Raw genomic sequence first — 57,671 nt, 5'->3', positions numbered from 1 at the left:
CGTCTAGCTGAAAAGGCGAAACAGAAACAATAAATCGTTTTTTTGAGTTTTTACGGTGAATTTAGTTGTGCAGGTTTTCGAATCTTCATAAATGAATGAAATTCAAAAAAGACATCGACTCATAAAACAAGTACAATAAAGGGCGCCTAAAGGCGCCTTTTTTATGCGTAGTATGGAGAAAGATATGGCGATTATTAGTTGCCCGCAGTGTGCAAAATCAATATCTGACAAACATAAGCAATGCCCGCATTGTGAATGCCAAGTCACCGATCTAAGCAATGAGCAATTGCAGCAAATGCAAAAAGAAACGCGCATTCGTAGACAACAAAAGTTTATGAATCAGTCTTTCCTCGCACTGATTTTATTTTTAGGGGGCTTTTTCTGTTATTACTTTATGCACCCCGAAGCAAAGTCTCTTGAGTGGTATGCCTATACATCGGCAATGGCAGTAGGTTTTGTGTGGTATCTTGTAAGCCGCATCTATTTAGTTGTTTTAAAAAAGAAAAAGTAACATGAATATTGATCACATCGTTAAAAATATCACCCCAGAAGTATTTGAACGTCTTCAGTATGGTGCCTCTACGGGTAAGTGGCCAGACGGCACTCCTTTGACTGAGGAGCAAAAACAACAAACCGTTCAACTCGTGATGCTTTATCAGGCTAAAGTTTCGCAAAGCAATGAGCAGTTTACCATTGGCGCAAATGGTGAAATGGTGCAAAAGAGCAAAGCTCAATTGCAAAAAGAATTCGCATCAGAAAATGAAATAGCTAGGTTTAGTGAAAATGATCTTTAAACACCTGTTTACTCCAAAATGGAAGCACCCTAAAAACCAAGTCCGTTTAGCTGCGGTTGAACGTCTTGATACAGAGCGTGACCTTAGCATCTTAAATAGCATTGCCCTTGAAGACAGCTCAGCTGAAATCCGCAAAAAAGCATTAAACAAAGTGAACGATATCGTTTTATGGTGGCAAGCATACAAGCAAGACCAAGCACTGAAAGACCTTGCTGAGCAGCATATCAATCAAGCGGTTTTAAATACCGACAGCCAACTAGATGCAAATATCAAAAATGAGTTTATTGAGCGTTACGCACCTGTCAAAACTCTTGAGAAACTCGCCTTTGCAGAAAAAGAACTTCAAGTTCGTGTTAAGTTATTAAAGCGTTTAGCAAACCCAAGCTTAATTGATAAAGCTTTTAAAGAAGGCCGTGAAGAGCTGCAATTGCAACTTGTTGAGCTTGTGATTAATCATCAACTTGCTAAATCACTATTAAAGCATGCAAAAGGTGAGGCGCATACCCAACTGGCGACTCATCTTGACAATGAACGCTTAGCGATAGAAATGCCTGCCAAAGTAGAAGCTGATACACGTGTGGTATTAGCAAAGCTTAATGCGCTTCGTGATAAAAATGACTTTCAGTTAGTGTCGATGCAACATGCTGAGTTATTACAGCAGTGGCAAGCTATCGAACTAAAATGGCTGAGCGATGAGCAAGTAAGCACGCTTGATAAAAAATATTCAGCGATTACGCAAAAGCTTGAATCGCATATTGCAGTTTTAAGTAAAGAGCATGAAGCAGCGCAGCAAGCGTTAGCTGAGCAACAACGTCAGGTATTAGCACTTGCAAGCCTTGAAGCAATTGGCGAAGAAATTGAAAATGCATTGCAATTAGGCTTAGAAACACCAGAGCAAATTCAACAAGATTGGCTAGAGGCAAAAGTTGTAGAGGCAAAAGATGCCTTAGCAGAGGCGAACTTATCTGAAAGTAAACATGTTAGTGATGTAAAACAGCATTTAGCAACTTTATTTAAGCAAGTTGAACAGTTACCGCAACTAGTTAGCGCGATTGCTGAGTTTAAAGAGGCATTTGAACAATTAAATATCGTTGCGACAACTGAAGATGAAAGCGAGTTTGACGGGTTAAAGCAGCAGTTTGAGCAACAGCAAAAACTAGCACGTAAAAAGCTGGCAAGTATTCCTAGTCGTTTACAAGGTCGCTTTAAAGCCAATTTAGCTGAAGTAGTAAACAGCTGGCAGCAAGCGATGGCACCGCTGACGAATAAGTTTGAGAAAAATCAACAAACAGCTAAGCGTAAAGCTCGTGATGTAAAACGCTTAATTGAGCAAGGTCGCTTTAATGTTGCCTTTGGTGTGTTTAAAGGTTTTGAAGAGCTATACGCAACACTTACAGACTATTACAAACAGCCATTAAATAGCCTTAAAGCTGATTTAGAAGCCCAACTAGCAGAAGCAAAAGATTGGCAAAAATACGCATCGGCACCAAAGCGTGATGCGCTACTCGTTGAAGTAAATGAACTTGTTGCAACCGAGTGTACTGACCCTAAACAACGTGCAGAGCATGTTAAACAGTTACGTCGTCGTTGGAATGAGTTAGGGCGTTTAGATACTGATGCAGAAAAGCAACAAGGCGAGTTATTCGATCAACAAATTGAATTACTGTTTGCGCCGTGTCGTGAGTATTTCGCAGAGCAAGAGCAACAACGTGAACAAGCTAAAGCACAGCGCGTTGAAATAATCTCGCAAATGCAGCAGTTAACAGAGCTTGATAGCTCTTCTAATGAGTTTGATTGGAAGCAGTTTGAAAGCAAGTTCAACCGTACCGCGAAAGCGTGGCGCTCTGCAGGTAACGTCGATCCTAAAACATACCGTGAACTACAAGCGCAATTCAAAGCTGCACAATCACAAGTACAAGGTCAACTTGCTGCATTTCATAAAGCAAATGCTGAACAAAAAGCAGCACTTGTTGAGCAAGCAACACAGTTATCACAAAGTGATGATTTAGCTGCTGCGTGCCAAGATCTAAAAGCGCTTCAACAAACTTGGCAGACTATTGGCTTTGCAGGAATGAAAGCTGAAAACACCTTATGGCAGCAATTCAGACGAGTTAATGACGAGACTTTTGCTAAGCGCAGTGCCGAGTTTGAACAGCAAAAGCAAGTACAGCAACAAAATGACGAAGTTGCCGCACAGCAGTTAAGTGAGCTTGAGTCTGCACTTGAGACCGTGATGCATCTTGCACAGCTTAAAGATTTAACAGTGAAGCTAGCAGAGCTTGAATACTCAAAAGCGTTATCGGCACGCGTGACTCAGTTAGAGGCAGCGATTAGTGCAAAATCAGCGCTAATTAGTAAGCAAGCAGAGCAGTCTAAATTAACGGCTTTATTTGCTGCTCTTGAAAGCAACAGCGAACTGCCTTCGCAGTTTCAAGCTTCATTAACAACTAAGCTAAACGCTGCGCAGCTGTTAACCCGTATCGAAATTCTGGCAGGCGTAGAATCGGCTGATAGTCAGTTACGTATGACAGAGCAAGTTGCGATGTTAGATGATAAACACCGTGGCGAACAAGCAGATGTTTATTACTACTTAAAGCAATTACTTGCAGTCAGTGAGGGTTCAGTTTCAGCTGACACACTAGCAAGGCTTAAAGCAATATTTGCAATTTAACGAATAAAACCGCTTTTTAAAGCGGTTTTTTTCCGTGTGTTTTTGAGGAAAACAATGAGAATTTTATTACTACTTACCTGTTTATTTTTAGGGGCATGTAAAACGACAGATCAAGGGATGTCTGTTTACTCGTTTAGCAATTCTGAAATTGAAGCAGCCCTTGCTAATCAATTACCAAAACTAAGTGAACAGATTAAGCTGATGGGCTTACCAGTTGATTTTGCGGTAAACGACCTGAGTGTCAATGTTGGCCCAGATAAACGTGATGTGGTGGTTTTAGGGGCCGATTCTAGTGCCGTCATCAAAGCGTTTGCGCTTAAGTATCCAGTACGCTTAAAGCTACAAATCGAAGGTAGCCCATTTTATGACAGCGAGAAAAAAGCGGTCTTTTTACGTAATGTAAAACTGGTTGATACAACAATCGACACCGCGGGTTTCAAGGGCAGCTTAAACTTATTAGATGATCAGGCAATGCAAGTGATTAACGGCTTTTTAGCGGTTAACCCTGTCTATAAGTTAAATATGAACGACCCTAAAGTTGCACTATTGAGCAAATTACCATTAGATATGAAAGTATCTCAGGGCGAAATTATCTTAGTGCCTACACTGTAAACCCATACGATATATTAAAGCGGCTTCTAGTCGCTTTTTTTATGATTGCTTGTTAAGCATGTTCAACCTTGTCATAATTGCTCGTGATATTTCGCGAATTGAGTGATTACTATGATCAAGGAATTTTTAAACGACCCCACGTTATTGCTAAACGCCGTTGGCGAGGGAATTTATGGCTTCGATTTATCGGGTAATGCGGTTTTTGTAAACCCTGCCGCTGAGCGCATGACAGGCTGGAAAGCAGACGAACTCCTTGGTAAAAAAATACATCAATATCATCACCATACTCGTAAAGATGGCTCGCCATATCCCGCAGATGAATGCCAAATATATTGCACCATGTTCGATGGCAAACACCGTCATGTAAACGATGAGGTATTCTGGCGTAAAGATGGTAGTTATTTTGCTGTTGAATATACATCAACACCAGTGTACAAAAACGGTGCCCTGATTGGGGCAGTCGCGATTTTTCGCGATGTATCCAAACAACAGCAAACAGAAGTGGCGTTACGTGATGCCTTAGCACAAGTTCAGCACTTATCTGAGCAGCTACAAGCTGAAAATGCTTACCTTATTTCAGAGTTAAACGAAGATTGGCAAGACTCTGGCTTAGTTGGGCAAAGTCATTCATTTCAAAGTATGCTCGAGCAAATTACCTTGGTAAGCCAAACCAATAGTACGGTTTTGATTTTAGGTGAAAACGGCACGGGTAAAGAGCTGGTGGCACGAAACCTTCACCGCTTGAGCAATCGTGCTGAGCAACCTTTCATAAAAGTAAACTGCGCGGCGTTTTCCGCCAACTTAATTGAATCTGAGTTATTTGGTCATGAGAAAGGGGCGTTTACTGGCGCTAATGAACGCAGAAAAGGGCGTTTTGAACTGGCTGATAAAGGCACTTTATTTTTAGATGAAGTGGCAGAGCTGCCATTAGAGGCGCAAAGTAAATTACTGCGGGTACTACAAGAGCAAGAGTTTGAGCGCGTCGGGGGCAGTCAAACTTTAAAAGTCGATATCCGAGTGTTAGCTGCAACAAATCGTAACTTGTGGCAAATGGTTGAGCAGGGCAGCTTTCGAATGGACTTGTATTATCGCTTAAATGTGTTTCCTATTCGAGTGCCTGCGCTTCGTGAACGCAAGGAAGATATTCCACTCCTCGCAGCAAATATTATAACGCAGTTAAACAAGCGCTTAGGTAAACAGTTAAAAGGGCTAAGCAAAGCAACACTCACCAAACTGGCGAATTATGATTGGCCAGGCAATATTCGTGAGCTACAAAATATCCTTGAGCGTGAAGCTATTTTGTCTAAGCAAGCTGTATTACAGCTTTCAGCACCTTTGAGTAACGAGCAATCAAATGAGCAGGTGGTTTCTCTTGATGCTGTTCAAAAGCAGCATATTTGTGAGGTGCTAAAACGCTGTAACGGGCAAATATCAGGTGAAAATGGTGCTGCAACCTTGCTGGGACTTCCCGAAAGTACCCTTAGATCAAAAATGAAAAAGCTAGCGATAAAGCGTTAGTTCGTGATATATCGCGATCATTCGCGATATATCGTGCTTTTGAGCGTTCAAATATAAATTTAATCATTTAATATCAATAACTTATTTTTAATTTTTCTTGGCCTGATTGTTGCTCTGTCAGGTTATTACCGACACAAAAGTAAGTAGCAAAATGAAATTTGATATTAAAGAGCAAGACTTAATCATCAAGCCCTACAACCAAGAAGGGCCAATTTATATTCGTGAGCAAAAGGGGTATTTCCAACGTATCCGCCGTTACTTAGGCTGGGTGCTGATGCTGACGTTCATCGCCATTCCGTGGATCCCCTATGATGGCCGCCAAGCCGTATTACTCGATGTAGCCAGCCAAAAATTTACCCTGTTTGGTTTAACGCTGTTACCACAAGATTTTATGATCTTAGCTATGTTATTTATGACAGGGGCGTTTGCATTGTTTTTCGTCACTAATTGGTTAGGGCGTGTTTGGTGTGGTTACACTTGCCCTCAAACAATTTGGATGCTGATGTTTACTTGGGTCGAACACAAAGTTGAAGGTAACCGTAATCAGCGTATTAAACTTGATAAAGCTGAATGGTCAGTGAGTAAATGGCAAAAGAAAATTACTAAGCATGCAGCTTGGCTGGTGATCTCATTGATTACATCTATGTCATTTATGGCTTATTTCATCCCCGCTAAGTCTCTATACATGAGCTTATTTACCCTAGAAATGTCTGGTATCGTCAGCTTTTGGGTATTCTTGTTCGCGTTTTGTACCTATGGTAATGCGGGATTCTTACGTGAAAAAATGTGTACAGTGGCGTGCCCATATTCGCGTTTTCAATCAGTGATGTTTGATAAAGACACGTTAGTTGTTACCTATGATCAAGCGCGAGGGGAGTCTCGTGGTGCGCGTAAGCGTAAAGCCGACCCTAAAGAATTAGGCTTAGGTGACTGCGTAGACTGTAACCTATGTGTCGAAGTATGTCCGGCGGGTATCGATATTCGTAATGGCTTGCAGTATGAATGCATAAACTGTGGCTTATGTATCGATGCATGTGATAGCACTATGGAAAAGTTCAACTATCAAAAAGGACTGATCAAATACGCCTCAGAAAAACAAATGGAAGGCAAAACGACCAACCCATTTAGGTTAAAACTGCTTGGCTATGGTGGTTTAACGGCGCTGTTTGTCGTGGGCATGGTTGTGTGGATGGCAATGCGAACACCTATTGAGGCCTCTGTCATTCGTGACCGTAATGCCCTGTACCGCGTTAATTTTGAAGGTTTAGTAGAAAACCCATATACCTTATCAATTATCAACAAAACACAACATAGCTTGAGCTATTCAATCGGTATCACTGGTATTGCAGAAGCAAGTTTACAGGTGCCGGAAAAGATAACTGTTGAAGCAGGTCAGATGAAACGTGTGCCTGTCACTGTGGTTGCTGATGGCTACGAGTTAAAGTCAAAAGTAACGCCTATTAGTTTTCACATTCAAGCATTAGAAGATGCTGATATCGCAATAACTAAAGAAACTAAGTTTTACCGAGATTAACCTCAATCACGGCTATAGAAACGAAAATGGCTTGTTTTTAACAAGCCATTTCTGCAAATTCTAGCTGCTTTAGCACATAAGCTTTAGCGCTGTCTAAATCATCAAATAAACAGTCCATTATTTGAATTGGAGATTGTGCTTGTGCAATGATGCGTTTCATTTGATTAAGCACAATAGACGAGCTAAACATATAAGCGGTTGCTATACAGTTAGTGCCTTGCAGGGCACGGAATAATTGAGTAAAACCACGTTCTGCATCAGGGGTGGTAGCAAGTAAATGGGTAGAATGACTAATATACGCCCACGGCTTTCCAGCGAAAGCAGTAATATGCTTTTTTAAATTGATTGCAAAGTCATTGACTAAACGAGCGTTAATATTGCCAGAAAACTGCCCAATAACAATTGGACCTTCAGTAATAATCCTGACACTGCCATAGTGATTCTTAAATTCCAATTTGCTTCCTTTTGAACTTAAAAAGAGCGCGAATTTTATACAATTCTATGTATGTGTCTAGTTATTTAGTATACAAATTTAAAAAAACATAACTTTTTCATTAATTTTATTTTTATGTGAATCCTATCTAATTATTTTGCATTGGAGTGAATAAATAATCCACTCCCTTTTTAAAGTATAGCTAACTATTTGTTAACAATGTAATTTAGAGCACCGGTAATTGAGGCTACTTGTGCATCAATACAAATGTCATCATTTGCTTGTGGACTATCAGGGTAAACCTCTGTTGTTGTGACAAATTCTGCATCAGTTAAACCCATACATAAACCAAGCTTTTTCGCTTGGTAATTAATTACACCGAATTGGGTTTGTGGTACGCCAATCAATTGGTTATTCTCATCACTTGGTGCGATGTGGGTTACTTTTCCAACTGATTTTATAATCGCTGCCTGAAATGCATCATGCGGACGCTCACTATCAGCGACAAGATAAAAGCCATCTGGGATATTCCAGTTATCGTGGGTCGTTGCATCACGAGCAGCTAGAGCAGGGCGAAACTCACTATTATCAGTGTCTGTCGTTTCATGTAGGTCAATATGCACATAAGGTGAAATAGTGTTATCGGCTAAATATTGCATAATTGCTGCAGACTCTTCAGCGGGGCTACCTGCATAGAAAGAGCGATTTGGATCCGTGGCATTTGGATTCCAGCGGTTAATCGTTTCATATCCCCAAGGGCTGATACACGGAGCCACTAAAATATTAAAATCAGCAAAGTAGTCTTTGGCACTTCTCTTAGCAAACGCTAAAGCACCATGCACGCCACTTGTTTCATAACCATGAACACCACCGGTAACCAGCACAACAGGTTTATCAGCTTGCCATTGTTTGCTCTTTAAAATGTAAAGAGGGTATTTGTCGCTGTCGTAACTTAATGCGCCATATTGCTCAATATTGAAATCGCTTGTTAAAGAGTCTAGTTGCGATACAACATCATCTAAATAGCTACGCTTTACTGACTGTAATTCAAACCATGCTTTCTTATCTTCTTTGTTCCACGGCTTACCAGGGGTTCCTATAGGGTAACTCATAAAATACCTTGTTGTGACTTGCTGCAAAACGCCAAGCTTATCTAAGCTGTTAAGCTGCTGCAACTAGATAAGCTCAGTAGTAAAGTTACCTTGCTCGTATAGCTTTGCATGATGGTGCTTATGGGTCTCAAATAAGTAATTACGAAGTGCATCTTCACCCTGACACACTTTCACTATTTTTCCGGCAATTCCTTTGCTGGTCGTTCTTATTGGCTTTACGCTAAGAATAACCTGTTCTTCACTCGGTAAATTAAATGCCAACAGTATTTCTTTATTGAGAATAGGAGTTTGACGCTTTGGCTTGAGTAACACGCCTGTGCTTGATAAAGACAATATTTGAAATTGTTCGGTGTGTATTTCGAGATCAGGCGTACGCCAGCTGCGCTCAATGCCTTTGGTGTCTATTACTTCTGGTGCGCTAAGTACAGGGATCAGCTGACCATTCTCGTCCTTGGTAAATTCAAGCGGAAACCACAATTGATAAATCCCCACTTCAGCAAGCAGTGTCAGTTTGGCATTGGTAAGTAAGCCGTTTAATTTATCAGGCAAATTGAGCCTAACAGACATTTTTGTATCGGTTGGATCGCTATCAGTCCGTTCTGCCTCGAATAAACGGTTGAAAAAAGTGAGTTCTTGTTCGGATAAATGTGCCATATAAAGCTCCTTTTAAAGCACGCTTAGTTATATGTATCATAAATTGTTCAAATTATGCACGTATAAAGAGCATTAATTGTGCCAGCAGCTTTGTGATTTATTTTGCGACGTATTTCACTTACACTGATAAAAAAACTAACAAGGATTTTATTTTGTCGAGCCTGACTGGTGTAAATAAAAGTTTAGTGATATTTGCTGCTTTAGTCGTTGTTTTAGCTGGTATTAAAGCTGCAAGTGTGATTGTTATCCCATTTGTATTGGCAGCCTTTATTGCCATTATTTGTAATCCCTTAATTCGTTTCTTTGCCAAATACGGTATCCCTAAAGGCATTGCTGTTGTATTTGTGATGTTGATGATTGTCGGTGTAGGGATAAGCCTTGCCGGGTTGGTTGGGCAATCGATGACCGATTTCTCTGAAAAGCTGCCTGAGTACAAAGCACAACTAAAAGAAGAATTTGTCTGGGTGGTCAATGTTGCAGCGAGTTATAACATCCTGATTGATAAAGAGCAGATTATTTCTTTATTCGATCCGGGCAAAATGATTGATGTTGCAACCAACATGCTCACAGGCCTTGGTGGCGTGATGGCTAACTTGTTTTTGATCATCCTAACCGTGGTGTTCATGTTGTTTGAAGGACCTATGCTGAGTAAAAAAGTGCATTTAGCACTGGACGATCCTGAAATGAAAATGCAGCAGGTTGATCGCTTTTTAGATTCAATTAATTCTTATCTGGCTATTAAAACGCTGGTTAGCTTAGGCACAGGTATGCTTGCAGGCTTTATGCTGTGGGCACTTGATGTTGATTACTTTGTACTTTGGGGTGTAGTGGCGTTCATGCTTAATTACATTCCAAACATAGGCTCTATCATTGCTGCCGTGCCTCCTGTGTTACTTGCTTTGATAACTCAAGGCCCACTGGTTGCAGGGTTTATTGCTGGCGGATATTTGGTTATTAACACCGTCATGGGTAACATTGTTGAACCGCGCTTTATGGGTAAAGGGTTGGGTTTATCGACGCTGGTGGTGTTTTTATCGTTAATATTCTGGGGCTGGCTGATGGGGACCGTGGGCATGTTGTTGTCAGTCCCATTAACCATGATAGTTAAAATAGCCTTAGAGACTAGTCAAGAAGGGCGATGGTTAGCTACCTTGCTTGGCAATGGCGAAGAGCTAAAACTTGAAGAGTAATACCAATCCGCAATAATACTTAATCATTTTGAGGGATTAAACCTGTCGCTATCTGCGTTAAAAATTTCTGATTTAGAACAACTAAATAACGAAATTTTTGCCTTGCTATCAACGAGGTTTTCTTGCCTCAAAATAGACCACTTAATTAAGCGAATTGGTATAAAAAGGCGCTTAAGCGCCTTTTTGTCCATGAAAATCTGTGAGTTGCTATTACTTTAGAGGTCGCTGTAAAACCTGCACATGGTTTTTTAGGATCTCAATTTCACATTGCTTGTAGGCAATAGCGGCTTTCGTACTATTTGGCATTTTTTGTAGATAACGCCAACGACAGCTGTCTTCTAAATAACGCTCTTGGTTCTTGATGCTGCGATTAAAAATCGGTAGCAATTGGCTGTTACCGCTATCTTCTTTGATTTTCTCAAGATCCATAGTGAGCTTATTAATCCACATCTTTTGGTCACGCTGCAGATCGGCGATAACTTGATCAAGACATTGAATATAGCGTTTGGTGTCATCGGTATTGTTGCTAGCAAGCTCACACGTTTGCTCTGCTTGAGCATGCGATGCACTCGCAATTAAAGCTAGAAAGCTGCCCTTAACGAGTATTGATGTTTTATTTTTTATCATGGTAATTAAACTCTAATATAAACTCAGCACCGGCTAGTTTCTCTGCATCTTTAATGGTTAAGGTGCCATTATACGAGTTGACTAAATCCGACACGATAGCCATGCCGACACCGTGGCCACTTTCATAGGTATCGAGTCTGGTACCGCGAGTCAGTAATGATTCACGCTTGTGCTCAGGGACACCTGGGCCATCATCACTTATACTGAGGGTTAACTTTTTGTTCTGCTTAACCTTTATATCGACCTGTGAACGGCAAGCTTTACAGGCATTATCGATTAAATTACCAAGTAGTTCCATCAAATCTGTTTTATCACCCAAGAAATAGTCTTTTTCACTAACCTCTGATGTAAATATAATATCTTTGTCGCGATAAACCTTGCTCATCGCGCTTATAATTGAGTCAATAACAGGCTTGATATGAGTTTGTTTCTTCCATGTGTCAGACGCACCTGTTGCAGCGCGCTTTAACTGGTGTTCGATCATCACATTAATTCGGTCTAGCTGCTCTTGTGCATCCGCATCATTGGCTAAAGGGCTTGATTTAAGCACTGCCAAAGGCGTTTTTAATGCATGAGCAAGGTCGCTCAACGAAGCACGGTAACGCTCTTTTTGGCGTTGCTGCGATTCAAGCAATAAGTTTAAATCGGCTTTAATAGTTTGTAGTTCAACCGGGTAAAGACCTTTAATTTGTTGGTTATCACCCGACTCAATGGCTTTAATTTCTTTATCGAGTCGTTGCAGTGGTCTTGCACTCCAAACAAAACCAATCGCCATGAGTGCAGCAATGGACACTCCCATGACATACATCCAATTTACGAGTGTCTGCTTAAAGCCATCCATCAACCTCAGTAGGGCATCATTACGCTTTAATAGGATAAAACGTGCATGCTCAGATTGATCAATGTTTTCTAAAATAACGGTAAGGGTTAATTGCCAATATACGGTATTGTTGTATTCAACCCGACGAAAATCCGCAGAGCCAGCTGGGGCTTCAAAGTTATCAGGAATAAAGTTGATATTAGTAGCCGATTCAGAATACCAAACTGGTAAGTCACCGCGATAAACCATCGCGTAGGTATCTGAGTTTAATCGATTTAGCTCTGGCGTTAAGATGGTGCTTGGCATAACAATGCCACGTTCAGTGAAATCAACTTCAGAAATTAATGAATATAAGTGAGCTTCGAGGGTTTTTTCGGTCGCTTCGACCAAAGAGGCGTAGTAAGCCTTACCAATTGAGAAAAACAGAATTGGTAGGGCGACTAATAAAACAAAGACAAGGATAAATCCTTGCCTTACTTTAAGCGGTATTTGCGATGCTACCACTGACTTTTTAGCCTATAACCACGGCCGCGTAATGTTTCAACAGGGTTAAGGGTACCATCAGGGTCAAGCTTCTTACGTAAACGCAATACGAAAACTTCGATTACGTTTGAATCAAGGTCAAAGTCTTGGTCGTAAATGTGCTCAGTTAGTTCAGATTTAGAAATTACCTTTTGTGGATTAACCATTAGGTATTCTAAAACTTTGTATTCGTATGCCGTTAAGCTAAGTTCTTTATCGTTAACCCATACTTGCTGTGAGCGAGTATGAATTTTAATAGGGCCAGCTGTCATTTCTGGGTTTGCTTTACCGGCGCTACGGCGGATAAGCGCATTACAGCGGGCAATTAGCTCTTCAACGTGGAAAGGTTTAGTTAGGTAGTCATCTGCACCTGCATCTAAGCCTTCTACTTTATCTTGCCAACGGTCACGTGCCGTTAAAATCAAAATAGGAATGGTAATACCTTGTGCGCGTGCTTTGGTAATTAGTTCAATACCATCAACTTTAGGTAAGCCTAAATCGACTACCGCCATATCTAGCGGGTATTCGGTAATATGGAATAAACCAGCTTCACCATCGTGACAAAGGTCAACGCTGTAACGCTCTTTTTCTAGGGCATTACGAAGGTTATCTGCTAAGTGTAAATCATCTTCAATAACTAAAATTCGCATTCTTAATCCTTTTTCACTTCGCCAGTCTTTTTGTTCACATGGACATCAACCACGTGGCCGTTCGTTTTTAAAATTCTTACGGTAAATACTTTATCTTGCTCTGTGATTTTTAGGGTTCGGCCGTCTTCAGACTTTTTGGCGATCGTCACAGCCTGCTTTTTAGTCACCTCTTGGGCTTGTTTCTTATTGGCATCAGCATGAAAGCTTGATAATGCAAATAAAAGACTAAAACTGAAGGCTAATAATATGCGCATGACGGGGAACTCCTAAACCAGACCCATTTAGTTTAATTAACCAATTAACTAAAATTCAAGTAATTACGTTAAATTCTGTAATTCAATAGCCAAATCTTAGTTAATAAGCCGTGAACAAACACTGAATTATTGGTTCAGTTAAGTTCAGAGGTTAACCAAATACTTTCTTAAATGGTTTTACCACTGAGTTGTCGTAAACACCCGCCGCAATATACGGATCGTTTGCTGCCCATTCACGTGCTGCTTCTAATGACTCAAACTCAGCAACCACTAATGAACCAGTAAAACCAGCGTCAGCCGGATCTTCACTGTCAATGGCTGGCAATGGGCCTGCCGTAAATAAACGGTTTTGATCGTCTAATTCTTGAAGGCGTGCTAAGTGAGCAGGACGTGCAGATTTGCGAGCTTCTAAACTATTTTCAACATCAGTTGAATAAATCATATACAGCATGGTGTGTTCTCAATGTTATTTTTAAAAAATAGTAGCATATTCTTAGCAATAGACGAGAGATTATTCGCGTAATAATCTTTACACAAACCCATATAACTTTAACTTATAAAGCTTGAAATACGCGGTGTAACACTGGTAGAGTCGCTGGGTTGAGAAAATAATAATAAGGTTTTTAAATGAGCGAAAAACGCGAGCATTTTAGCTCCCGCCTCGGTTTTATTTTAGCGGCAGCCGGTTCTGCTGTAGGTATCGGAAACTTAGTAGGTTTTCCTGTTTCAGCCACAAAAAACGGCGGTGGTGCTTTCCTTTTAGTCTATGCATTGTTTGTCATTTTTATCTGTTTGCCAGTGATGATGGCTGAAATGGCCATGGGTCGTAAAGCGCAAAAAGATCCACTAGGTTCATACAAATTTTTAGCGGGTAATGATCCAAAATGGAACTTTGCTGGCTTTTTAGCTGTATTAACGCCATTTATGATTGCTGTTTTTTACATGGTGATCACGGTATGGATTTTCGGTTATTTATCGCAAACCGCTTTTGGTAATCTAGATGCCTTGGCGCAGCCGGATAATTTTGGCACCTTTATCAATAGCTACACCGTGTTTGGTTATATGGCCGTGGTTGCCATCATCGTTAACTTGATTTTAGTGGGCGGTGTTAAAGAAGGTATTGAAAAAGCGGCTAAGTTTATGATGCCAGCTTTATTTGTACTACTCACCGCGTTGGTTGTATACGTACTAACTCTTGATAACGCAATGGCCGGTGTTAAGTACTATGTTGTTCCTGACTTTTCAAAAATGGATGCCAGCGTATTAAATGGTGCATTAGCTCAAGCGTTTTTCTCGTTGTCACTGGGTATGGGTATCTTAATGACCTATGCATCGTATATTTCTAAGAAAGATGACATTGTTGGTAGTGCAAAAATGGTTGCAGTTACTGACTCGATGGTGGCATTTATTGCTGGTCTAATGGTGCTTCCAGCTATTTTCAGTTTTAACCCAGATACTGACCCTAGTAATTTATCAGATTCGTCAGTATCGATGATTTTTGTTTACCTACCAAAAATTTTATTAGCGTTACAAGCTGATATTGGCTACGTGGGTGCATCAATTGTTGCGTTTGTATTCTTCTTACTTGTCTTTTTTGCTGCAATTACGTCACTTGTATCAATTGTAGAGGTGCCAACAGCGACTTTAAGCGACCGCAAAGGTATTAGCCGTAAAAAAGCACTGGCTATCTTAACTTTATCTACAGGTGTTTTAACTGTGCTGTGTACAATGTCATTTGGTATGGTTGACTCGCTTACAAAGTTTGTTAGCTATGGCGGTGCAGATAAGAGCTTATTTGATATTGTTTATGATGTGTTTTACGACACAATTTTACCGCTTAACGGTTTAATGGTGTGTTTATTCGTTATGTATCGTTGGAAAAAAGCAAACTTGTCGGCAGAGCTAAGCCAAGGCTGTGAAGGCTATATTGGCAGCTTCACAGAGAAGTATGTGAACTTCTCGCTATCAACGTTTATCCCTGCCATTTTATTACTAATCTTTGTAAATACGGTGGCCACTAAGTTTTTTGCATTTAGTATTTTCGGATTTTAAAGACCAGTTCAATACTTAGCCGCGCACTTTGCGCGGCTTTTTTATGCCTATTAAATTAAAAGGCCCCCGCATCGAGCACATTACCCAAGCCAAGGGTAAACATCCAAAGTCCCCATAAGCTGTGTTCAATCACACACACGAAGGTTGAGCGGCTTTGCGCGTAAGTATAAGAAAACAGCAGCCCACCTAAAAATGCTAGAAGCACGGCCAATACATTCGCATAGACAATATGCGCCAACGCAAACACCGATGCGCTGACAATAATACGCACCGTTTTACTTGGCATAATGCGTTTGTAGCGATGGAAAAAATAGGTTCTAAAAATAAGCTCTTGCGGCATCACCGATAAAATAGGGTAGAGCAATAACAACATTAGCCAATCGTTAAATGAGTTTCGTGGCAGTGAAAACCAGTTTTCTTGATTCATGATGCCGTAAAACATTCCAGAGAATAGCGCCCCTAAAAAGAAGAAACTAAATAAGCGACGTTTTACCGCACTAAATTGCCCAAGGCTAGTTAAACGAAAGCGCTTAAAATGGGGATCAGATAAAAGCAACATGCCGCACACGGCCATTAAAATAATAAGGGCAGGAATAAGCCAGTTAGCGAGGTAGGCACGAAGAAAGAAGCCTAATAGCGGCAGAGAAACAAATATGAGGGTAAATTCAAGCCAGCGGTATTGGTTAGCGTTCAATGTCGTCTCAGCGTGTTTTTTGTTTACGCTAACAAGCTAAGACGACAGATTTATGACATTAAGATTGCTTTGGATCTTTCTCTTCGTCATCTTCAGGTAAGTATTTGAATAGGGTGATGATCGTTGCTAACACGCAAACAAAGGTAATGCCCATTAAGCCAAACACTTTAAAGTTAACCCAAAAATCGAGCGAAAAGTTATAGGCAATGTAGATATTCAGTGCCGAGATACCTGCAGTCACTGCAACCCAAAATAGGTTAAGCTTATTCCAAAGGGCTTCAGGTACGTTGATTTCTTGTTTACTCTCAGAGGCATTTTCTAAAATCGAGCTAAGTGCTTTTTTCACTAAGTTCTTGCCAAGTACATAGCGGCTTACTAACAAAGTAACACTGAAAATGGCATACACAATGGTGGCTTTCCATTTCACAAACTGCTCATCGTGGAACACTAAGGTGAGGGTACCTAACACCACTGCTATAGCAAAAAACACCCAGTGACGGGTTGGCACTTTACCATCTTTAAAATAACAGTAAGCAACTTGAATTAAGGTGGTTAGCATCAGCAAGGCTGTTGCCCAATAAATATCAACTAACTTGAAAACCGCAAAAAATAAAATCAGCGGGATGTATTCAATAATCGCATGCATAAATTTATAAATGCTCTAATTTAAAAAGATACTGGGTTGTATCAAGTTATCGTGCAAGATACAAGGTTGACTTAGCAGCCCTGAAAGCTTAGCCTCCCGAGCCAATCTGGCCTAAACCTGCGTTTAGGTTGTTTTACCTTATCTTTTTCCGCTTAACCTCAGATGATTAAGCGGCGTATTTTGGAGCACTTTTTATGAATAAAGCCGAGTTAGTATCGCAAATGGCTGCCCACAGTGAATTAACAAAAAAAGACACTCAAGCTGCCTTAACCAGCATGTTAAATTCTATCGAAAAGTCTCTTTCTGAGGGCGATCAAGTGCAAATTAATGGCTTTGGTACGTTTGCTCTGAGTTATTACCCAGCACGCAAAGGACGCAACCCACAAACCGGTGAAGAAATTGAAATTGAAGGCGCTAACAAGCCAGTTTTTAAACCTGCTAAAGCACTCAAAGAAGGTTTATAAGCAGGATTTGCAAAGCGGGTGTAGTATTTACAGAGCATAAATAGAACACCTGAAAATTTATTCAATATTTTCAATCTATTAAGTTTGGCATGTTGTATGCTGTTAATCATTTAGGTTTACCTAAATAAGGAGATAACATGTCAAATTTAAATAGCCAACTGAATGGTAAAAAGATTGCTATTCTTGCAACCAATGGTTTTGAGCAAAGCGAGCTATTGTCACCACGAAGCGCATTATTAGAAGCAGGTGCACTTGTCGAAGTTGTGTCACTTGATCGTGGCGATATCACCGCATGGGATGAAAACCAATGGGGTGAGCGAGTCAGTGTTGACCGTGTAGTCAGCGAAGCAGACTCTGCAGAGTATGACGCGTTACTGCTTCCTGGTGGCTTATTCAACCCAGATACGTTACGTCAAGATAGCGAAGCAAAAGCCTTTGTTGATGGTTTTTTCAGTGCCGGTAAAAACAAACCTATCGCCGCGATTTGCCACGGCCCATGGCTATTAGCCGAAATTAACAAACTAAGGGAGCGCAAAGTAACCTCATACCCAAGTATCAAAACGGATTTGATCAATGCAGGGGCTAATTGGGTTGATCAAGAGGTGTGTGTTGATAAGGGCATAGTTACAAGCCGAAGCCCAGCCGACTTAGAGGCCTTTAATCGAAAATTCATAGAAGAAATTAAAGAAGGCGAGCACCGCCATCATTAATCATAAATTGTTAAGTACAAAAAAGGGCCTTTATGGCCCTTTTTTAGTAATAAAAACAAACTTACTTTGTAGCTGCTTTCATACTAGCTACAAACTCTTTTAAACCAGTTAGCATTGCTGCTTGATCATCAAGGTTTGCCTCGATAATTTTAACAACCGCAGAGCCTGAAATCGCACCAGCGGCCCCTGACTCAAGTGCTGATTTAACATCTTCCGGTGTTGATACACCAAAGCCTAATAATGCCGGTGCAGCATGGTAATCTTTTAGTTTTTTAACTAATGAATCTGCTGGCATTTGTGCCTTGGTTTCTGTGCCTGTCACACCTGCGCGTGAAAGAAGGTATGTGTAACCGCGGCCATATGACGCACACTCTCGTAACGTGTCATCATCAGCATTCGGTGTAGCAATAAAAATTGGGTCAATACCATTTTTCATCGCTGTTTGGCGAAATAGCTTTGACTCATGTAGCGGCACGTCAGCCACTAAAATTGAATCGACACCGGCTTCTTTAGCATCTTGATAGAACTTCTCAATGCCACGTTTAAACACTAAGTTTGAATACAATAACAGGCCAATTGGAATATCGGCATTGTACTGGCGCACTTGTTTAATAATATCAAAGCAATCTTGGGTATTAATGTTTTCATCAAGAGCACGAATGTTGGCAGCTTGGATCACTGGGCCATCTGCAATCGGATCTGAAAATGGAATACCTAGCTCAAGGGCATCAGCGCCGCCATCAATTAAGCTTTTGATGATTTCTACGCTCAGTGCTTTATTAGGATCGCCAATCGTAACAAAGGGTACAAAAGCACCTTGGTTTGTTTCATTTAATGTGGCGAACAGTTGTCCGTAACGGTTAGTCTGGCTCATAGTGCGCCTCCTTCTGATAAAACACTGTGTACGTGAGCTAAATCTTTATCGCCTCGACCGCTTAGGTTAACCACTAAAATGGTGTCTTTGGTTTGTTGCTCGGCATATTTAAGGGCATATGCGAGAGCATGGCTTGATTCAAGCGCTGGAATAATCCCTTCGTTTTTAGCCAGTAGTTGGAATGCTTCAAGCGCTTCAGTATCGGTAATACCTACGTACTCTGCACGGCCAGTTTCATGTAAGTGCGCATGCTGTGGACCAACAGCTGGGTAATCAAGACCTGCTGATACAGAGTAAGACTCTTCAATTTGACCATCATCATCTTGCATAATATAGGTATAGGTACCGTGTAAAATGCCTTTTGTGCCTTTACATAAGGTTGCACCATGCTGGTGGGTATCTAAGCCTTTACCAGCAGGCTCTACACCAATTAATTTTACGCTTGGCTCATCAATAAAGTCTGTGAACATACCAATGGCGTTAGAGCCACCACCCACGCAAGCAAGCACAGCATCCGGTAAGCGGCCTTCAGCTTTCAGTACTTGTTGTTTTGCTTCTTCACCAATCATTTTTTGGAACTCTCGCACCATGGTTGGGAATGGGTGAGGGCCTGCTGCAGTGCCTAGTAGATAGTGAGCATCTTTGTAATTTGCTGACCAGTCACGCAGGGCTTCGTTTACGGCATCTTTTAAGGTGCCAGAGCCCGCTGTGACAGGAATAACCTCTGCGCCCATTAATTTCATACGAAATACATTTGGTTGTTGACGTTCAACGTCTTTTGCACCCATGTAAATACGGCACTTTAAGCCAAGTAAGGCACAGGCTAGGGCTGTTGCAACACCGTGTTGGCCGGCACCTGTTTCTGCAATCACTTCTTTTTTACCCATGCGTTTGGTAAGGAGTGCTTGACCAAGTACTTGATTGGTTTTGTGTGCACCGCCGTGCAGTAAATCTTCACGCTTTAAATACAGTTTTACCTTAGGGTTTTTAACTAAGTTACGTGTCAGTGTTAATGGCGTAGGGCGGCCTGCGTATTCATTTAATAGTTTTTCAAACTCAGCCTGAAAAGCTGGATCGTTTTGCGATTTATTAAACTCTGCTTCTAGTTGCTTGAGTGCTGGCACAAGCAGCTGTGGTACAAACATACCACCGAATTCACCGAAATAAGCTGGATTTTGCATTCTAACCTCAATAATTTCTGATATGCGAAAACGCATTTTGTAATTTTGTTTGGCACTTTTTACCCGCTGACGCTTCAACGCCAGAATTTAGGTCAAGACCATTAGCACCGCGATAAAGCGCTGCGTGAATATTTTCTGGGTTTAAACCCCCGGCTAACATAAACGGCACGGTTGCCGTCTCAAGCACAGACCAATCAAATGCTTCGCCTGTGCCGCCTTTTTGGCTTTTGCTGTAAGTGTCGTACAAATGGCGGTCAACCCCTTCAAGCGGTTTGGGTAATTCGCCTTTAACGGCTTGGGCTTTCCAAATTTCACAGCCAAGCGGTAATTGCTTTCTGAGACTTTGAATATACTCGCTATTCTCGTCACCATGTAATTGCACTGCAGCTAATTTTAAGCTTTGTGCATAATCGACCACTTGTTCTAGAGGTGCATTGACAAACACACCCACATACGCGAGCGGGGCACTTTGCGTAACTTGCTTGGCACAGTCGATATCGACATAACGCGGTGACTTAGGATAAAAAATTAAGCCACCATACACAGCACCACTGGCGTAGGCTGCTATCGCATCTTGTGAACGGGTTAAACCGCACACTTTGTTCTCACCTAAAATGACTTTACGGCATGCGGCTTCTAAGTCGCGCTCAGCCATTAATGAGCTGCCAATTAAAAAGCCATCGCACAATGGTGCAAGGCGTTTTACATCTTTATGGGTATAAATGCCTGACTCTGAAATTACCACTTTGTCATTTGGGATAAGCTGACGTAAACGCTCAGTTGTTGCAAGATCAGTACTTAAATCACGAAGGTCGCGGTTATTAATACCAATTAGGCTGGCATTAAGTGCAAGAGCACGGCTTACTTCTTGCTCATTACTGACTTCAGTGAGTACTGACATGTTTAAAGAGTCAGCCACCTTGTGAAGCGCTAAATATTGCTCGTCATCAAGGACAGAGAGCATTAATAAAATGGCATCACCACCAGATAAGCGTGCTAAATATACTTGGTACTCATCAATAAAGAAGTCTTTACAAATAAGCGGCTGTTCAACTTGGCTGCGCACATACTCAAGGTACTGATAGCTACCTTGGAAATATTTTTCATCCGTTAGTACGCTCATACAGGTTGCGTACTTTTTATAAACCGATGTAATTTCGTCTAAATTAAATGGTTCGCGAATAAGTCCTTTTGACGGTGAGGCCTTTTTACATTCTAAAATAAACTGTGTACCGGTTGCTGCTAATGCGCCTTCAAAGTCTCGCTTGGTTGGCACAACCTCGCTAATGAATGACTCAAGCGGGCGCTGTGCTTTTCTTTGTTCTAATTCAATACGTTTGTCGGCAACAATTTTGTCTAACACGTTAGCCATGACTTACCTCAATAATTGCGTTCAATGTGTCCATCGCTTTGCCTGATGCTAATAAATTGCTTACTTGATCTGCGGCTGCTTTTAAATCACCTGCTTTATCGGTTAAATAAAGAAGAGCGGCAACGTTGGCTATAATGGCTGCGTTATGCGCCATTTCACCTTGACCTTGTAAAATCGCTAAGCTTGCTTTTGCGTTATATTCTGGGCCTTGGCCTGCTAGTTGTTCAAGTGAATAGTTTGCAAGACCAAAATCGCTCGCTGTTAGCGTGTATTCACTCAGTTCACCGTTATTAAGTTCAACCACTTTGGTTGTTCCGTGTAAGGCAATTTCATCAGTGCCTGCACCGTGAACCACCATAGCGCGTTTTGTGCCAAGGGTTTTTAGGGTTTCGGCCATTGGTAAACACAGCGAAGGGTCATAAACACCAAGCAATTGCACCTCAGGGGCAGCAGGGTTGGCCAGTGGCCCTAAAATATTAAAAATTGTGCGGCTTTTAAGGGCCGTACGCACGCCCATCGCATGGCGTACACCACTGTGATAATGCGGTGCAAATAAGAATGTAAAGCCGGTTTTGTCTAAACAATGGGCAGCTTGCTCAGGGCTCATATCGATATTGATACCCAAGGCTTTGAGTAAATCTGCAGAGCCCGAGTTACTCGACACACTGCGATTACCATGTTTGACCATGTTGATGCCCGCAGCGGCAGCAACAATAGCAGCCGTGGTACTAATATTAATTGTGTTTGAGCCATCGCCACCGGTACCACAGCTATCAGCAAGTAAGGTTTTGCTGGTTTGAAATGGCACTGCATTGGCGCGCATTGATGCCGCAGCACCGGCAATTTCATCACTTGTTTCGCCTTTTAGTTTTAGGGCGATAAGTGCAGCCGTTAATTCAATATCATTAAGCTGGCCATTCATGATGGCGCCAAACAATTGAGTTGCTTGCGAAAATGATAAATCTTGCTTTGCTAATAATTGGTTTAACTGGGTTTGAGTTGTTGCTTCCATGTTATTCCTCTACTGCACGCGTGCGGTTAAAAATTCAATGCTTTGTTGTAATAGCAATGCGCCATTTGGCGTTAAAATTGACTCAGGATGAAACTGATAGCCAAGGGCATTATCTTGTTGATGGTAAATTGCCATCGGAATATTTTCATAACAAGCAATTACTTCAACGTCATCAGGGACTTTGGTTGCCATTAATGAATGATAACGAGCAACCGGCATTTTATCGCCCATACCCGCGAATACTGGGTGCTCAGTCAACGAAATAATTGATGACTTGCCATGCACAGTTTCGCCTGCATGACCAATAACCCCACCGTAGCTTTGTGTTAGTGCTTGCTGGCCTAAACAGATGCCGAGCATAGGGAAGCGGCCTTTACACAGTTCAATGAGCTCCATTAAACAACCCGCATCAGATGGCGCGCCAGGGCCAGGTGATAGCACTAATAATACAGGCACTGTCTCTTGGCACATTTTGTCGAAGATGTTTTGTGCACTGATATTATTACGGTATACCACTAACTGGCATCCTAACATAGAAAGTTCATCGACTAAGTTATAACTAAATGAATCAAAGTTATCTAAAAAGTAGATTTTATAGGCTGATGTTGTCGTCATTATTGTGCCTCGTAAGTCGATTGAATCGCAGTGATCACAGCTTGTGCTTTAGCGCGGGTTTCATTGGCTTCTGATTGTGGATCTGAATCAAACACCACACCTGCACCTGCTTGCACATAGGCTGTGCCGTTTTTAACAAAGGCAGAGCGAATAACAATACAGCTATCCATGGCGCCATCGCCCGTTAAATAACCCACAGCACCACCATAGCTGCCGCGGCGTTTTTGTTCGGTTTTACGAACTAACTCAGCAGCGCGTACTTTAGGTGCACCCACTAAGGTGCCCATGTTCATACAAGCTTGGTAAGCATGTAGCGCATCGAGTTCAGGTTTTAAAGTACCCACCACGCGTGAAACTAAATGCATCACTTGTGAGTAGCGGTCTACTTTTAATAATTCTTTTGCGTGACGTGTGCCTGGTACGCTAATACGGGCTACATCATTTCTTGCTAAATCAACTAACATCAGGTGCTCGGCACGTTCTTTTTGGTCGTTGCGAAGCTCAAGCTCAATGCGGCTGTCTAGGTCTGGATTAATTTGCCCATTAGCAAACTTGCCACGAGGGCGAGTGCCGGCAATAGGGTATACCTCAACTTGTTTACTCTCTGCGCAATATTTGAGGGCTGACTCGGGTGATGCGCCGAATAACACGAACTCTTCATCGCGCATGTAAAACATATATGGGCTTGGGTTTTGTAGTTTTAATTGGCTGTAAGCATGAAGTGAGTCAGGGCAGGCGAGAGAAAAAGTACGTGATGGCACAACTTGGAAAATATCGCCATCAACGATGTTGTTTTTTAACTTGATGACATGTTCGCAGTATTGCTCGTCGCTAACATCAACAGAAATTGGGTTTGAGCCTGCTTGCTTTTGCCCTTGGTAGCTTTGTGCATTGTCACATACGGCATTTAAACGCTCTAACTGTTGACCAACCTCAAAGCAATTAGCATGAACTTCAGGGCCGTTAAATACATTGCCAATTAGCTCGGTTGTTTTTGCTTGATGGTCGATGACAACTAACGTTTCGGCGAGGTAGAAAACATAATCAGGGCAGCTGTTTTCGCCGTCAGGCACATCAGAAAGGGTTTCGAAATTAGCAACCATGTCGTAGGCAAACACACCGCCTAAGAACACAGAGAATGGGTTGTCTGTGGTGCTTTTAATACTGTTAATGCAGCTACGTAGCGCACTAAATGCATTATCTGCTACTAATTTACTGGCTTCATCAATATCGCTTGCGACCTCGTTGTAGGTTAACGTTAATGTATCTTCTACAAGCTCTGCAGAGCAGTTTTGCACATGAGTTTGTAAATAAGGCAGTAATTGCTTGCCATTATTTGACTGTGCAGTGAGTGTGACCTGTTTGCCTTGGCAAACAATACGTAGCGCTGAGTCAACCAAAATTAGACTTTTTACACTGTCTTTAGAATCAATTTCAGCAGACTCTAACAGCAGTGAATTAGGCTTATCGAGTAAACTGTATAACGCAAGTGGGCTACTGATGTAGTCGCGCACTTGAGTGATACTGGTTACTTCACCCGGTGTCGTTGTTATATGACTAAAAATCAAACCTCATTCTCCCTCATTCCCAAAAACTCTTTAAAAAACAAAACCCCGCGAAGCGATGCTTGGCGGGGTTCGTATAAAGATGCCTATAAATTAGATAGACCCTTACCGTCCCGCTAAGCCAGGCGCCACCACCAATGATGTGTAAGAGTTGCTATGTAATTCATTATAAAACCTTAAAATTTAGATATAAAAAAACCCGCTACTTGAGCGGGTTTTGAAATCGTTAGACACGACAATTCGTCACCCGCTAGTTACGAGTGCCACCACCAAATTGTGATTTGAATTGTTTTGTTCATTGTTATTGCTTATTTAACGTGTCTGAAAGTGCATACAGTAAAGCGTACCTAAGCGGATACTGTCAAGTATTAATTTACATATTAGTACGAGTTCGGCATTTACCCATCGCAATTGCCGATTTATGAGGGTAAAACACACAGTTATATAAGATAATCACGCCCTCGCAGTAAATTTTTGTTATACTCACATCATTGATTCAAGAACTTACGTAAAGCAGTCTTTCCCTTTGATAAAATACGATTTACATAGCCACACCACATACTCAGATGGTCAGCTATCAGTCGAGCAATTGTTACACCGCGCGGTTGAGAAAAACATAGATGTGTTTGCAATTACCGATCACGACACGTTAAGTGCGATAAAACCTGCTCGCCAAGTCATTACAAATGATAATTTACCGCTTAAATTAATTGCTGGCGTTGAAGTATCAACAAAATGGGAAAGCTTTGAAATTCATATTGTTGGCTTAAATGTTGATGACGAAAATGACGCACTGTTGTCATTATTACAAGCACAACAAGCCAAGCGTGAAGAGCGCGCTTTAGAGATCGGTCGTCGCCTTGCGAAAAATGGTTTTGAAGGCATTTATGACCAAGCAAAAACATTTGCTGAAAACGCCCAGATCACACGGGCGCATTTTGCCCGTGCACTGATTGAACGTGGTGTAGCTAAAAACTTTCCTGGGGTATTTAAAAAGTACTTAGGGCGAGGAAAAACAGGTTATGTACCAAGTAGTTGGTGCGATATGCAAACTGCAATTGCTGCCATTCATCAAGCCGGTGGGGTTGCCGTTCTAGCACACCCTGGGCGTTATCAAATGTCGAATAAGTGGCTACGGAAATTAATTATTGAATTTAAAGATGCCGGTGGCGATGCGATGGAAGTTGCACAACCACAGCAAGCACCCAGTGAGCGCCAGTTTTTAGGTGAACTTTGCCGTGAATATGGTTTACTTGCGTCGCAAGGGTCAGATTTTCATTTTCCGACAAGTTGGTTGGAGTTAGGTAAAAATTTATACTTACCAAAAGATTGCCAAGGGGTTTGGCATGCATGGGAAGGGCAATAGGAGCGTGTAATGAGTCAGTTTTTTCATATTCATCCAGATAATCCGCAACCACGCTTAATCAGCCAAGCGGTTGATATTATTAAGCAAGGCGGTGTTATTGTATACCCAACCGATTCGGGTTACGCACTTGGCTGTAGCATTGGTAATAAGCAAGCAAAAGAGCGTATCGAACGTATTCGTGGCATTGAAAAACACCATAACTTTACTTTGGTCTGCCGCGACTTATCTGAGCTATCTACCTATGCTCGCGTTGATAATCAGTTATTCAGATTGATTAAAAATAACACCCCTGGGCCTTATACGTTCATCTTTAAAGGCACTAAAGAAGTACCAAAGCGTTTATTAAACGAAAAGAAAAAAACCATTGGTATTCGTGTTATCGAACACCCAATCACCTGTGCTTTATTGGCTGAATTAGGTGAACCGTTAATGTCGTGCTCTTTAATTTTACCGGGTGAGCAATATACCGAGGCAGATCCTGATGAAATTCGCGATCGCATTGAAAAGCAAGTTGATTTAATTATTCATGGTGGTTATCTTCCTGAACAGGCAACCACAGTAATTGACTTGTCAGATGATAGCATCGAAATCTTACGTGTGGGTTGTGGTGATACTAAACCATTTGAGTAGAGACTTCATTGACTAGCCCAGAGCTTGACGCGCCAGATAATTTACAAGAGCCAGTACAGCAAAAGCTGCCACTGGCTTTTTTGCATGGCAAAGCAGTGGTTGATAAACCTGAAGATTTATATATTCCACCCGATGCGCTAGAGATCATTTTAGAAACTTTTGAAGGTCCTCTCGATTTACTTCTGTATTTAATCAAAAAACATAAACTCGATGTACTAGAGCTCTCTATTTTTAGTATTACAGAGCAATACGTGAGTTATGTTGAAATGATGAGCGAGTTTCAGCTTGAGCTGGCAGGTGAATACCTTGTGATGGCGGCGCTATTAGCACAAATTAAATCACGATTATTATTACCAAAACATGAAGAGCTTGAAGAGGAAGAAGACCCACGAGCTGAGCTTGTAAGACGTTTACAAGAATACGAACAATTTAAAAAAGCCGCAGAAAATCTTGATGAAATCCCTCGCGAAGGCCGCGATATCTTTGTTGCCGAAGCACTGGTGCCAGAATTCAGTGAGCGTGAGGTACTGTTACCTGACGTTGACATGAAAGACTTGTTAGTTGCGCTAAGCGACGTTATGGCCCGAGCTAAAACATTTGAACACCATCATATTACCGCAGAAGCCTTATCGACCCGTGAACGGATGAGCTTAATCTTAGATAAACTCTCAGAGGCTCAATCACAGCTGCCTTTTAGCACTCTTTTTACGGTAGAAGAGGGCAGAAGTGGCGTTGTAGTAAGCTTTATCGCCATGTTAGAGCTGGTGAAAGAAAACCTGATCAGCTGCTTTCAGGTAGATGCCAATAGCCAGATTTATGTTGGTTTGGTGGAAGAAAGCGAATAACTAGAAGTTAATGGTTTTAAGCAGTAAGTTTTAAGTTAGCTGTCAGAGTAGACTGAAAAATATAAGGAAAGCAGATGCAAAGTAAACATTTTACAATCAAAACCATGACCAAGAAGGAAGTCGAACTCATGATTGATTGGGCTGCAGCAGAAGGCTGGAATCCGAGCCTTAATGATGCAGAGTGTTATTTTGCTGCTGATCCTGAAGGATTTCTAGTTGGTTTTCTAGACGATGAACCTATTGCTACAATTTCTGCCATTAATTATCACGATGCATTTGGCTTTATCGGCTTTTACATTGTTAAACCTGATTACCGAGGCAAAGGCTACGGAATGCAAATTTGGAATGCCGCGTTAAAGCGCCTTGAAGGGTTGAATATTGGCCTTGATGGTGTGGTGGAGCAGCAAGAGAACTATAAAAAGTCTGGTTTTAATCTGGCTTATCGCAATATCCGTTTTGCAGGAGTAGGCGGTGGTAATTCACCGCAAAATGCAGACATTGTTGATCTTAAGACTGTGCCATTCGAAATTATTGACGCATACGAACAGGCTTTTTTCCCAGTAAATAGAGCAAACTTTACTAAAGCCTGGTTAAGCCAACCCCAATGCGATGCGTTTAGCGTAATGCAAAATGGGGAATTGGCAGGATACGGCGTTATTCGCAAATGCCAGAACGGCTTTAAAATTGGCCCTCTATTTGCCGACTCACCAGAATTGGCTGAATCTTTGTTCCTTGCTTTAAAATCTAAAGCGAGTGCATCCGACGCTATTTTCCTTGATACGCCCGAAATCAATCAAGCTGCTGTTGCTTTGGCACAGAAATACAACATGCAGGTGTCATTTGAAACCGCCAGAATGTACACGGGTGAATGTCCGAACTTGCCATTAAACCGTATTTTTGGCGTCACTTCTTTTGAAATCGGCTGAGTTTATTGGGTTGAGTGATTAAACGGTTGTGCGTAAAACTCAAAATTTATCACGTTAAGAATTAGATGCTTTTATCAACGAGTATTCATAATATTGCTAGCACCTAGCACCTAGCACCTAGCACCTAGCACCTAGCACCTAGCACCTAGCACCTAGCACCTTCTGTCTTTTTCCTTTCCACTTTCCCCTTACTACTTTCACCTTTCTCCTTTGCCTGGGTGTGCATATACGCACAGAAGCTGTTCGTTTTACGCTATTTTCATTATATAAATCCTAAGCTAAGCTGTATCTAGTTTCACGATTCTCATGGGAAATGAGTATGTTAAAGAATTCAAAGTCAAGTTATGGCTGGGTGGCCATCTTAGTGCACTGGTTAATGGCACTTGGGGTGTTTGGTTTGTTTGGCTTAGGCGTATATATGGTTGAGCTAACCTATTACGACGCTTGGTACAAAGGTTCTTTGGACTTGCATAAAAGCGTTGGTATTACCTTAGCGGCATTATTGCTGTTTCGATTTGGTTGGCGCTTGTTAGGCACCCAACCTGAGCCTGTTGCAGGCAGTTCAAAAGCAATGAATCTAGTTGCTCACTCAGTTCATAAACTAATTTATTTAGCTTTAATCGTCATTGTGACATCTGGCTATTTAATTTCTACGGCTGATGGCCGTGCAATTGAAGTATTTAATTTATTTGCTGTGCCGGCATTACCAGAGTCGGTCGCGAACCAAGAAGATATTGCAGGTAAAATTCACTTTTATGCCGCGTATGGGCTAATAGCTGTGGTTGTTTTACATGCTTTAGGGGCACTAAAACATCATTTTATCGATAAAGATAAAACCTTAATTAGAATGATCAAACCATTGAAGGATGATTAATATGAAAAAATTACTATTAGGCACAGCACTAAGTGCTGCACTTTTCTCAACAGCTAACGCAAATGCAGCTGACTATGTTATTGATACAGATGGTGCGCACGCATTTGTCACTTTTAAAATTAAGCATTTAGGTTACAGCTGGTTACATGGTCGTTTTAATACTTTTTCAGGTGATTTTAGTTATGACGATAAAGCGCCTAATGCATCTAAAATCAATGTAACGATAGATACTAAAAGCATCGACTCAAACCATGCTGAGCGTGACAAGCACTTACGCGGAAAAGACTTCTTAAATGTTGATAAATACCCAACGGCAACATTCAAAAGCACCTCAATCAAGTTTGATGAAGACGGTGATGAAGCAGATGTAACAGGTGAATTCACCTTAAATGGTGTGACTAAAACCATTACTTTTGAAATTGATAAAATTGGTGAAGGTAAAGATCCATGGGGTGGATACCGTGTTGGTTTTGAAGGTGAAACAAGCCTTAAACTAGCTGACTATGGTATCGACTACAATCTAGGCCCTGCTTCTACGCATGTTGATATCGGTTTATTCATTGAAGGTGTGCGTAAGTAAGCACCATTAATACGACTGCCAATTCGCATAACTATGTGGATTAGGAAATTAAAAGTGCCGCTCAATGAGCGGCACTTTCGTTTCTATCTTTTAACCTTTTTTCTAAAATGGGCTGTAAATTATCAGGTAGCCAGCGAACTAAAACATCATGAAAAGCGTTTGTGTGAGCTATTTTTTCAAGGGTTTCATCTAGTAGTTTTACCGTTTCTTTGCCTTGTTTGTTATTTGTACAACCTATATAACCAACGCTTAATGCCGGTGCTTCGGTGAGTGTCAGTTGGGTCAATTCATCTTTAAAGCCCATTGAGTGCGCCAAATAGTAATGTTCGCTAGGGTAGCCAAGTAATATATCAATGCGCTTCTTATGCAGCATATAAGTTAAGCTTGCGAGTGTATCTCTGCCGGGGCGTGAGATAATATTAGCGTCATGGCTTTCGTTAATCACGCTATCTATATCGGCGCCAAACGAGCGGCTCATTGATACCCCTAATGCCAAGTGTTTTTCGTTTAATAACGACTTTAAAGACACGGGTTTTGTCACGTCTAACTTAAGTTTTGTGGCTAACTCTTTACGTATGGCAATGGAGGGTGATAAACCCACTGTTGAAGTGTGCTCTGTAAACTGAATATGCTGCTTACGGTGCTCGCTTTGATATAACGACAGCATACAGTAATTGTTGTGTGGGTTTGATAGTTCATGCACGGCGCGACTGGCTGGCAATAGGGTGCGTTTAAATGAAACCTCTGGCAGAAATTGCTCTAGTAATTTGATCACACTTTCGTCACGACCAGTTCCTTCATATTTGTCATTCATGATGTAGTAGGGAGCAAAATCAACCATGATCCATTCGATTGACTTCGGTTGCTTGGTTGCAGCAACTGGCAGGCAGAAAAGTAATAGTAAAATAGAGCACGTAAAACGCATTTTTACTACCTATTTGTGGGCTTAAAATATAAGTGTAGCAGGAATTTAGCTATATGCAGGCTGGTGATGAAAAACTAAAACGCCAGCGTATTGGCTGGCGTTTATCGGTAGGGTTTAGTTGGCTTTTAGCCACTTCACAAATTGGCGTGCATCACTTGCCTTTTGGAAGATGGCGTTTTTTAAGCCTTGCGTGTCACTAAAAATTACACGCTGTTTATTTACCGAGATTGATTGCACTGGGTGTGCGATCTGGATCAAAGATCCGTTGTATTTATATGACATAATAAAACTCACTCTTTCTTTTGTCTGTGTCTGTAGAGCTTTAATAGGCATTTAAAAAATACAGACCGACATTTGTTGTCTTGCTAACAGTGTTGACTAAGTTTGTGACAGTTTGGTGATGATTTGAAAATTCATCAAAATGTCATTTAGCAAACGAGTTGCAAGTATTTATACGAATATGCGGGAATTACTGGATCAAGGTAAGGGGTTAACCGCGTGGTTTCTAAAAACCAGACAAGTAGATTACTGTAAGAATTAACTAAGCGCAAGGTTTATTTTTTAAACATCAAAAATAATTTCTGGATGTTTAATAGAAACGGGCGTATTGTGATTAGGCACAAAATAACAATAAGAAGTATGCATATGAATTACCTTTTGGTGTCAGATATATTTGGTAAAACAGCGCATTTATCGCAGCTTGCCCAGCAGCTTCGCGGTAAGGTGAGTCTTTGCGACCCTTACCAAGGAGAAATTCAGCTCCCTATAAATGAGCAGTTTCAATACCAGCATTTCTTAACACAATGCGGCCATGATAGTTATTTTGAAAAAGTACATTTAAAAATGGCTGCTATTCGTCAGCCAACCACGATTATTGCATTTAGTGCAGGCGCTGCTGCCGTTTGGCGAGCTCAAGCAGAGTTAAAAAATTCATTCATTAAAAAAATTATTGCCTTTTATCCATCCCAAGTCAGATATCATCTTGAGCTTGAGGCTAACGTCCCTTGTCGATTTATTTTTCCTCACAGTGAAGAGCATTTTGATATTAAGCCTGTGGTTGCTTCATTAAAAAGTAAAGCGAAGGTGAGCTGTGAAATAGCCGACTTTGGTCATGGTTTTATGAATCCGTTATCTGAAAATTTTAATCAGTTTGGCTATCAGCAATTTACAGAACAACTGTTAAAAGAAAGTTGTCATCTAGAAGTTACCACCAACCATTAAAAACTAGTCTATAGTCATTACTAAACAATAATATAAGTAATAACTATGACGGACCAAGCAAATTTCAGCCACTTCTTATCTAACCCGGTTGCTAAACCACCTTGTCGAATGATCAATGCGCAAATGTACGGATTTTTTGTTGCAGGGTGTGAGCAAAAAATGCAGCAGTATGTTGATGCAACTTTAAATTTATTAGCAACCGAATCAACCTCGTTTAATGTGTTAGGGAGTACTTGTTTACTTACCTTCACTGATATCGAAAAAATCTCTTCGTTAACGCCACCTTTTTCAGATCATGGCTGGATGCAAGAAACCGATATTATTATTTGGCTTCCAGTGGCAAAAATGCAAGGTGGTGACATTAGTCATTTATATTGGTATCCGGCATTTATTAGCGTCAATAACATTTATGCTTTAATTAATGGTCGAGAAGCCTGGGGTTATAATAAATACCTCTGTGAATATCAAATGCCTGCGACTGTGAGTGATGCGGGCGCCTTTAGCATTTCTTTAGAATGTTTTGATGTGTTTAACCCAGACTCTAAATTAGCGATGCATGAGCTATTAACCATTGAGCAAACGCAGGCAAGCACCAAGGAAAACCTACTCGATAATTTATCGCATTTTTCTAAACACGTGACAGATTTGTTTGATGCGCAAATTCAAGGCATTGATTTATCACTTCTTAAACAATTATTAGACGGGTTTATTCATCCGCAGATGGATCAGATTTTGTTTAAACAATTTCCCGATGGTCAAGGAGATAAAGCCGTTTATCAAAGCGTGGTTCACTCACCATCGTTAATCAAAAAAATTCACCAATTAAAACTTTTACACAATGATTTTAGTTTGGATGTAAAAGCCCTTGCGAGCTTTCCTCTGAATGACATGTTTGGCATTGCACTTGGCAAACAAGCGGTTTATTTACCCTTTTACGTCAATATGGACTTTGACCAGCTTGGCGCAACACAACTGTTACCGGTATAGGGGGAAGCATGGAAAAAGAAAAAATTACCATTGTCGGTGGCGGTGTTGCAGCGATGACCGCGGCAGTGTATTTAACCGAGCAAGCTAATTGGCAAAGCCAGCGCGAGATTACCATTTATCAACAGGGGTGGCGCCTTGGTGGTAAAGGGGCGAGTGGCCGAAACGCCCATTTTGGACAGCGAATCGAAGAGCATGGTTTACATGTTTGGTTTGGTGCCTACGTAAATAGCTTTCGCACCTTAGAAGGGGTGTATAACGCACTCAATCGACCAGCTAGTTGTTCATTGGCTACTTGGCAGCAGGCATTTAAACCACACAGTTTTATTGCCTTACAAGAGTTTATTGATAACGAATGGCAAACTTGGCCGATAGATTTTCCTACCGTTGAAGGGAACCCCGCTGATGGCAGCCTAGATATAACAGTGTGGGACTTTGTCACCATGACATTAGCATGGCTAAAAAAATGGACCGAAGGCATTGAGCATGTTTGTCAGCAGCAAGATGCTAAAACCACTTTAGTGACAAAAAAGTCACGGGATCAATCGTTACTTAAACACATGTATCAAGAAATCAAAGCAGACATTGATACCCATTTAAATGGCGCAAAGCAGTTTATTGATGATATTGAAGCAGGCGCAACTGAAATTGCCTCGAACCCACGAACATTGATAACTCATTTGCTGCAGTTCACCGAAAAGCAGGCCACTCATACAGATAAACAGGCCGATCGATTGGTGATTTGGTACATCGTCAGAAAGTTAAAACGTTGGTTTAAAGACCAAGTTATTGATTTACTGGATGATAACCCAGAGCTGCGCAGACTTTATATTTGTGCCGATCTTGCGATTGCAATGCTCACCGGATTGATTAAAGACAAAGTATATCGCGACGGTTTTGGTGTCATTAATTGCTTCGACTTTCGTCAGTGGCTCGAAAAAAATGGTGCTAACAAAACTTACAGTGTCGATTCAGCGCCAGTGCGTGGCTTTTATGATTTGGTGTTCGCATACCCTAAAGGTGACTTTAATAAACCCAATGTTGAAGCAGGCGTTGCCGCCCTTGCTATGTTACGTATAGGTCTTTGCTATAAAGGCGGCGTGATGTGGAAAATGCAAGCTGGGATGGGCGATGTCATTTTTGGGCCAATTTATGAACTTTTAAAGCAGCGCGGCGTTAAGTTTAAGTTTTTCCATCAGTTAACTAACTTAGCTGCAGGGCAAACTGACCAAGGTGAACAGCTGGTAAGTGAAATTGAGCTTTGCCAACAGGTGAGCTTAGTTGGCCAAGACTATGATCCGCTCATTGATGTAAAACAGCTACCATGCTGGCCAAGTGAGCCTCTGTATGAGCAAATCAGCTCTGAACAAGCGCACTTATTACAAGAATATCAAATCAATTTAGAGTCATTTTGGAGTAATTGGCCTGAGGTGTATCAAGAGCACTTTGGTACCCCATTGCCAACAGTGACGCTTCGCCATGGTATTGATTTTGACACACTTATTTTAGGTGTATCGGTTGCCTCACTTGAACACGTGGCCCCTGAACTTTTAGCTGTAGATTACGCGCTCTCTCAACAAGCTACAAAAGTACAAAGTGTAGCGACTCAGGCTTGCCAAGTATGGTTGAATAAAACCGACCAAAAACTTGGCTTTACGCAAACCAATGCCGCTCATGAAGGACCTATTTTAAGTGGCTTTGTTGAGCCGTTTGATACCTGGGCGGCAATGGGCAACTTGCTCGATAAAGAAGATTGGCCAAGTGAAAATGCGCCCGTGAACATTGCCTATTTTTGCAGTGCATTTAGCTGCGAAAACTATCCACCTGCCAGTGCTCATCAATTCCCAGAGCAAATGAAAGCCGAAGTAAAATCAAATATGCATAATTTGTTTAGTGCAGATATGCGGCCACTTTGGCCTCAAGCCTATATTGATAACAAATTTGATTGGCAGGTTTTTTACAGTGATCCGCACAGCATTTTACCTGCTCTCGAGCAACAATACTGGCGCGTTAATGTTGATCCCAGTGAGCGCTACGTCTTATCTGTGGTTGATACAAGTAAATACCGCCTAGCTACTGATGGCAGTCAGTTTGTCAATTTGCGCATCACTGGCGATTGGATAAAAACCGGTGTTAATGCTGGCTGTGTTGAGGCTGCTGTAATGGCCGGTATGCAAACAGCGCGGGCAATATGTGGTTGGCCAAGCGAAATTAGTGGAGAGCATGCATTCGAAAAAAGTTAGGGTGAGCAAAGTTATAAATAAGTATGCGTATAAGTCATGAATTTTCATGATTTATATGCGACTTTAATCTATTGTTTGGTCTATACTTACCACTAAATTACAACAATTTAACAAGTTTCCCTCTTTTAAGGTCTAAAAGCCAATGAAGCGACCCTTTCTGAATGATCCTAAATTTATGATGATGTCGAGCACCTGCTTGGCAGCATGTGTAATGGCAAGCGCTTTTGCACAAGGAGCTGAGACTGAAAAAGACATGGAAGTTATTAGCGTTTATGCACAAAAGCGTCCGCAAGCAATTGAAGATGTGAGTGTAGCGGTAAGCCAAGTGGATGGCGAAATTTTAAAAGCTCAGCATTTTAAAGATTCAACTGAAATTGGCTTGTTTGCGCCAAATGTTAAAATCACCCAAAACGCCGCAGAAGGGACGCCTCCCGCTGTGAGTATCCGTGGGGTGGGGTTACTTGATTACAATACGGCGAATACCTCACCTGTTGCTATGTATCTTGATGGCGTTGCGGTGGGGTCTGCTAATAATCAAATTGTTAACTTGTACGATATTGAACAGCTCGATATTTTACGCGGCCCGCAGGGTACCTTGTTTGGTCGTAATTCTACCGGTGGTGCAATACTTATACGCTCAAATCGCCCTGAGTTTGATAGCTATGGCTCGTTGACATTAGGCGTTGCCAACAATAATGCCACCAGCGTTGATGGTATGTGGAACCAGCAACTATCAGGTTCCAGTGCATTACGAATTGCGGTTAACTATCAAGACTACGAATACTCAACAAAAAACACTTATGCAGACTCGCCAACAGCAGGCATGGAGCAAAAAAATGCCCGTGTGTCTTTTTTGTCTGAGTGGGATGAGGTTGATCTTTACCTGCAAGCGCATATTGAAGATTGGGATGGTATTGCCCAGCCAGTTGGTAGTATTGGTATTGTCGCAAACCCTTTAACGGGTGAGCTGTGTTCACCAGCAGATGCGGGCTCAACACGCTGTTTTGATAACTTTGGTTTTAATGATGGCAGTGATGAATTCTTTGCGGTGAGCGTCAATAACGATTCACCTCATAAATCCGATGGCTACGGTTTTATTGCTGAACTGAATTGGCATTTAAACGAGCAAAGTACATTTACTTCACTGTCGAGCTTTAACGATTTAGAAAGAAGCCACGCTTTTAACTGCGATGGCTCCCCAGCTCGTTTGTGCGAAGGGGTATTAGGGTTAGATACCCAACTATTCAGCCAAGAATTCAGGTTATTAAACGAACTTGCTGATTACACACTCACCAGTGGTATTTATTTTGCCGATGAGACAATTGAGCAAGATAATTTAAATGATATTTTGCGTGATTTCCGGGGTGTTTTACCGACAAATTTAACCGCGACCTTTATCTACGATAACGAAATCAAGATGCAAAATTTGGCTGTATTTAGCCAAATTGAAGTGCCTGTCGCAGATAAATGGATGATTACAGCCGGTCTTAGATATGACTATGAGTCACTTGAGTATGACCCAATCGCCACCTTAAATGCGGTGGTTGATGTAAACGACTTAGATGGGGTAGTGGTACCATTTTATCGCGTTACCGATGAGCAATCGGATAACGGTTTTACCGGGCAATTTGCCGTTAATTATCGCTATTCAGATACAAGCAATCTTTATTATCGTTTTGCTAATGGTAGTAAAAGTGGTGGCTACAATGGCGGCTTTTTGTCATCCGAAGAACAAGCAATCTTGGCAAACTATGGCAAAGAGCGCTTAAATGCCCATGAAATTGGCTTAAAGTCGTTCTGGCCTGGGAAGCAACTTAGAATGAATTGGGCGGCGTTTTATTATGATTATAACGACCAACAAGTGTTTATGAACCAAGCGTCAGAAACACCGCAAATGCCCCCAGTGCAATTACTTGAAAATGTGGCTGATTCAACTATTTACGGCCTTGAAACTGAAATTAATTACCAAGCAACTAAACAATTAGCCATGCTACTTTCAGTAGGCTATATCCCTCATGCTGAATTTGAAGAATACGTTGATCCACTTGGTAATAGTATTACCGATAACCAACTACCATTTACTTCTAAATGGAATGTATCAGCGGGGTTAAAATACGACACCAGCTTGGCGTCGTATCCGTTATCGGCCAACATTATTTACGATTATCAGTCTGAGTTTTATTTTGACCAGAACATGAACCCATATGCCCGCCAAGACGGTTTTAGCATTGTTAATGCGCATCTAAAATACGATGTTGAAAATTGGTCATTTACTTTATGGGGCAAAAATTTATTTGATACTGAATACAGTCAGTTAAAGTTCGATTTAAGCTCGTTCCTAGGCATGCTTGAAGACTTTAAAGGGGAAGGGCGTCGCTATGGCTTTGATGTTTCACTGCAATTCTAGTCGTTGCCATCTCCACACTGGTACAGGGGTTTTGTGAATGCGGTTTAAGCTGTATTTTAGTACTCTGCTGTTTTTGTTGTTATTAAGTGTTTCGGCTAATGCACAAGAGACGTTTGTCTACACCGATGCTGTGGCTGATCAAAATCTTCATGATGTCGGTGATGTGTTTACGGCGAACGATAATATGTTCCCGCAATCGGTGGCTGAAATTGATACTTGGCGAGCCAGCAAAAAGCCACAATCTCGAATAAGCTCGGTTGGTGGTAGTTATTGGTTAATTGTTGAAATTGAAAATCAAAGTGATATCGAAGATTTAGTGCTCTATCCGTATAACACCTTGGTTTCAAAAATAGAAAGCCGCATTTACGATATCACTGATCCAACAGCCCCCATACAGCACTTTGTAACGGGTGGTAAAGAGCCAAATCAGTTTGCATTCCACTATGGTAATCGTTTGTCTCTTGAGAAAGGCAAGCGCTATACGCTAATTACCTATTTTGAAAGTGACTACTTTTATACCCCTGCAAAGCTAGTATTAACGCCATACCAAGATTATTTTCAGAATATAACCGTTGAAAATATGGTCATGATGCTCTGCTTTGGGGTGGGTATTGCGCTTGGCTTATATAACTTATTAATTTATTTGGTTTCCCGTGATGTGACACATCTTTACTATGCATTATTTACTGCATCTTGGGTGTTTGCTTGGAGCCACTTTTTCCATATTTCGGATCAGCTATTTGGTTACTATAATCCTCACCTTCATTGGCTTGGCTTTGCGCTCACGCCATTAACCAATATTCTGTTTTACAACAACTTGCTTAAACTCAAAGAGACATTTCCAAAACTGGCGCAATTATCATTGATGGTGGGTGTGATCGCGACCTTGGGTATACCGTTTTGTATTTTATGGCCAAGCTTTGGTTTTTATTGGTCAACGTTAGTGACGGGCGTTGCTTTATGTTTAGGCTTATACATAGGTATTCGCTGTATGCTTATTGGCTTTAAGCCAGCGCGATATTTTGTGCTTGCTTACATAGCCATGATGCTACCGAATATGGTGGGTAATTTAACGAATTTAGGCTTGCTACCAGCAACCTCCATTAATTTATATTTATTGGGTTTGATAGGCACCGCTATGGACGCTATGTTGCTTGCGTTTGCTGTGGCCGATAAGTTTAGACTGCTTCACGATGACAACGTAGAGCTCAACAAAAATCTAGAAGAAAAAGTCCATTTAAGAACGTTGGAGCTTGAAGAACTCGCCTCAGAGCTTCGCGATGCAAATGAGGCTAAAAGCCGTTTCTTAGCGAATATCAGTCATGAAATTCGCACCCCAATGACGTCAATCATTGGTTATGCAGATGGCATTATGCTCGGCGACATTAAGCCCCATGAGCGCAACCATGGAATTGGGGTTATTTTGCAAAATAGTCGTCATGTTCTTGGATTAATTAACGATATCCTCGATATGTCGAAGATTGAAGCTAACAAGCTCGAAATTGATTTAGTCGAAACGGACTTGTTTGCCACGATTGCCAATATAGAGTCGCTCATTGGCAAGCAAATTCGCGATAAGGGCTTAAAGTTCAGTGTCGATTATCAGTTCCCATTACCAGACTACTTGATTACCGATCCTAGTCGATTAAGGCAAATCTTATTAAACTTAACAACCAATGCCCTTAAGTTCACGCAAGTGGGGCGTATAACCTTAACTGTGAGCTGTCACAACGATAAGTTGTCAATTAGTGTAAAAGATACTGGCATTGGTATGACTGAAAAAGAGCAGCAGTTGTTATTTAGTGCTTTTTATCAAGCGGATTCGAGTATTTCTCGGCAATATGGTGGTACTGGGCTTGGTCTTAATATTTCAAAGAGCCTTGCGCAGAAATTGGATGGGGATATCAGCGTTAAAAGTAATGTCGGCTCTGGCAGTGAGTTTATTTTCACTATGTCGGTGTACACCACAGACAACACTCGTTGGCTCAATGATATGAGCGAAGTTAAACTTGTTGAAACCTCACCGTTTAGTAAGCTTGATGCGCCAGAGAACCTAAAGGGCAGGGTATTACTTGCCGAAGACCACCCAGACAACCGACGTTTAATTGCGCGAATATTAGAGCGTATGGGGCTGACAGTGACCACCGTTGAAAATGGTAAAGACGCAGTACAAGCAACCCTCGAAGACAGCTTTGACCTTATTTTGCTCGATATTCAAATGCCGATTATGGACGGCCAAGAAGCTTTAAAAATGATGCAAGCAACCGGAGTAAGCGTGCCTATCATTGCGCTAACAGCGAATACTATGAAGCATGAAGTGACGCGTTATATGAAGCAGGGCTTTAATGATTTGATTGCAAAACCAATCGATAGAAATGCCTTTAGTCATAAAATTGCCAGTTATTTAGAATGCGATGAGTTAGCAGATATAAAGTTGCCTGAAAAAGAGTTTCAGGCATTAAAAAATGATTATATAAAAGGGTTAGAGACACAGTACAAAGAAATGCTAGAACAATATAAAAAAATGGATTTAGAAGGGTTCAGCAAAAATGTGCATATGCTCAAAGGTGCAGCTAATATGTTTGAGTGTGAAATGCTGTATGTAAAAGCAGTGGCTGTCGATACGGCCTTAAAAGAGGATACTGTAACCTTGGATACCCAGTTAATTGGCTCATTATTTAATGCGATGGAAAATGAATTTACCAAGGTAACTCATTGATTGTTTGAATAGCGGCTATTTATTTGTAAGCACAGACAAATTAGCTATTTCTTGATATTAATATTGTTAAAACTCTTTGCTGAGAAGGCATGATGCAGTATCAACATATTTCAGTCCCCTCGAACGGCGCGCAAATTACGATTGATAGTAAGGGCCAATGGCATATTCCTGATAACCCGGTTATTGCTTATATTGAAGGCGATGGTGTGGGTCAAGATATTAGCCCGGTGATGCGAGATATTGTCGATGCTGCGGTGAGTCATGCTTATCAAGGTGATAAACAAATACATTGGATGGAAGTGTTCAATGGCGAAAAAGCGGCAGCATTATACGACGGCGACTGGTTCCCGCAAGAAACCCTGCATGCCGTTAGACAGTATAAAATTGCCATAAAAGGGCCGTTAACAACCCCCCTTGGCGGAGGCTTTCGCTCATTAAATGTGGCTCTTCGTCATGAGATGGATTTATTCGTTAACATGCGGCCTATTCGCAGTTATCCGCATTTACCATCGCCATTAAAAGAGCCTGAAAAAACCCAAATCACAGTAATACGCGACAGCTCAGAAGACGTTTACTCGGGCATTGAGTGGCAGGCTGGCAGTATTGACAACGAACGTATGCTTGATTTCTTATGCCAAGAAATGGGTGTCACCCGACTTCGCTTTGATAACCAATGCGGCATTGGCATTAAAAATAGCTCGAAAGAGGCAGCAGAGCGACTAATGCGTTACGCCCTCAATTTTGCCTTTAAAGAGCACAGTGAATCACTGACTGTGGTACACAAAGGTAATGTACTTAAATTTACCGATGGCGCCTTTAAACGTTGGGCATTTGCCTTAGCAGAGCAAGAGTTTAACGCTGAAGCGCATGAAAATGGTCGTTGGTTAGTGATCAAACGAGACAATCAAGATGATTTAATCATTAAAGAAGTGATTGCTGATAACATGCTACAACAAGCGCTGCTCACCCCAGAGCAATTTGATGTGGTGGTAACAACCAATCAAAACGGCGATTACTTAGCTGATATGCTAACCGCACAAGTCGGTGGGGTAGGTATTATGCCTGCGGCAAACTTAAATAATGAAGTGGCCTTTTTTGAACCAACTCATGGCACATTTAATCGCATCGCCGGGGAAGACAGTGCAAATCCAACAAGCAGTATTTTAAGTGCGGTCATGATGCTATGTTTTATGGGCTGGCACGAAGCGGCGAATAAAATAGAAAAAGCCCTAGAAGAGACGCTTAGCGCAAATGAAATGACGTTTGATTTGGCTAACTTAGTAGCCGATGCGACGATGCTTAGTTGCAGTGATTTTGCAACAAGCATCATCGCGCGAATAAGTAACTCAAATAATGAACCATATTAAGCGGCATTGGCGCTTTTAACTGCGTAGACACATGGTTTACCTGTTAACTGTGCTGCACGTTGATAAATGTGCTCTGCACCTGGCTCATTGCTTGTCATGCCTGTTAATGTATCCATTAACGCAACCACTAAAATAGCTGGTACTTGGCAGCAGTATTCATCGAGCACCGCAGTTGTTGTTTGTGCATCAACATGGCAATGCGGGTGAGTACGTACTGTGCTATATGCTTTTAACAGTGTGTCTGCTTGTAAAACATCATCATCTTGATGTTTGGTTTTACGACATTGGCAACCAAACTCATCAACCATGGTTGCCAGTGTTTGGTAAATTTCTTCGCAAGCTAAATCGCTTTTTTTACAAAGCTGCTGCTCGATGAATGAGTGTAATTGACCATTGATGTAAAGGCCGTCCTGTTGAGTGAATTGCGCTGAAGTTTCCATAATCATTTTCTCTTTGTTTATGTGCTTAACTTCACTCTAGCCCTTCACTCATTATTAATGAAATTGTTGTTTTCAATAACTGATATTGATTTTATCAATATTATGCTTGTTTTTAGCGATCAGCCACAGTACTGGCAAAGGCGAGTAGCTCTCTACGCAGCCACTGATGCGGGTTTGCGTGATGTAGCAAAGGGCTCCATAACATTTTTACTTCAATAGGAACTATTTGAAATGGCACTGGACTTATTACCAAATCAGTGTGTTTTGCAAGTAACATGGCTTGGCGGCGGGGCAATGTGGCAATAAGTTGAGGTGATTGGCAAAGTAGGCTCGCCACCATGTAATGGCGGGTGAATACGCGAATATTGCGGGTTTGTTCTAATTGCCATAATGCCTCATCGACCCAGCCGAGTTTTTGACTGCCGGATTTATTCGTTACGGCCGCTTCAACGCCCCAACCAGCCCGATTCACCCAAATGTGCTCTTGTGCAAGGTAGCCTTCGAGGTTTTGCTGTTGTAAGTAAGGATTGTCTGGGTGTGTTAAGCAGCAGTAATTGTCTCGCCATACACTGGCTTGGTGGAATGAGCGGGGCAGGCCGTTAAAGCGATTAATGGCAAGGTCGATGGTGCCTTTTTCCATATCTTGAAGGTTAACATCGCTTGGGCTCAAAATATCAAAATTAAGCCCCGGGTTTTTTGCTAGCTGCTGGGTGATAAACGGCGCAATAAGCGTTGATTCAAGGTAGTCGTTTGCCATGATCCGAAACGTTATATTTGCGGTGCTCGGGTCGAATACCTCACTAGGCTGAGTAATTTCCTCAGCCATTTTTAACAGTGATTCTATTTCAGGTTTAAGACTGAGCGCTTTTGCCGTTGGCGTCATTGTGCCAGCGGCTCTCACTAATAATGGATCATCAAATAAATCACGCAAACGTTTAAGGGCATTACTCATTGCAGGTTGAGTCAAAGCTAGTTTATTGGCGGCTTTAGACACACTTTGTTCATCAATGAGTACATTTAAATACACTAATAGGTTGAGGTCGACGTGCCTAATATTCATTTGATCAATCTTATTTATTATCTTTATTAATTACCTAAATTAAAGCGCGCTTGCTATTGTGTGTAAACAAGGCGACTAAAATAATCAGCATAAGCGATAAAAATAATGCCACAGCAAAGTTCACATTTGGCTGTTAAATCACACAGCGAACAGTTAAATCAGGTCGTAGCGACTAAGCTTGCCCGTGCGGTGTATGCTGGCTTTGAGGCTATGTTTGCAGAGTTTTTAAATATAACTCTCGGTGCACAAAGTCGTTTTGAACAGCGCCAGTGGCATCAAGTTCAAGGGGCTATGAAATCGCGATTGCAAGTTTACGAAGGGCAAGTAAAAAAGGTAAGCCAAGCGGTAAAAATTATTGCTTATAGCGAAGTAGACGACCCAGCGCTTTGGTTATTAGCCAAACAAATATACGCAGAAATGGTGCAAAGCCATGAAAACCAGCCTATTGCTCATACGTTTTTTAACTCAACCTTCGGTGCAATTTGGGACTCACGAAAAATCCGCAATGTGCACTTGTTTGTACTAAAAGCACGCTATCAACTGGGGCCAAGACCCTTTGATTCACTGGTTAGCCGCATTTCCCTGCAAAATGGCTTTGAAAGTGCCATCAGCAGCTTGATTAAATGCCATGTGTTTCGCTCACAATACGCTAACTTTGCTGATGATGTAGCCATGTTACAGCGCACCTTGATTGCTGGAGCGAAACAACAATGCCCACAAGTTTATGAGCTGCTAGCTCTCAACGATGGCTATATTGAATACGCTAATTCATTGTTTTTTAGAAATAAAGCCTGCTACATCATAGGCCGCTGTATTGCTAAAAACGGCGATAACATGCCATTTGCGATTGCGCTATTAAACAGTGAAAAAGGGTTGCACATTGATGCCGTGATGATGGGAGCTGATCAACTCAGCTTGTTGTTTGGCTTTGCGCGTACTTATTTTATGGTCGACACTGACCAACCCGCCCGTTACGTAGATTACCTCAGTGTTTTAATGCCCCATAAGCAACGTTTTGAGTTGTTTAATGCCATAGGCTTTATCAAACACGCGAAAACCGAGTTTTATCGTTACAAAGTTGATACCACCCGTAATAGCCCCGTTGACGATAAATACACACTTGCGCCGGGGACGCCGGGCATGGTGATGCTGGTATTTACCACCCCAGGCTCAGATTATGTCTACAAGGTAATAAAGGATAAATTTAGTGCGCCAAAAACGGCCACCAAACAACAAGTAATGGCCAAGTACGACTTTGTGAAACAAGCCGACCGAGTAGGCCGGCTAGTCGATACCCATGAATTTCGTTATTTAGCGTTTGATTTGAGCCGATTTAGTGAAGAGCTCATACAAACAATGCAACAGCAAATTGGTGACAGCCTTGTGATTTCGGGTAATGCACTTATTTTGCGTCATGTGTATGTAGAGCGCAAAATGACGCCGCTTAATTTGTATATCAACGACTGTGATGAGCGAAAACTGCAGCAAGTAATGGTTGATTACGGTAAAGCAATAAAAGAGCTTGCGGGCGCTAATATATTTCCCGGTGATATGCTGATGAAAAACTTTGGTGTAACTCGTTGGGGAAGAGTGGTGTTCTACGACTACGATGAAATTTGCCCGATGACAGAGTGCCAATTTCGAGAGCTGCCCAAAACCGAGGATTCATTAGATGAACTCAGTAGCGAAAGTTACTTTGATATCGCAGAAAATGACGTATTTCCGAGCCAGTTTAAAGTATTTTTTAGCGCCAATAAGCGAGCGTTTGATCACTTCAATGCTGCACATCAAGATATTTTCACCGCCACAATGTGGCAGCAATTACAAACAGCTATAAACGATGGGCAATTGCTTGATGTTTATCCTTATAAGCAGTCTTGGCGCTTTTCTTCGATGAGAGCTCAAATGAAAAAATCTCAATCTATAACTGTTTAATAGGAACATAGTGTTAGCGTATGCTGTTTAAAAAGCTAAGGAACGCACTATGAAAAACACACTGTTAATATCGAGTTTATTTATTTCGTCTATGGTAAGCGCCAATCCGTTATTAGGTAGCTGGCAATTTGTTGAAGGCAAATATGCAACCAATGACGGCTATGTGACGGCAAAAGCGCCAGAAATAACCTCAGTTAAACTAATTACACCCAGTCATTTTAGCTATATCACCCAAAAGCAAGGCAACTTTCATTATGCTGGTGGCGGCAAATATGTTTTGCAAGACCAGCAATTTATCGAAACTTTCTCCTATGGTAATGTACCTTCACTACTTGGTAAGACCATGGCATTTGATTACAAAATAGAAGGTGACTTGTGGCACCACACCTTGTATGAAAATGGTAAGTTAGTCGAAGCTGAGATCTGGCAACGAATTAAATAGAAGGTGATATGCGTTATATTAAGCACGATGACTCACAGTTACATTTTGCGCATACAGATAAACCAACCCTAAAAGATAACGAAGTTCTTATTGCTGTTGCAGCAATCGGCGTTAATCGCGCAGATTGTTTACAGCGACAAGGTAAATACCCGGCCCCAAAAGGTGACAGCGAAATTCTAGGGTTAGAATGCGCCGGTACCATTGTTGAGCAAGGTAGTGCAGTATCCGGTGACTGGCTTAATAAACGCGTTTTTGCCTTGTGTGCGGGCGGTGCTTACAGCGAGTATGTTGCCGTTGATGCTGCGCAAGTAATGCCGTTACCAGATGAAATGACAATGGCCCAAGGCGCTGCAATCAGCGAAGTTTATTTAACGGCTTTTTCTGCCTTATTTCAATTTGGTCTGCTCAAAGCGGGGCAAACGGCACTGATCCATGCGGGAGCTAGTGGTGTCGGTGGGGCGGCAATTCAAATGGCAAAACGCGCGGGTGCTCAAGTAGTGATCACCGCAGGTAGTGATGAAAAGTGTGAGCATGCCAAACAGCTTGGCGCAGACCACACCATTAATTATAAAACCACTGATTTTGTAGAGTACTTCAAAGCCAATAATTTACAGGCCAATACCATTGTTGATCCTGTCTCAGGACGCTATTTAAATAAAAATGCTGCCGTTGCAGCAATGGATTGCCAAATTGTGATGTTAGCCTTTTTAGATGCGCGCTTTGCTGAGGTTGACTTTGCAAGGCTGCTTAGCAAACGAATTTCCTTTCATGCATCAACTTTGCGTAACCGTTCAATTGAATTTAAACGTGATTTAAAAGAGCAGTTTATTTCGCGTTTTTATGATGACTTGGCCAACGGGTTGTTCGATTGCAATATCTATAAAACCTTAAATTGGCAAGAAGCGAATGAGGCTCACCGTATTTTAGATAACAACGAAAACTCGGGAAAAGTGGTGATGTTAGTTGAATAACATCAATTTGCCCATATTATTGGTTTTATTAGTAGTTAAAAGTAAAGGTTAATATGAACCCTATTATTGCAATGCTCAAAGAGCACAATGTAAGTGACGAGAAAGTGCGTGAGCTGTTTCAAGCGTTTATGGAAAACCCAATGATGGCAATGGGTCTGGTTCAACAGTTAGGTATTCCACCAGAAAAGCTTCAACAGTTGATGGCATTAGTGATGACACAGCCACACCTTATTAAAGAAGCAGCTGAATCAGTAGGTATCAGTGATGATGAAGTTGAGCAGGCCAAAGCGCAGTTCAAAAATCAGCAGTCATAAAATTAAATGATACGAATATAAAAAAGGTTAGCTCTTCGGCTAACCTTTTTTGTTAATTACTGATACGAAAACACGTCGTCTAGTTTTTTATCAAACAGTTGAGCAATCTTAAAAGCCACCTCGAGCGACGGTGAGTATTTACCTTTTTCAATCGCTACTATGGTTTGCCTTGAAACTCCAACAGCCTCTGCCAATGCTTGCTGAGTCATTTCATTGTGATGAAATCGAAGTTCCCGAATAGTATTACTGAGCTGTTTTGTCATCTAGCTGTCTCTTCGATATAAATACGCTTTGCTGGCAATAGTAATAATTTCACTGACTAAAAAACCAATAATAAGAAAGTGCATAATATTATATAGATCAGAGACCTCAGGTAACAGCATGCGTCCAGATACGCGCTCAATTTGCGTCGCTAAAAATACACATATTAAGATAGTTGCAGAGCAAAACCAGTGACCAAGCTTGGTGCTTTTTAGGTCAATGAGCTTATCACGCTCATCATCCCCTAAGTCTGCTTCTTTGTGTTTAATACCAGCAAGTACAGATTGCATAATTATCTCTAGGATCACCGCAACTACGGCAACCCTATACAAATAAGACACCATGGTCTCTTGGCTTAGAGCACCCGCGGCTTGTAGTGAATTAATACCTAACAGGTAATAGCTTAACAGGCCTATGGTTACCACCAAGGTGCCCCAAATTGTCATTTCTTTGTAGCTCATTTTCTTCCACCCTATGTAAAAAATATTTGACTTGGTGTTAAGTAAACTACTTATTGCTTGCTGTGTCAAATATTTTTAACATCATGTATGGTATTTTTATCATTGACGCATTTCGTTACATTTAGTTAAGAACTAATTTGTACCGCTCAGACTCCTAATGACACAAACAATAAATAAGGAACGAATATGAACTGGCTTTTAAAGGTATGGAAAAATAACCGCTCATTGATTTTATTTATCTGCTTGATGAGTGTGTTTAGAAGTGCAGTGGCTGATTGGTATGAAGTGCCAACAGGTTCTATGAATCCGACCATCGTTGAAGGGGACCGTATTTTAACGGATAAAATGGCTTATGATCTGCGTGTACCATTTAGTCATATTTCGCTAATGCGTACTGATGAGCCAAAAGCCGGCGATATTATTGTATTTGATTCTAAGGCTGCAAATAACCGTTTGATAAAGCGTGTTATTGGCGTGCCGGGCGATACAGTGACTTTAGTCGATAATAAATTGATCATTAACGGTAAAGCACTTGATTATTTATTGGCTGATGACAAGCAACAGCAGCAAACACTGATTGAAAACCTTGCCGGTGTTCAGCATGCTATTCAGGTATCAAAAACGCCTTCGGTGATGCAGCATTTTGCACCTGTCGTTATTCCAAATGATATGTATCTAGCGATGGGCGATAACCGAGACCACAGTGCAGACTCGCGAGTGATTGGGCTAGTGCCTCGCAGTGAGTTATTAGGCAAAGCTAAAAGAGTCATAGTGTCACTTGATTATGATGATTATTACTTACCTCGAAAAGAGCGACTCTTGCATGATTTGTACATAGCACCCTAGATAAAAATCGTACAAAATTGGCAATTTATAATTTTATGTTTCAATATTAACGACATAAAAATAATAAGCCAAAAGGTAAAGTATGATAAATGATAAGTTTGCGAGATTAATTCGATCTTTTTTGTTACTCGTCTTTTCGATCAGTCTGGTTGCATGTGGTTCGAGCTCAAAAAACGAATCTACAAAAGTTGATGACACTAACAGCTCAACACCGGATACAGGTGTTGAGCTTGTCGATAACAGTGGTAGTGCTGACTATAAAATTATTATTTATGGCAATAGCCATAGTGCTAGATTAGGGGATTTGCTTGAACAGCTTATTTCCAGTGAGTTAACCAACGCTCAAGTTTCAACGCTTACCGTCAGTGGTCGTTTTTTAGATGAAATAGTGAACACATCGGGCAATGTTGAAAAGCTACAGCAAGCCAATTGGAGCCATGCTATTTTTCAAGGTCAAAAGTATTCTCAGTCTGGCTCTGTTAATTATTCTACAAGTGAGGCTGAGCGATTAATTGCCAGTGCAAAAGAGCTGGAAATTACACCTATTTTGTTTCCTGAGCATCCGCAAAGAGGTGATAGCAAAGAAGGGGAGCTTGTTTATCAATTGCATTTGTCGATTAGCGAAAAAGAGGCAAGCTGTGTTGCACCAATCGGCTTAGTTTGGGACAAAGCAATCGCCGCATTACCTGAGCTTAATTTTTACAGCGCAGATGGTAATCATGCATCAAACGCAGGGCACTTACTGACCGCGATGACTTTTTATGAAGTTATAACAGGTGAGCTTGCAGATACCCTAGCTTACAATGCTGCTTTTGCGATTACCGAACAGCAACACCAGCAGTTTGGGCAAATAATTACACAAGTGCTTGCTGAATATCCTGCATGCCCCAGCTCTTAAGCTAACAACATTAATCTAAAGCATTCATTAAATACAAAAAAACCGTTGTGTCTGAAACACAACGGTTCTTTATATTAACTAGCAATTGTGTAATTACATTACACGCATGCCAGGCTCTGAGCCTTCATCAGGGTTAAGAATATAAATTTCTTTTCCGCCAGGGCCTGCTGCTAATACCATGCCTTCAGACATACCAAAACGCATCTTACGAGGCTTAAGGTTTGCTACCATTACCGTTAGCTTGCCTTCGATGTCTTCTGGTGCATACGCCGATTTAATACCTGCGAATACTTGGCGCGTTTCGCCACCTAAATCTAAAGTTAGCTTTAATAACTTATCTGCGCCTTCAACGTGTTCTGCTTTAGCAATTTTTGCTACGCGTAAATCAACTTTAGCAAAATCATCAAATTCGATTTCTGGGCTGATAGGTTCTTTTGCTAGTGGGCTGTTTGGATCAACTTTATCTTTTTCAGCAACTAGACTTTCTTTTGACTCTTCAATCATTTTGTTTACTTTATCCATTTCAACACGTTGCATTAACGGTTTGAACTTATTAATTGCGTGACCAACCAGCGCTGTTTGCGCGCCTTGCCATGTTAAACCGTCGTTTAAGAAGGCTTCAACGTTTGCAGCCATACCAGGTAGAACAGGTTTTAAGTAGGTGATAAGTACACGGAACATATTTAAACCAAGTGAGCATACATCGTGTGCTTCTTGTTGTTTTGTTTCGTCTTTAATTAACACCCATGGCGCTTTAGCGTCGATGAATTGGTTTGCTTTATCAGCAAGGGCCATGATTTCACGAATTGCACGGCTGTAATCACGGTTTTCGTAGTGATTTGCAATGCTTGCAGAAGCCGCTTGGAACTCACCTAATAGCGCTTCGTCCATTACGGTGTCGCTAAGCTTGCCGTCAAACTTCTTGGTGATGAAGCTTGCACAACGACTTGCAATATTAACCACTTTACCTACTAAGTCTGAGTTTACACGTAGTGCAAAGTCTTCAAGGTTTAAATCAAGGTCAGTAATGCCGTTGTTTAGTTTTGCTGCGTAGTAATAACGAAGATACTCAGGATCTAGGTTATCAAGGTAAGTGCGCGCCTTAACAAAAGTGCCTTTTGATTTAGACATCTTCGCGCCATTCACAGTTACAAAACCATGGGCAAATACATTTGTTGGCTTTCTGAATTTTGCGCCATCTAACATTGCAGGCCAGAATAAGCTGTGGAAATAGATGATATCTTTACCAATGAAGTGGTAAAGCTCTGCATCTGAGTCTTCGCGCCAGAATGCATCAAAATCAATCCCTTTTTTATCACACAGGTTTTTAAAGCTTGCCATGTAGCCGATTGGTGCATCGAGCCACACGTAGAAATATTTACCCGGTGCACCTGGGATTTCAAAACCAAAGTAAGGTGCGTCACGGCTGATATCCCACTGCTGTAGGCCATCTGCAAACCATTCATCAAGCTTGTTCGCCATTTCTTGTTGAATCGTGCCTGAGTGTAACCACTCTTTAAGCATGTCTTCAAAAGCAGGTAGGTCGAAGAAGTAATGCTCAGAATCTTTTAAAATTGGCTCAGCACCCGACATTACAGAGCGTGGGTTAATAAGCTCAGTTGGGCTGTAAGTTGCACCACAAGAATCACAGCTGTCACCGTTTTGATCTTCTGACTTACACGTTGGGCAAGTACCTGTTACAAAACGATCTGGTAAGAAGATACCTTTCTCTGGGTCGAAAAGTTGAGAAATAGTATGCTTTTTAATGTGACCTGCTTCATTTAAACGGTTGTAGATTAACTCGCTGAAATGACGGTTTTCTTCACTGTGCGTGCTGTGATAATTATCAAACTCAATGTTGAAATCAGCAAAGTCACGTTGACGTTCAACACTCACGTTTTTAACCATCTCTTCTGGCGTGATCCCTTGCTTTTGCGCATTCAGCATAATTGGTGTGCCGTGAGCATCATCCGCGCAAACGTAATAGGTTTCATGACCTTGTTGTTTTTGGAAACGCGCCCAAATATCAGTTTGGATATATTCTAGTAAATGACCTAAGTGAGTCGGGCCATTGGCATAAGGTAATGCGCTAGTAATCAGGATCTTTCGCTGTGCCATAATCATTCCGAATTGAGATTAGTTCGATGCAAATATGCTCGAATATCATTATTTAATTCATTGTGAGTTGCTCATATGCAACCTAAAGCAATGATATTATCTAATTGTCTGGTTTTAATGCCTTGAATGTTACATAATTCCGCAGCACTTTTCATCAAAGAAACGCTAATTTATTGCTATGTTTGGACTGTCAAAACTATTCTCAAGTAAATCGGCTGAAAAAGCACCTATCATTGCTGCCTTAGCCGCTTATCGTAGTAGCGCATTTGCCATTGGTATTGAGCAAGATTGGCTCGAAGAGCTTAAACAAAACAGCGATAAAAGCTGGCAAGTCAAATTAAACCTCCCTTTTGCAGGCTTGGGCGAAATCAACGACATTGAAAAATTTGTCGCCGATAAACTATCAGTGCCTGTGTCAATTAGCGCTAAAGTGAAATTACCAAGCACATATAGTTTTAAGCAAATCAAACATATTGTGCTCGTTGCTTCAGGAAAGGGGGGCGTTGGAAAGTCAACTACAGCGGTGAATCTTGCCTCAGCTTTAGAGCAAGAAGGTGCCAAAGTGGGTATTCTCGATGCCGACATTTATGGCCCGTCTATTCCACTGCTTCTGGGCCTACAAGGGGCTGAGCCGAAAACAGCCGATAATAAAAACTTACTTCCTTTTGAGGCGCATAACCTCAAAGCGCAATCGATTGGCTTTTTAGTACCAAGCGATGATGCAACCGTTTGGCGCGGACCAATGGCATCAGGTGCACTTAATCAATTAATGAACGAGACCGCTTGGGGAGAGCTTGATTATCTCATCGTTGATATGCCTCCAGGCACGGGTGATATTCAATTAACCATGAGCCAAAAAGTGCCAGCCAGTGGTGCGGTGATCATCACCACGCCTCAAGATTTAGCCCTAGCCGATGCACAAAAGGGCATTGCCATGTTCAATAAAGTGAACGTGCCTGTGCTTGGCTTAATTGAAAACATGAGCTACTTCTTATGTGGTCATTGTGGTGAGCCTAATCATGTATTTGGTAAAGATGGTGCCGTAAAATTAGCACATCGTCATGGTGTGCCTGTGCTGGCAAATATTCCACTGGCCATTGAAATTCGTGAAAGCTCGGAGCAGGGCGATTTAATTGCCAAAGACAACGCGGCTCAAATAAGCGAAACCTACAAAACCGCTGCCCGTGTGCTTGCCAGTAGCTTGTATTATCAACAGGCGCACACAAGCGCAGTTGAAATAGTCATTACTGAAGATTGATTGTTGCAAAGATTTTGTTAATCGATTTTTCTTATTAACAAAATCTTGGGTGGTTCTTTATCATTAACTTTGCTCTTAAACCCCTCTTTTAGCCGTATATAGCCTACATTTTCGTCAAATATGTCTAAAAACAAAATCGCCACAAATGTTAATATTTTATTGACGTTTTAATAACCTTGTCATAGTCTAATGAAAGCGCTTACATTTACGGGGCTTTTTATTTGTCTTTAAATGTAAGCGCTTACAATTGACTGGTTAGAATAATATTCATATAAATCAGTTGAGTACTAACAAACACATAATGTTAGGGTTCAATGCAATGAACAGATTCAAAACACACTTAACACAACTTACAATGGCGCTTTCAGTAGCGACATTAGCTGGCTGCGGCGGCTCTGCCACAGATACGAAAATTGATACTGTCAACCCAACTGAGCCTGTTTCAGACTGGGTGATGGTTTGGGAAGATAATTTTGATGGCGATGCTATCGATGACAAAAAATGGAGTTTCGAAATAAACTGTGTGGGTGGCGGTAATAACGAAAAACAATGTTATACCGACAGTGAAGAAAACGCCTTTATTGCAGACGGTATTCTTAATATCGTTGCATTGCCTGCAGAAGACGGTGCTGATAAGCCTTATACCTCTGCGCGTATTAATACTCGTTACAAAGCTGATTTTAAATATGGTCGCTTTGAAGTACGAGCAAAGCTGCCTAGTGGGCAAGGTTCTTGGCCTGCGTTTTGGATGATGCCTACCGATGAAGTTTATGGTGGATGGCCTCGTTCAGGAGAAATCGACATTGTTGAGTCGGTTAATTTAAAAGTACCAACCGATGACGGTGTAGAGTCAAATATCTACGGCACGTTACATTACGGCCAAGAGTGGCCAAATAATGATAGCAGTGGTAAAGCGTATACCTTTTCGCAAGATTCTAATCCTGCTGATGATTTTCATACTTATGCTATTGAATGGCAAGAAGGTGAAATTCGTTGGTACGTAGATGACTATTTATATGCAACACAGCGCCAATCAGAGTTACTTTACAATGCAAATGGTGAAGCTTTAGCTCTTAAACATAAGGGTTGGTACACAGAGTACTTTGATCAAATAACCGGAGAGTTAACGACTTTTTGGGATGCATCTCCTTACGATCAAGAGTTTTATTTAATCTTAAACTTTGCGGTAGGTGGTGATTGGCCTGAAAACGTTAATGCAACCGGTATTGATGCAACTGCATTCGAAAATGGTCAAACTTTTGAAGTGGACTATGTTCGTGTTTATGAGTGTGCGCAAGACCCTGACACAGGTAAAGGTTGTGAAACCGTGCGCCCGGGTTACGACAACTTAGAAGATGCACTTGTGCAAGGCAAAGCTCCGGCTCCAACACCACCAAGTGATGGCACTGTTACGCCGCTGACTATTTTTGATAGCAGCTTTAACCCTAACTGGCCGGCATGGGACTGTTGTGGTGGCACAACGCCTGGGTTAGTTGAAGATGCCGACCGTGGTAATGTAGTTGAATTTAGTGTGGGTGCAGAGCCTACGGTAAATGGTTTTATTAGCCGTGATGCTTTTATTACCGATGAAAACGGTGAAGCCACTCCTTATGACGCAAGCGCTATGCTAGAAGACGGTTATGTGCGTTTTGATATGCAAGTGACTTCATTACTTTCTACTCCAGATGCACCTTGGCTTTTCAAAATTGAAAGTGATGAAGGTGCGACAGCCGTTGAGCTAAACCTGAGTGCTAGCACTGAAGGTGTTAGCCCTGTAGCTGGTAAGTGGCAAACTTATACCTTCCCACTGCAAACATTAGCTGATGCGGGTTTAAATGTATCGCTGATTGATGTGATCATGATTTTCCCAGCGTGGGGTCAAGGTGAAGGTGCAGTATACCGTGTTGATAATGTTGAAATTACCAATGGCGGCACAACAACATTGCCTTCATTAACCTTATTCACCGATGAAACGAATCTTGATTGGCCGCTGTGGGATTGTTGTGGTGGTTCAACACCTGTTGAAGTAGTCGACGACGAAGAACATGGTGTGACTGCTGAATTCTCGATTGGTGCAACACCTACCGTAATGGGCTTTATTAACCGTACTTCATCAGGTGGTAGTGGTACGCAGTTTGATGCATCAGCACTGGTTGATGATGGCATGTTGCAATTTGAGATGAAGATCACCTCTTTATCATCAACGCCAGATGCGCCTTGGCTGTTAAAAGTTGAGTCAAATGAAGGTGCAACAGCGGTTGAAGTTAACCTAAACACAAGCACAGAAGGCGCTGACCCTGTAGCGGGTGAATGGCAAACCTATACATTCCCGATCAGTACTTTATTAAACGCAGGTTTAGATGTAAGTGCGATTGATGTCATCATGATTTTCCCTGCATGGGGTCAAGGTGACGGTGCTGTTTACCGTGTTGACAATGCTCGGATCTATGCACCAGAGCAAGAATCTACAGCATCAGAGCTAGCGCTATTTGCCGAAAACGTGGCAGATCTGTGGAGCATTTGGGATTGTTGTGCAGGGAGTACACCAACAGTCGAAACGGATGACGAAACCCATGGCTCAGTGGCAGAATTTCAAATTGGTTCTACCGCTACGGTAATGGGGTTCTTAGCTGATGATGGCGTGAGCTTTGATGCATCTCATTTATTATCTGAAGGTGTGGTTCGTTTTGAAATGAAGATCGTTTCAAACGCCAGCAACCAAGATGCTCAGTGGTTATTCAAAATTGAATCAAACGATGCAGGTCAAGCTGTGGAGCTTGCGTTAAGTGCAAGCCAAGAAGGTGTCGAGCCAGTTGTGGGTGAGTGGCAAACCTATACGTTTACACTTGCTGACTTACTCAGTGCAGGTCTTGATATTAGTGCAATCGACGTTGTCATGGTGTTCCCGTCATGGGGGATGGGTGAAGGTGCGGTTTACCGTATTGATAATGCAGTAATTGCAAACCCGTAATTAACATTGGCAACAAGTGATGGGTGCTGAATATGGCACCCAGTATCCATGACAACATATTGCAAAAGCAGGTAAATCATGAAAAGCACAAAATTTATTAAAACACCTCTTGCAGCGTCAGTTGCGATGATCTTAACTGCAGGGCTGGGCACTATGTCTGCTTATGCACAAGATGAACAAGAGAAAGCTGATAACGATATTGAAGTTATCGAAATTAAAGGTATTCGTGGCAGTATGATCCGCGCCATGGATATGAAACGTGATGCAACAGGTGTTGTAGATGCGATTTCAGCAGAAGAGATGGGTAAATTCCCAGATACTAACTTAGCTGAATCATTACAACGTATTACCGGTGTATCAGTGAGTCGTTCTAACGGCGAAGGTAGCGAAATTACGGTACGTGGTTTTGGTCCTGAGTTTAACCTCGTAATGCTGAATGGCCGTCAAATGCCAGGTACGGGTTACACCCGTTCTTACGCCCTTGAGAATATTGCCGCTGACGGTGTCAGTGCACTTGAAGTAGCGAAATCAGGGCAAGCAGATGTACCAAGTGGTGGTCTAGGTGCTACGGTAAATATTATTACTACGCGCCCATTAAATAGCCCTGGCGAGAAATTTAGCTCGTCTATTAAGGCTATTCACGATTCATCTAATGAGGCCGGTGATGATGTAACCCCAGAGTTTTCTGCAATGTACAGCAATACTTATGTTGATGATACATTTGGTTTTGCGGCATCATTCTCACATCAAGAACGTGATTTTCAACAGCAAAACGCCAATATTCAAGGTTGGCAAGCCAATGTTGATTTACCGACCCTTGATGAAGCTGACTACATTGACCCACGTGCAGTCGATAGCGAAGGCAACCGTGTCGGTAATCATTTCTTTCCGAAAGACATGAACTACAGCATTGCTGATGTTGAACGTGAGCGCACTAATGGCCAAGTAACTTTACAGTACTCGCCAATTGAAAGCTTCACTGCAACGGTTGATTACACGGCGAGTCGTGCAATCACCGGTGTGAATACCGTGGGTTGGGGTATTTGGAATGAGTTTGGCAGTAACATTAACAGCTATGAGCTTGATGAAAATGGTACAGCGATTTATGCCGATATCAGTGGTAATGATGGTTCATTTACAGCAAGCCGTGGCACTACTGAAGTTAAAGCACGTTCAATTGGTTTAAACCTAGAGTGGCAAATTAACGACCAGTGGGAAGTTGAGTTCGATTATCATGATTCGAAAAACGAAACAGATAACGGCGCAGATGATGGCTTAGGTTCTGATGGTCAAATCATTCTTGGCTCAGATCAGTTACAGAGCAAAGTATATGATTATCGCACTGGTGAAGTTCCGCATGCCTACGTTAATTGGAACAATGGCTCAACAGTGCTTGATCCAAGTGAGATTGATTCAAACTTCAGTCAGTTTATTTATTCGCCTGGTGAGTCTAATGTTGAGCAAGCTCAGCTTCATGCAACCTGGTTTAATGAAAGCTTTGAAATTCCACTTGTTAAAGTGAAATTCGGTGCTGCCAATACTAAGCAAACTATGGGCGGTTTTACTGCATGGAGTGGCTTACGTGGCGGCCCTGGTTTTAACCCATCATTCACCGAAATCTTCCCTGATGGCATGTTCACTTATAATGATACAGGCGACATGCTAGATCAATTCTCTGGTGGTGGTAGTGCCCTTGAACCAAATTACTATTACACCTATAGCTTTGAAGAAGCGTTAGCGCGTCAACTTGACTTTTTAAACGAAGATTTATTGGGCGATAATCAGTACTCAATAGACCCATTCTTTGATGGTATCGACAGTGAAAGCTACGTAGAAGAGAAGACACAAAGCTTCTATGTGAACAGCTTATGGGAGTTTGAATTATCTGATTACTTCGTACAGATTAACGCAGGTCTTCGTTATGAAGAAACAGATGTGACCAGTACGGTTCGTCAACGTGTTGAAAGCCAAGTTAACTGGGTGAGTGCATCTGAGTGGATCATGCAGTACGAAACTGGCGGTACAGATAACTT

55 protein-coding genes (2 of these 55 running past the window's edge) are annotated in these 57,671 nt (G+C 41.5%); 32 read left to right on the top strand and 23 right to left on the bottom strand.

Annotated features, from left to right (window positions below; translation table 11 throughout):
* From NO991_RS07875 to ccoG, 7 genes are all read left to right on the top strand, one after another.
* Positions 1-33, top strand: partial view of a sodium:alanine symporter family protein gene (locus NO991_RS07875; RefSeq protein WP_054552898.1) — the final stretch only. 1,470 nt of this gene lie to the left of the window's left edge; only the last 33 of its 1,503 coding nucleotides appear in the window; the start codon falls outside the window, past its left edge; it ends in the stop codon at positions 31-33.
* Positions 34-184: 151 nt separating this feature from the next.
* Entirely contained in the window at positions 185-511 is a 327-nt protein-coding gene (locus NO991_RS07870; protein ID WP_054553080.1) for a hypothetical protein, read from the top strand.
* 1 nt (position 512) lies between these two features.
* On the top strand, positions 513-794 hold the full coding sequence (locus tag NO991_RS07865) for a YeaC family protein (RefSeq protein WP_054552899.1): 282 nt from the start codon (positions 513-515) through the stop codon (positions 792-794).
* Positions 784-3,465, top strand: coding sequence for a DUF349 domain-containing protein (locus NO991_RS07860; protein ID WP_371351912.1), 2,682 nt, complete (start codon positions 784-786; stop codon positions 3,463-3,465). Before NO991_RS07865 ends, NO991_RS07860 begins: the two co-directional genes overlap by 11 nt.
* A gap of 54 nt (positions 3,466-3,519) precedes the next feature.
* Complete coding sequence (locus NO991_RS07855) at positions 3,520-4,077, top strand: DUF1439 domain-containing protein (RefSeq protein WP_138602488.1); 558 nt, start codon at positions 3,520-3,522, stop codon at positions 4,075-4,077.
* Positions 4,078-4,188: 111 nt separating this feature from the next.
* Positions 4,189-5,595, top strand: a complete 1,407-nt coding sequence (locus NO991_RS07850; RefSeq protein WP_054561216.1) for a sigma-54-dependent Fis family transcriptional regulator — start codon at positions 4,189-4,191, stop codon at positions 5,593-5,595.
* A 151-nt stretch (positions 5,596-5,746) separates the two neighbouring features.
* A complete protein-coding gene (ccoG, locus tag NO991_RS07845; RefSeq protein ID WP_194442430.1) occupies positions 5,747-7,129 on the top strand; it encodes a cytochrome c oxidase accessory protein CcoG in 1,383 nt (460 codons plus the stop codon).
* A 37-nt stretch (positions 7,130-7,166) separates the two neighbouring features.
* Here the strand turns inward: ccoG and NO991_RS07840 are convergent, their stop codons facing one another.
* The 3 genes from NO991_RS07840 to NO991_RS07830 all read right to left on the bottom strand — a co-directional run bounded on the left by NO991_RS07840 (position 7,167) and on the right by NO991_RS07830 (position 9,328).
* Positions 7,167-7,583, bottom strand: coding sequence for a hypothetical protein (locus NO991_RS07840; RefSeq protein WP_054552903.1), 417 nt, complete (start codon positions 7,581-7,583; stop codon positions 7,167-7,169).
* Between the two features lie 185 nt (positions 7,584-7,768).
* Positions 7,769-8,674 carry a M14 family metallocarboxypeptidase gene (locus NO991_RS07835; RefSeq protein WP_300358552.1) on the bottom strand — a complete coding sequence of 302 codons (906 nt, stop codon included), beginning with the start codon at positions 8,672-8,674 and terminating at the stop codon, positions 7,769-7,771.
* 63 nt (positions 8,675-8,737) lie between these two features.
* A complete protein-coding gene (locus NO991_RS07830) occupies positions 8,738-9,328 on the bottom strand; it encodes a hypothetical protein (protein WP_235378167.1) in 591 nt (196 codons plus the stop codon).
* Between the two features lie 152 nt (positions 9,329-9,480).
* Between NO991_RS07830 and NO991_RS07825 the strand changes: the two genes are divergently transcribed.
* On the top strand, positions 9,481-10,518 hold the full coding sequence (locus NO991_RS07825) for an AI-2E family transporter (protein ID WP_054553083.1): 1,038 nt from the start codon (positions 9,481-9,483) through the stop codon (positions 10,516-10,518).
* 210 nt (positions 10,519-10,728) lie between these two features.
* Here NO991_RS07825 and NO991_RS07820 read toward each other — a convergent pair whose 3' ends face one another.
* The 5 genes from NO991_RS07820 to NO991_RS07800 all read right to left on the bottom strand — a co-directional run bounded on the left by NO991_RS07820 (position 10,729) and on the right by NO991_RS07800 (position 13,842).
* Entirely contained in the window at positions 10,729-11,145 is a 417-nt protein-coding gene (locus NO991_RS07820) for a hypothetical protein (protein WP_138602354.1), read from the bottom strand.
* A complete protein-coding gene (locus tag NO991_RS07815) occupies positions 11,132-12,469 on the bottom strand; it encodes an ATP-binding protein (RefSeq protein ID WP_054552906.1) in 1,338 nt (445 codons plus the stop codon). Before NO991_RS07815 ends, NO991_RS07820 begins: the two co-directional genes overlap by 14 nt.
* Positions 12,463-13,137 (bottom strand): response regulator transcription factor, encoded by a 675-nt coding sequence (locus NO991_RS07810; RefSeq protein WP_054552907.1) that lies wholly within the window; start codon positions 13,135-13,137, stop codon positions 12,463-12,465. The genes NO991_RS07815 and NO991_RS07810 overlap by 7 nt, the downstream gene beginning before the upstream one ends.
* A 2-nt stretch (positions 13,138-13,139) precedes the next feature.
* Positions 13,140-13,391, bottom strand: coding sequence for a PepSY domain-containing protein (locus NO991_RS07805; protein ID WP_054552908.1), 252 nt, complete (start codon positions 13,389-13,391; stop codon positions 13,140-13,142).
* 151 nt (positions 13,392-13,542) lie between these two features.
* Positions 13,543-13,842 carry a YciI family protein gene (locus NO991_RS07800; protein WP_054552909.1) on the bottom strand — a complete coding sequence of 100 codons (300 nt, stop codon included), beginning with the start codon at positions 13,840-13,842 and terminating at the stop codon, positions 13,543-13,545.
* Between the two features lie 176 nt (positions 13,843-14,018).
* Between NO991_RS07800 and NO991_RS07795 the strand changes: the two genes are divergently transcribed.
* Positions 14,019-15,443 carry a sodium-dependent transporter gene (locus NO991_RS07795; RefSeq protein WP_054552910.1) on the top strand — a complete coding sequence of 475 codons (1,425 nt, stop codon included), beginning with the start codon at positions 14,019-14,021 and terminating at the stop codon, positions 15,441-15,443.
* Between the two features lie 55 nt (positions 15,444-15,498).
* On the opposite strand, the gene NO991_RS07790 is transcribed toward NO991_RS07795, so the two are convergent.
* Positions 15,499-16,137 (bottom strand): type II CAAX prenyl endopeptidase Rce1 family protein, encoded by a 639-nt coding sequence (locus NO991_RS07790; protein WP_187490341.1) that lies wholly within the window; start codon positions 16,135-16,137, stop codon positions 15,499-15,501.
* Positions 16,138-16,195: 58 nt separating this feature from the next.
* A complete protein-coding gene (locus NO991_RS07785; protein ID WP_054561224.1) occupies positions 16,196-16,783 on the bottom strand; it encodes an inner membrane-spanning protein YciB in 588 nt (195 codons plus the stop codon).
* Positions 16,784-16,977: 194 nt separating this feature from the next.
* Between NO991_RS07785 and NO991_RS07780 the strand changes: the two genes are divergently transcribed.
* A complete protein-coding gene (locus NO991_RS07780) occupies positions 16,978-17,247 on the top strand; it encodes an HU family DNA-binding protein (RefSeq protein ID WP_300358566.1) in 270 nt (89 codons plus the stop codon).
* 137 nt (positions 17,248-17,384) lie between these two features.
* Positions 17,385-17,957 carry a type 1 glutamine amidotransferase domain-containing protein gene (locus tag NO991_RS07775; RefSeq protein ID WP_300543259.1) on the top strand — a complete coding sequence of 191 codons (573 nt, stop codon included), beginning with the start codon at positions 17,385-17,387 and terminating at the stop codon, positions 17,955-17,957.
* A gap of 61 nt (positions 17,958-18,018) precedes the next feature.
* On the opposite strand, the gene trpA is transcribed toward NO991_RS07775, so the two are convergent.
* The 6 genes from trpA to NO991_RS07745 are packed head-to-tail and all read right to left on the bottom strand — an operon-like array spanning position 18,019 to position 24,579.
* Positions 18,019-18,831: a tryptophan synthase subunit alpha gene (gene trpA, locus NO991_RS07770; protein WP_055021153.1), complete on the bottom strand. Its 813-nt coding sequence runs from the start codon at positions 18,829-18,831 to the stop codon at positions 18,019-18,021.
* Positions 18,828-20,012, bottom strand: a complete 1,185-nt coding sequence (gene trpB / locus NO991_RS07765) for a tryptophan synthase subunit beta (protein ID WP_194442425.1) — start codon at positions 20,010-20,012, stop codon at positions 18,828-18,830. Before trpB ends, trpA begins: the two co-directional genes overlap by 4 nt.
* Before the next feature lie 7 nt (positions 20,013-20,019).
* On the bottom strand, positions 20,020-21,384 hold the full coding sequence (trpCF, locus tag NO991_RS07760) for a bifunctional indole-3-glycerol-phosphate synthase TrpC/phosphoribosylanthranilate isomerase TrpF (protein ID WP_138602344.1): 1,365 nt from the start codon (positions 21,382-21,384) through the stop codon (positions 20,020-20,022).
* Positions 21,377-22,396, bottom strand: coding sequence for an anthranilate phosphoribosyltransferase (gene trpD, locus NO991_RS07755; protein WP_300358573.1), 1,020 nt, complete (start codon positions 22,394-22,396; stop codon positions 21,377-21,379). The genes trpCF and trpD overlap by 8 nt, the downstream gene beginning before the upstream one ends.
* 9 nt (positions 22,397-22,405) lie before the next feature.
* Positions 22,406-23,011, bottom strand: coding sequence for an aminodeoxychorismate/anthranilate synthase component II (locus tag NO991_RS07750; RefSeq protein WP_300358576.1), 606 nt, complete (start codon positions 23,009-23,011; stop codon positions 22,406-22,408).
* Positions 23,011-24,579, bottom strand: a complete 1,569-nt coding sequence (locus tag NO991_RS07745; protein WP_300358579.1) for an anthranilate synthase component 1 — start codon at positions 24,577-24,579, stop codon at positions 23,011-23,013. The genes NO991_RS07750 and NO991_RS07745 overlap by 1 nt, the downstream gene beginning before the upstream one ends.
* Positions 24,580-25,102: 523 nt before the next feature.
* Between NO991_RS07745 and NO991_RS07740 the strand changes: the two genes are divergently transcribed.
* The 6 genes from NO991_RS07740 to NO991_RS07715 all read left to right on the top strand — a co-directional run bounded on the left by NO991_RS07740 (position 25,103) and on the right by NO991_RS07715 (position 29,797).
* On the top strand, positions 25,103-25,942 hold the full coding sequence (locus NO991_RS07740; RefSeq protein ID WP_300358582.1) for a PHP domain-containing protein: 840 nt from the start codon (positions 25,103-25,105) through the stop codon (positions 25,940-25,942).
* Between the two features lie 9 nt (positions 25,943-25,951).
* Positions 25,952-26,572 (top strand): L-threonylcarbamoyladenylate synthase, encoded by a 621-nt coding sequence (locus tag NO991_RS07735; protein WP_063704570.1) that lies wholly within the window; start codon positions 25,952-25,954, stop codon positions 26,570-26,572.
* 8 nt (positions 26,573-26,580) lie between these two features.
* Positions 26,581-27,417, top strand: a complete 837-nt coding sequence (locus tag NO991_RS07730; protein ID WP_054552922.1) for a ScpA family protein — start codon at positions 26,581-26,583, stop codon at positions 27,415-27,417.
* 74 nt (positions 27,418-27,491) lie between these two features.
* Positions 27,492-28,343, top strand: coding sequence for a GNAT family N-acetyltransferase (locus tag NO991_RS07725; RefSeq protein WP_300363045.1), 852 nt, complete (start codon positions 27,492-27,494; stop codon positions 28,341-28,343).
* 319 nt (positions 28,344-28,662) lie between these two features.
* A complete protein-coding gene (locus NO991_RS07720; RefSeq protein ID WP_300363042.1) occupies positions 28,663-29,217 on the top strand; it encodes a cytochrome b in 555 nt (184 codons plus the stop codon).
* A gap of 1 nt (position 29,218) precedes the next feature.
* Positions 29,219-29,797, top strand: a complete 579-nt coding sequence (locus tag NO991_RS07715) for a YceI family protein (protein ID WP_054552925.1) — start codon at positions 29,219-29,221, stop codon at positions 29,795-29,797.
* A 61-nt stretch (positions 29,798-29,858) separates the two neighbouring features.
* Here the strand turns inward: NO991_RS07715 and NO991_RS07710 are convergent, their stop codons facing one another.
* Positions 29,859-30,722, bottom strand: coding sequence for a TIGR02285 family protein (locus NO991_RS07710; protein WP_054552926.1), 864 nt, complete (start codon positions 30,720-30,722; stop codon positions 29,859-29,861).
* 114 nt (positions 30,723-30,836) lie between these two features.
* Positions 30,837-31,004 (bottom strand): hypothetical protein, encoded by a 168-nt coding sequence (locus NO991_RS07705; protein ID WP_165381452.1) that lies wholly within the window; start codon positions 31,002-31,004, stop codon positions 30,837-30,839.
* Between the two features lie 363 nt (positions 31,005-31,367).
* Between NO991_RS07705 and NO991_RS07700 the strand changes: the two genes are divergently transcribed.
* The 6 genes from NO991_RS07700 to icd all read left to right on the top strand — a co-directional run bounded on the left by NO991_RS07700 (position 31,368) and on the right by icd (position 41,663).
* Positions 31,368-31,943, top strand: a complete 576-nt coding sequence (locus NO991_RS07700) for a hypothetical protein (protein WP_371351911.1) — start codon at positions 31,368-31,370, stop codon at positions 31,941-31,943.
* A gap of 45 nt (positions 31,944-31,988) precedes the next feature.
* Complete coding sequence (locus NO991_RS07695; RefSeq protein WP_371351910.1) at positions 31,989-32,930, top strand: acetoacetate decarboxylase; 942 nt, start codon at positions 31,989-31,991, stop codon at positions 32,928-32,930.
* An 8-nt stretch (positions 32,931-32,938) separates the two neighbouring features.
* Positions 32,939-35,170, top strand: a complete 2,232-nt coding sequence (locus tag NO991_RS07690; RefSeq protein WP_371351909.1) for an NAD(P)-binding protein — start codon at positions 32,939-32,941, stop codon at positions 35,168-35,170.
* 142 nt (positions 35,171-35,312) lie between these two features.
* Positions 35,313-37,577, top strand: a complete 2,265-nt coding sequence (locus tag NO991_RS07685) for a TonB-dependent receptor (protein WP_371351908.1) — start codon at positions 35,313-35,315, stop codon at positions 37,575-37,577.
* 37 nt (positions 37,578-37,614) lie between these two features.
* Positions 37,615-40,296: a 7TM diverse intracellular signaling domain-containing protein gene (locus tag NO991_RS07680; protein WP_054552930.1), complete on the top strand. Its 2,682-nt coding sequence runs from the start codon at positions 37,615-37,617 to the stop codon at positions 40,294-40,296.
* A gap of 92 nt (positions 40,297-40,388) precedes the next feature.
* Positions 40,389-41,663, top strand: a complete 1,275-nt coding sequence (gene icd / locus NO991_RS07675; protein WP_371351924.1) for an NADP-dependent isocitrate dehydrogenase — start codon at positions 40,389-40,391, stop codon at positions 41,661-41,663.
* On the opposite strand, the gene NO991_RS07670 is transcribed toward icd, so the two are convergent.
* Both NO991_RS07670 and NO991_RS07665 read right to left on the bottom strand, forming a co-directional pair.
* Positions 41,660-42,103, bottom strand: a complete 444-nt coding sequence (locus NO991_RS07670; protein WP_138602318.1) for a hypothetical protein — start codon at positions 42,101-42,103, stop codon at positions 41,660-41,662. The two genes, icd and NO991_RS07670, sit on opposite strands and share 4 nt — an antisense overlap.
* 112 nt (positions 42,104-42,215) lie before the next feature.
* Complete coding sequence (locus NO991_RS07665; RefSeq protein ID WP_055021137.1) at positions 42,216-43,163, bottom strand: LysR family transcriptional regulator; 948 nt, start codon at positions 43,161-43,163, stop codon at positions 42,216-42,218.
* A gap of 105 nt (positions 43,164-43,268) precedes the next feature.
* Between NO991_RS07665 and aceK the strand changes: the two genes are divergently transcribed.
* Genes aceK through NO991_RS07645 form a run of 4 tightly spaced genes read left to right on the top strand, consistent with a single transcriptional unit; the run spans position 43,269 to position 46,825 of the window.
* Positions 43,269-45,098, top strand: coding sequence for a bifunctional isocitrate dehydrogenase kinase/phosphatase (gene aceK, locus NO991_RS07660; protein WP_300361667.1), 1,830 nt, complete (start codon positions 43,269-43,271; stop codon positions 45,096-45,098).
* A 49-nt stretch (positions 45,099-45,147) separates the two neighbouring features.
* The gene (locus NO991_RS07655; protein WP_166340696.1) at positions 45,148-45,540 is read left to right on the top strand and encodes a hypothetical protein; all 393 of its coding nucleotides are present in this window, start codon (positions 45,148-45,150) and stop codon (positions 45,538-45,540) included.
* Positions 45,541-45,548: 8 nt separating this feature from the next.
* Positions 45,549-46,511 carry a zinc-binding dehydrogenase gene (locus tag NO991_RS07650; protein ID WP_300580505.1) on the top strand — a complete coding sequence of 321 codons (963 nt, stop codon included), beginning with the start codon at positions 45,549-45,551 and terminating at the stop codon, positions 46,509-46,511.
* 53 nt (positions 46,512-46,564) lie between these two features.
* Entirely contained in the window at positions 46,565-46,825 is a 261-nt protein-coding gene (locus NO991_RS07645; protein ID WP_054561248.1) for a DUF2999 family protein, read from the top strand.
* Between the two features lie 56 nt (positions 46,826-46,881).
* Here the strand turns inward: NO991_RS07645 and NO991_RS07640 are convergent, their stop codons facing one another.
* Both NO991_RS07640 and NO991_RS07635 read right to left on the bottom strand, forming a co-directional pair.
* Positions 46,882-47,088, bottom strand: a complete 207-nt coding sequence (locus NO991_RS07640) for a helix-turn-helix transcriptional regulator (protein WP_054552938.1) — start codon at positions 47,086-47,088, stop codon at positions 46,882-46,884.
* Positions 47,089-47,547: a hypothetical protein gene (locus tag NO991_RS07635; RefSeq protein ID WP_054552939.1), complete on the bottom strand. Its 459-nt coding sequence runs from the start codon at positions 47,545-47,547 to the stop codon at positions 47,089-47,091. It lies immediately after the preceding gene.
* Between the two features lie 186 nt (positions 47,548-47,733).
* On the opposite strand from NO991_RS07635, the gene lepB reads away from it, so the two are divergent.
* Positions 47,734-48,393, top strand: a complete 660-nt coding sequence (lepB, locus tag NO991_RS07630) for a signal peptidase I (protein ID WP_166340699.1) — start codon at positions 47,734-47,736, stop codon at positions 48,391-48,393.
* An 82-nt stretch (positions 48,394-48,475) separates the two neighbouring features.
* Positions 48,476-49,291, top strand: a complete 816-nt coding sequence (locus NO991_RS07625) for a hypothetical protein (RefSeq protein ID WP_300361680.1) — start codon at positions 48,476-48,478, stop codon at positions 49,289-49,291.
* A gap of 93 nt (positions 49,292-49,384) precedes the next feature.
* Here NO991_RS07625 and metG read toward each other — a convergent pair whose 3' ends face one another.
* On the bottom strand, positions 49,385-51,409 hold the full coding sequence (gene metG, locus NO991_RS07620; RefSeq protein ID WP_300361682.1) for a methionine--tRNA ligase: 2,025 nt from the start codon (positions 51,407-51,409) through the stop codon (positions 49,385-49,387).
* A 178-nt stretch (positions 51,410-51,587) separates the two neighbouring features.
* Here metG and apbC point away from each other — a divergent pair, with 178 nt between their 5' ends.
* The 3 genes from apbC to NO991_RS07605 form a co-directional block, all read left to right on the top strand.
* Entirely contained in the window at positions 51,588-52,667 is a 1,080-nt protein-coding gene (apbC, locus tag NO991_RS07615) for an iron-sulfur cluster carrier protein ApbC (RefSeq protein WP_235377983.1), read from the top strand.
* A gap of 319 nt (positions 52,668-52,986) precedes the next feature.
* Positions 52,987-55,638, top strand: a complete 2,652-nt coding sequence (locus NO991_RS07610; protein ID WP_371351907.1) for a glycoside hydrolase family 16 protein — start codon at positions 52,987-52,989, stop codon at positions 55,636-55,638.
* Between the two features lie 78 nt (positions 55,639-55,716).
* Positions 55,717-57,671 carry the 5' portion of a TonB-dependent receptor gene (locus tag NO991_RS07605; protein WP_371351906.1) on the top strand. The gene runs 997 nt beyond the window's last position, so only the first 1,955 of its 2,952 coding nucleotides appear in the window; its start codon is at positions 55,717-55,719; the stop codon falls past the right edge of the window.

Origin of the sequence: Pseudoalteromonas sp. DY56-GL22 (assembly GCF_041414715.1) — a bacterium.
GTDB classification, from domain to species: domain Bacteria; phylum Pseudomonadota; class Gammaproteobacteria; order Enterobacterales; family Alteromonadaceae; genus Pseudoalteromonas; species Pseudoalteromonas simplex.
This window is presented reverse-complemented; position numbering and strand designations above follow the sequence as displayed.

What these genes read in the sequence shown, in the direction of transcription:
- NO991_RS07635 (WP_054552939.1), bottom strand. Translation starts at nt 47,547, where the DNA reads ATGAGCTACAAAGAAATGACAATTTGGGGCACCTTGGTGGTAACCATA.
- NO991_RS07835 (WP_300358552.1), bottom strand. Translation starts at nt 8,674, where the DNA reads ATGAGTTACCCTATAGGAACCCCTGGTAAGCCGTGGAACAAAGAAGAT.
- NO991_RS07655 (WP_166340696.1), top strand. Translation starts at nt 45,148, where the DNA reads ATGAAAAACACACTGTTAATATCGAGTTTATTTATTTCGTCTATGGTA.
- NO991_RS07820 (WP_138602354.1), bottom strand. Translation starts at nt 11,145, where the DNA reads ATGATAAAAAATAAAACATCAATACTCGTTAAGGGCAGCTTTCTAGCT.
- NO991_RS07850 (WP_054561216.1), top strand. Translation starts at nt 4,189, where the DNA reads ATGATCAAGGAATTTTTAAACGACCCCACGTTATTGCTAAACGCCGTT.
- NO991_RS07625 (WP_300361680.1), top strand. Translation starts at nt 48,476, where the DNA reads ATGATAAATGATAAGTTTGCGAGATTAATTCGATCTTTTTTGTTACTC.
- NO991_RS07735 (WP_063704570.1), top strand. Translation starts at nt 25,952, where the DNA reads ATGAGTCAGTTTTTTCATATTCATCCAGATAATCCGCAACCACGCTTA.
- trpA (WP_055021153.1), bottom strand. Translation starts at nt 18,831, where the DNA reads ATGAGCCAGACTAACCGTTACGGACAACTGTTCGCCACATTAAATGAA.
- lepB (WP_166340699.1), top strand. Translation starts at nt 47,734, where the DNA reads ATGAACTGGCTTTTAAAGGTATGGAAAAATAACCGCTCATTGATTTTA.
- NO991_RS07725 (WP_300363045.1), top strand. Translation starts at nt 27,492, where the DNA reads ATGCAAAGTAAACATTTTACAATCAAAACCATGACCAAGAAGGAAGTC.
- metG (WP_300361682.1), bottom strand. Translation starts at nt 51,409, where the DNA reads ATGGCACAGCGAAAGATCCTGATTACTAGCGCATTACCTTATGCCAAT.
- NO991_RS07645 (WP_054561248.1), top strand. Translation starts at nt 46,565, where the DNA reads ATGAACCCTATTATTGCAATGCTCAAAGAGCACAATGTAAGTGACGAG.
- NO991_RS07830 (WP_235378167.1), bottom strand. Translation starts at nt 9,328, where the DNA reads ATGGCACATTTATCCGAACAAGAACTCACTTTTTTCAACCGTTTATTC.
- NO991_RS07785 (WP_054561224.1), bottom strand. Translation starts at nt 16,783, where the DNA reads ATGCATGCGATTATTGAATACATCCCGCTGATTTTATTTTTTGCGGTT.
- trpB (WP_194442425.1), bottom strand. Translation starts at nt 20,012, where the DNA reads ATGCAAAATCCAGCTTATTTCGGTGAATTCGGTGGTATGTTTGTACCA.
- NO991_RS07715 (WP_054552925.1), top strand. Translation starts at nt 29,219, where the DNA reads ATGAAAAAATTACTATTAGGCACAGCACTAAGTGCTGCACTTTTCTCA.
- NO991_RS07750 (WP_300358576.1), bottom strand. Translation starts at nt 23,011, where the DNA reads ATGACGACAACATCAGCCTATAAAATCTACTTTTTAGATAACTTTGAT.
- NO991_RS07685 (WP_371351908.1), top strand. Translation starts at nt 35,313, where the DNA reads ATGAAGCGACCCTTTCTGAATGATCCTAAATTTATGATGATGTCGAGC.
- NO991_RS07795 (WP_054552910.1), top strand. Translation starts at nt 14,019, where the DNA reads ATGAGCGAAAAACGCGAGCATTTTAGCTCCCGCCTCGGTTTTATTTTA.
- NO991_RS07855 (WP_138602488.1), top strand. Translation starts at nt 3,520, where the DNA reads ATGAGAATTTTATTACTACTTACCTGTTTATTTTTAGGGGCATGTAAA.
- NO991_RS07610 (WP_371351907.1), top strand. Translation starts at nt 52,987, where the DNA reads ATGAACAGATTCAAAACACACTTAACACAACTTACAATGGCGCTTTCA.
- NO991_RS07800 (WP_054552909.1), bottom strand. Translation starts at nt 13,842, where the DNA reads ATGCTGTATATGATTTATTCAACTGATGTTGAAAATAGTTTAGAAGCT.
- NO991_RS07640 (WP_054552938.1), bottom strand. Translation starts at nt 47,088, where the DNA reads ATGACAAAACAGCTCAGTAATACTATTCGGGAACTTCGATTTCATCAC.
- NO991_RS07775 (WP_300543259.1), top strand. Translation starts at nt 17,385, where the DNA reads ATGTCAAATTTAAATAGCCAACTGAATGGTAAAAAGATTGCTATTCTT.
- trpCF (WP_138602344.1), bottom strand. Translation starts at nt 21,384, where the DNA reads ATGGCTAACGTGTTAGACAAAATTGTTGCCGACAAACGTATTGAATTA.
- NO991_RS07860 (WP_371351912.1), top strand. Translation starts at nt 784, where the DNA reads ATGATCTTTAAACACCTGTTTACTCCAAAATGGAAGCACCCTAAAAAC.
- NO991_RS07705 (WP_165381452.1), bottom strand. Translation starts at nt 31,004, where the DNA reads ATGTCATATAAATACAACGGATCTTTGATCCAGATCGCACACCCAGTG.
- NO991_RS07865 (WP_054552899.1), top strand. Translation starts at nt 513, where the DNA reads ATGAATATTGATCACATCGTTAAAAATATCACCCCAGAAGTATTTGAA.
- NO991_RS07695 (WP_371351910.1), top strand. Translation starts at nt 31,989, where the DNA reads ATGACGGACCAAGCAAATTTCAGCCACTTCTTATCTAACCCGGTTGCT.
- NO991_RS07805 (WP_054552908.1), bottom strand. Translation starts at nt 13,391, where the DNA reads ATGCGCATATTATTAGCCTTCAGTTTTAGTCTTTTATTTGCATTATCA.
- trpD (WP_300358573.1), bottom strand. Translation starts at nt 22,396, where the DNA reads ATGGAAGCAACAACTCAAACCCAGTTAAACCAATTATTAGCAAAGCAA.
- NO991_RS07690 (WP_371351909.1), top strand. Translation starts at nt 32,939, where the DNA reads ATGGAAAAAGAAAAAATTACCATTGTCGGTGGCGGTGTTGCAGCGATG.
- apbC (WP_235377983.1), top strand. Translation starts at nt 51,588, where the DNA reads ATGTTTGGACTGTCAAAACTATTCTCAAGTAAATCGGCTGAAAAAGCA.
- ccoG (WP_194442430.1), top strand. Translation starts at nt 5,747, where the DNA reads ATGAAATTTGATATTAAAGAGCAAGACTTAATCATCAAGCCCTACAAC.
- NO991_RS07665 (WP_055021137.1), bottom strand. Translation starts at nt 43,163, where the DNA reads ATGAATATTAGGCACGTCGACCTCAACCTATTAGTGTATTTAAATGTA.
- NO991_RS07870 (WP_054553080.1), top strand. Translation starts at nt 185, where the DNA reads ATGGCGATTATTAGTTGCCCGCAGTGTGCAAAATCAATATCTGACAAA.
- NO991_RS07650 (WP_300580505.1), top strand. Translation starts at nt 45,549, where the DNA reads ATGCGTTATATTAAGCACGATGACTCACAGTTACATTTTGCGCATACA.
- aceK (WP_300361667.1), top strand. Translation starts at nt 43,269, where the DNA reads ATGCCACAGCAAAGTTCACATTTGGCTGTTAAATCACACAGCGAACAG.
- NO991_RS07700 (WP_371351911.1), top strand. Translation starts at nt 31,368, where the DNA reads ATGAATTACCTTTTGGTGTCAGATATATTTGGTAAAACAGCGCATTTA.
- NO991_RS07810 (WP_054552907.1), bottom strand. Translation starts at nt 13,137, where the DNA reads ATGCGAATTTTAGTTATTGAAGATGATTTACACTTAGCAGATAACCTT.
- NO991_RS07670 (WP_138602318.1), bottom strand. Translation starts at nt 42,103, where the DNA reads ATGGAAACTTCAGCGCAATTCACTCAACAGGACGGCCTTTACATCAAT.
- icd (WP_371351924.1), top strand. Translation starts at nt 40,389, where the DNA reads ATGCAGTATCAACATATTTCAGTCCCCTCGAACGGCGCGCAAATTACG.
- NO991_RS07720 (WP_300363042.1), top strand. Translation starts at nt 28,663, where the DNA reads ATGTTAAAGAATTCAAAGTCAAGTTATGGCTGGGTGGCCATCTTAGTG.
- NO991_RS07680 (WP_054552930.1), top strand. Translation starts at nt 37,615, where the DNA reads ATGCGGTTTAAGCTGTATTTTAGTACTCTGCTGTTTTTGTTGTTATTA.
- NO991_RS07710 (WP_054552926.1), bottom strand. Translation starts at nt 30,722, where the DNA reads ATGCGTTTTACGTGCTCTATTTTACTATTACTTTTCTGCCTGCCAGTT.
- NO991_RS07780 (WP_300358566.1), top strand. Translation starts at nt 16,978, where the DNA reads ATGAATAAAGCCGAGTTAGTATCGCAAATGGCTGCCCACAGTGAATTA.